The 55,428-nt window shown below is 61.3% G+C and carries 56 protein-coding genes and 4 pseudogenes (2 of these 60 only partly in view); 17 read left to right on the plus strand and 43 right to left on the minus strand.

Annotation, left to right across the window (positions count from 1 at the left end):
• The 3 genes and pseudogenes from LOY22_RS17705 to LOY22_RS27095 form a co-directional block, all read right to left on the minus strand.
• Positions 1 to 6, minus strand: the beginning of a protein-coding gene (locus LOY22_RS17705) for a bifunctional diguanylate cyclase/phosphodiesterase (RefSeq protein ID WP_045194801.1). 1,683 nt of this gene lie to the left of the window's left edge; only the first 6 of its 1,689 coding nucleotides appear in the window; its start codon is at positions 4 to 6; the stop codon falls past the left edge of the window.
• Positions 7 to 28: 22 nt separating this feature from the next.
• On the minus strand, positions 29 to 1,138 hold the full coding sequence (locus LOY22_RS17710; protein WP_371128675.1) for a methyl-accepting chemotaxis protein: 1,110 nt from the start codon (positions 1,136 to 1,138) through the stop codon (positions 29 to 31).
• 174 nt (positions 1,139 to 1,312) lie between these two features.
• Positions 1,313 to 1,582 (minus strand): annotated as a pseudogene (locus LOY22_RS27095) (PAS domain-containing protein); the annotation flags it as partial.
• A 278-nt stretch (positions 1,583 to 1,860) separates the two neighbouring features.
• On the opposite strand from LOY22_RS27095, the gene LOY22_RS17715 reads away from it, so the two are divergent.
• The 6 genes from LOY22_RS17715 (at position 1,861) to LOY22_RS17740 (ending at position 6,831) form a co-directional block, all read left to right on the plus strand.
• Positions 1,861 to 2,175, plus strand: a complete 315-nt coding sequence (locus LOY22_RS17715; protein WP_045194806.1) for a helix-turn-helix domain-containing protein — start codon at positions 1,861 to 1,863, stop codon at positions 2,173 to 2,175.
• 246 nt (positions 2,176 to 2,421) lie between these two features.
• On the plus strand, positions 2,422 to 3,804 hold the full coding sequence (locus LOY22_RS17720) for a C4-dicarboxylate transporter DctA (RefSeq protein WP_258594232.1): 1,383 nt from the start codon (positions 2,422 to 2,424) through the stop codon (positions 3,802 to 3,804).
• Positions 3,801 to 4,505 (plus strand): FadR/GntR family transcriptional regulator, encoded by a 705-nt coding sequence (locus LOY22_RS17725; protein WP_045194809.1) that lies wholly within the window; start codon positions 3,801 to 3,803, stop codon positions 4,503 to 4,505. The genes LOY22_RS17720 and LOY22_RS17725 overlap by 4 nt, the downstream gene beginning before the upstream one ends.
• Before the next feature lie 16 nt (positions 4,506 to 4,521).
• Entirely contained in the window at positions 4,522 to 5,208 is a 687-nt protein-coding gene (locus tag LOY22_RS17730; protein ID WP_045194811.1) for a GntR family transcriptional regulator, read from the plus strand.
• 92 nt (positions 5,209 to 5,300) lie between these two features.
• On the plus strand, positions 5,301 to 5,720 hold the full coding sequence (locus tag LOY22_RS17735; RefSeq protein WP_082075396.1) for a hypothetical protein: 420 nt from the start codon (positions 5,301 to 5,303) through the stop codon (positions 5,718 to 5,720).
• Positions 5,721 to 5,784: 64 nt separating this feature from the next.
• Positions 5,785 to 6,831 (plus strand): hypothetical protein, encoded by a 1,047-nt coding sequence (locus LOY22_RS17740; protein WP_258597824.1) that lies wholly within the window; start codon positions 5,785 to 5,787, stop codon positions 6,829 to 6,831.
• Between the two features lie 9 nt (positions 6,832 to 6,840).
• On the opposite strand, the gene LOY22_RS17745 is transcribed toward LOY22_RS17740, so the two are convergent.
• Positions 6,841 to 7,287: a PACE efflux transporter gene (locus tag LOY22_RS17745; protein ID WP_045194813.1), complete on the minus strand. Its 447-nt coding sequence runs from the start codon at positions 7,285 to 7,287 to the stop codon at positions 6,841 to 6,843.
• A gap of 122 nt (positions 7,288 to 7,409) precedes the next feature.
• On the opposite strand from LOY22_RS17745, the gene LOY22_RS17750 reads away from it, so the two are divergent.
• From LOY22_RS17750 to LOY22_RS27105, 3 genes and pseudogenes are all read left to right on the plus strand, one after another.
• Positions 7,410 to 8,294, plus strand: a complete 885-nt coding sequence (locus tag LOY22_RS17750) for a LysR family transcriptional regulator (RefSeq protein ID WP_213603750.1) — start codon at positions 7,410 to 7,412, stop codon at positions 8,292 to 8,294.
• A gap of 175 nt (positions 8,295 to 8,469) precedes the next feature.
• Positions 8,470 to 9,453, plus strand: a pseudogene (locus tag LOY22_RS27100) (cache domain-containing protein); the annotation flags it as partial.
• Positions 9,454 to 9,615: 162 nt separating this feature from the next.
• Entirely contained in the window at positions 9,616 to 10,356 is a 741-nt protein-coding gene (locus tag LOY22_RS27105; protein ID WP_408980598.1) for a methyl-accepting chemotaxis protein, read from the plus strand.
• A gap of 54 nt (positions 10,357 to 10,410) precedes the next feature.
• Here the strand turns inward: LOY22_RS27105 and LOY22_RS17760 are convergent, their stop codons facing one another.
• The 3 genes from LOY22_RS17760 to LOY22_RS17770 all read right to left on the minus strand — a co-directional run bounded on the left by LOY22_RS17760 (position 10,411) and on the right by LOY22_RS17770 (position 13,074).
• A complete protein-coding gene (locus LOY22_RS17760) occupies positions 10,411 to 11,475 on the minus strand; it encodes a hypothetical protein (RefSeq protein WP_258594237.1) in 1,065 nt (354 codons plus the stop codon).
• 71 nt (positions 11,476 to 11,546) lie between these two features.
• On the minus strand, positions 11,547 to 11,924 hold the full coding sequence (locus LOY22_RS17765) for a RidA family protein (RefSeq protein ID WP_213603747.1): 378 nt from the start codon (positions 11,922 to 11,924) through the stop codon (positions 11,547 to 11,549).
• A 19-nt stretch (positions 11,925 to 11,943) separates the two neighbouring features.
• A complete protein-coding gene (locus LOY22_RS17770; RefSeq protein ID WP_093380933.1) occupies positions 11,944 to 13,074 on the minus strand; it encodes an FAD-binding oxidoreductase in 1,131 nt (376 codons plus the stop codon).
• A 121-nt stretch (positions 13,075 to 13,195) separates the two neighbouring features.
• Between LOY22_RS17770 and LOY22_RS17775 the strand changes: the two genes are divergently transcribed.
• Both LOY22_RS17775 and LOY22_RS17780 read left to right on the plus strand, forming a co-directional pair.
• Complete coding sequence (locus tag LOY22_RS17775) at positions 13,196 to 13,819, plus strand: helix-turn-helix domain-containing protein (protein ID WP_045194826.1); 624 nt, start codon at positions 13,196 to 13,198, stop codon at positions 13,817 to 13,819.
• A gap of 505 nt (positions 13,820 to 14,324) precedes the next feature.
• Positions 14,325 to 15,110 (plus strand): sulfite exporter TauE/SafE family protein, encoded by a 786-nt coding sequence (locus tag LOY22_RS17780; RefSeq protein WP_045194827.1) that lies wholly within the window; start codon positions 14,325 to 14,327, stop codon positions 15,108 to 15,110.
• Between the two features lie 73 nt (positions 15,111 to 15,183).
• On the opposite strand, the gene LOY22_RS17785 is transcribed toward LOY22_RS17780, so the two are convergent.
• Positions 15,184 to 16,224, minus strand: coding sequence for a DUF1176 domain-containing protein (locus LOY22_RS17785; protein ID WP_258594240.1), 1,041 nt, complete (start codon positions 16,222 to 16,224; stop codon positions 15,184 to 15,186).
• A gap of 170 nt (positions 16,225 to 16,394) precedes the next feature.
• Between LOY22_RS17785 and LOY22_RS17790 the strand changes: the two genes are divergently transcribed.
• The 3 genes from LOY22_RS17790 to arsH are packed head-to-tail and all read left to right on the plus strand — an operon-like array spanning position 16,395 to position 17,927.
• A complete protein-coding gene (locus tag LOY22_RS17790) occupies positions 16,395 to 16,739 on the plus strand; it encodes a metalloregulator ArsR/SmtB family transcription factor (RefSeq protein ID WP_195884665.1) in 345 nt (114 codons plus the stop codon).
• 12 nt (positions 16,740 to 16,751) lie between these two features.
• Positions 16,752 to 17,222 carry an arsenate reductase ArsC gene (locus LOY22_RS17795; RefSeq protein ID WP_093380924.1) on the plus strand — a complete coding sequence of 157 codons (471 nt, stop codon included), beginning with the start codon at positions 16,752 to 16,754 and terminating at the stop codon, positions 17,220 to 17,222.
• 12 nt (positions 17,223 to 17,234) lie between these two features.
• Positions 17,235 to 17,927 carry an arsenical resistance protein ArsH gene (gene arsH, locus LOY22_RS17800; RefSeq protein ID WP_258594242.1) on the plus strand — a complete coding sequence of 231 codons (693 nt, stop codon included), beginning with the start codon at positions 17,235 to 17,237 and terminating at the stop codon, positions 17,925 to 17,927.
• Here the strand turns inward: arsH and LOY22_RS17805 are convergent.
• The 6 genes and pseudogenes from LOY22_RS17805 to LOY22_RS17825 form a co-directional block, all read right to left on the minus strand.
• On the minus strand, positions 17,898 to 18,533 hold the full coding sequence (locus LOY22_RS17805; protein WP_093380918.1) for a hypothetical protein: 636 nt from the start codon (positions 18,531 to 18,533) through the stop codon (positions 17,898 to 17,900). The two genes, arsH and LOY22_RS17805, sit on opposite strands and share 30 nt — an antisense overlap.
• A 77-nt stretch (positions 18,534 to 18,610) precedes the next feature.
• Positions 18,611 to 20,368: a bifunctional diguanylate cyclase/phosphodiesterase gene (locus LOY22_RS17810; RefSeq protein WP_258594244.1), complete on the minus strand. Its 1,758-nt coding sequence runs from the start codon at positions 20,366 to 20,368 to the stop codon at positions 18,611 to 18,613.
• 9 nt (positions 20,369 to 20,377) lie between these two features.
• Positions 20,378 to 21,325, minus strand: a pseudogene (locus LOY22_RS27110) (methyl-accepting chemotaxis protein); the annotation flags it as partial.
• 357 nt (positions 21,326 to 21,682) lie between these two features.
• Positions 21,683 to 21,943: pseudogene (locus tag LOY22_RS27115) on the minus strand (PAS domain S-box protein); the annotation flags it as partial.
• Between the two features lie 118 nt (positions 21,944 to 22,061).
• Complete coding sequence (locus tag LOY22_RS17820; RefSeq protein WP_045194839.1) at positions 22,062 to 23,018, minus strand: LysR family transcriptional regulator; 957 nt, start codon at positions 23,016 to 23,018, stop codon at positions 22,062 to 22,064.
• Between the two features lie 431 nt (positions 23,019 to 23,449).
• Positions 23,450 to 24,112 (minus strand): hypothetical protein, encoded by a 663-nt coding sequence (locus tag LOY22_RS17825; RefSeq protein ID WP_258594248.1) that lies wholly within the window; start codon positions 24,110 to 24,112, stop codon positions 23,450 to 23,452.
• A 269-nt stretch (positions 24,113 to 24,381) separates the two neighbouring features.
• Here LOY22_RS17825 and LOY22_RS17830 point away from each other — a divergent pair, with 269 nt between their 5' ends.
• Entirely contained in the window at positions 24,382 to 24,828 is a 447-nt protein-coding gene (locus tag LOY22_RS17830) for an acetyltransferase (protein WP_045194844.1), read from the plus strand.
• A 31-nt stretch (positions 24,829 to 24,859) separates the two neighbouring features.
• On the opposite strand, the gene LOY22_RS17835 is transcribed toward LOY22_RS17830, so the two are convergent.
• Positions 24,860 to 25,321 (minus strand): hypothetical protein, encoded by a 462-nt coding sequence (locus LOY22_RS17835; protein WP_258594250.1) that lies wholly within the window; start codon positions 25,319 to 25,321, stop codon positions 24,860 to 24,862.
• A gap of 954 nt (positions 25,322 to 26,275) precedes the next feature.
• On the opposite strand from LOY22_RS17835, the gene LOY22_RS17840 reads away from it, so the two are divergent.
• Both LOY22_RS17840 and LOY22_RS17845 read left to right on the plus strand, forming a co-directional pair.
• The gene (locus LOY22_RS17840; RefSeq protein WP_258594252.1) at positions 26,276 to 27,457 is read left to right on the plus strand and encodes a DUF262 domain-containing protein; all 1,182 of its coding nucleotides are present in this window, start codon (positions 26,276 to 26,278) and stop codon (positions 27,455 to 27,457) included.
• Entirely contained in the window at positions 27,458 to 28,615 is a 1,158-nt protein-coding gene (locus tag LOY22_RS17845) for a HEPN domain-containing protein (RefSeq protein WP_258594254.1), read from the plus strand.
• Between the two features lie 258 nt (positions 28,616 to 28,873).
• On the opposite strand, the gene LOY22_RS17850 is transcribed toward LOY22_RS17845, so the two are convergent.
• The 28 genes from LOY22_RS17850 to LOY22_RS17985 form a co-directional block, all read right to left on the minus strand.
• Positions 28,874 to 29,389 carry a lysis protein gene (locus tag LOY22_RS17850; RefSeq protein WP_258594256.1) on the minus strand — a complete coding sequence of 172 codons (516 nt, stop codon included), beginning with the start codon at positions 29,387 to 29,389 and terminating at the stop codon, positions 28,874 to 28,876.
• Positions 29,386 to 29,937, minus strand: a complete 552-nt coding sequence (locus LOY22_RS17855) for a glycoside hydrolase family 19 protein (protein ID WP_258594258.1) — start codon at positions 29,935 to 29,937, stop codon at positions 29,386 to 29,388. The genes LOY22_RS17850 and LOY22_RS17855 overlap by 4 nt, the downstream gene beginning before the upstream one ends.
• A gap of 51 nt (positions 29,938 to 29,988) precedes the next feature.
• Positions 29,989 to 30,600, minus strand: coding sequence for a tail fiber assembly protein (locus tag LOY22_RS17860; RefSeq protein WP_258594260.1), 612 nt, complete (start codon positions 30,598 to 30,600; stop codon positions 29,989 to 29,991).
• An 11-nt stretch (positions 30,601 to 30,611) separates the two neighbouring features.
• Positions 30,612 to 32,879, minus strand: coding sequence for a tail fiber protein (locus LOY22_RS17865; protein WP_258594262.1), 2,268 nt, complete (start codon positions 32,877 to 32,879; stop codon positions 30,612 to 30,614).
• A 6-nt stretch (positions 32,880 to 32,885) separates the two neighbouring features.
• Positions 32,886 to 33,482, minus strand: coding sequence for a YmfQ family protein (locus LOY22_RS17870; RefSeq protein ID WP_258594264.1), 597 nt, complete (start codon positions 33,480 to 33,482; stop codon positions 32,886 to 32,888).
• On the minus strand, positions 33,473 to 34,513 hold the full coding sequence (locus LOY22_RS17875) for a baseplate J/gp47 family protein (RefSeq protein WP_258594266.1): 1,041 nt from the start codon (positions 34,511 to 34,513) through the stop codon (positions 33,473 to 33,475). Before LOY22_RS17875 ends, LOY22_RS17870 begins: the two co-directional genes overlap by 10 nt.
• Positions 34,503 to 34,898 carry a phage GP46 family protein gene (locus tag LOY22_RS17880; protein ID WP_177414895.1) on the minus strand — a complete coding sequence of 132 codons (396 nt, stop codon included), beginning with the start codon at positions 34,896 to 34,898 and terminating at the stop codon, positions 34,503 to 34,505. Before LOY22_RS17880 ends, LOY22_RS17875 begins: the two co-directional genes overlap by 11 nt.
• A gap of 7 nt (positions 34,899 to 34,905) precedes the next feature.
• A complete protein-coding gene (locus tag LOY22_RS17885; RefSeq protein ID WP_258594268.1) occupies positions 34,906 to 35,397 on the minus strand; it encodes a phage baseplate assembly protein V in 492 nt (163 codons plus the stop codon).
• On the minus strand, positions 35,394 to 36,506 hold the full coding sequence (locus tag LOY22_RS17890; RefSeq protein ID WP_258594270.1) for a phage baseplate assembly protein: 1,113 nt from the start codon (positions 36,504 to 36,506) through the stop codon (positions 35,394 to 35,396). The genes LOY22_RS17885 and LOY22_RS17890 overlap by 4 nt, the downstream gene beginning before the upstream one ends.
• A 4-nt stretch (positions 36,507 to 36,510) precedes the next feature.
• The gene (locus LOY22_RS17895; protein WP_258594272.1) at positions 36,511 to 38,025 is read right to left on the minus strand and encodes a DNA circularization protein; all 1,515 of its coding nucleotides are present in this window, start codon (positions 38,023 to 38,025) and stop codon (positions 36,511 to 36,513) included.
• Between the two features lie 2 nt (positions 38,026 to 38,027).
• A complete protein-coding gene (locus LOY22_RS17900) occupies positions 38,028 to 40,595 on the minus strand; it encodes a phage tail tape measure protein (RefSeq protein WP_258594274.1) in 2,568 nt (855 codons plus the stop codon).
• Between the two features lie 129 nt (positions 40,596 to 40,724).
• The gene (locus LOY22_RS17905; protein WP_258594275.1) at positions 40,725 to 41,024 is read right to left on the minus strand and encodes a phage tail assembly protein; all 300 of its coding nucleotides are present in this window, start codon (positions 41,022 to 41,024) and stop codon (positions 40,725 to 40,727) included.
• A complete protein-coding gene (locus tag LOY22_RS17910) occupies positions 41,024 to 41,371 on the minus strand; it encodes a phage tail tube protein (protein WP_258594277.1) in 348 nt (115 codons plus the stop codon). The genes LOY22_RS17905 and LOY22_RS17910 overlap by 1 nt, the downstream gene beginning before the upstream one ends.
• Positions 41,372 to 41,428: 57 nt before the next feature.
• Positions 41,429 to 42,922 carry a phage tail sheath subtilisin-like domain-containing protein gene (locus LOY22_RS17915; RefSeq protein ID WP_258594278.1) on the minus strand — a complete coding sequence of 498 codons (1,494 nt, stop codon included), beginning with the start codon at positions 42,920 to 42,922 and terminating at the stop codon, positions 41,429 to 41,431.
• Positions 42,919 to 43,167 (minus strand): DUF2635 domain-containing protein, encoded by a 249-nt coding sequence (locus tag LOY22_RS17920; RefSeq protein ID WP_258594280.1) that lies wholly within the window; start codon positions 43,165 to 43,167, stop codon positions 42,919 to 42,921. The genes LOY22_RS17915 and LOY22_RS17920 overlap by 4 nt, the downstream gene beginning before the upstream one ends.
• Complete coding sequence (locus LOY22_RS17925) at positions 43,164 to 43,757, minus strand: hypothetical protein (protein WP_258594282.1); 594 nt, start codon at positions 43,755 to 43,757, stop codon at positions 43,164 to 43,166. Before LOY22_RS17925 ends, LOY22_RS17920 begins: the two co-directional genes overlap by 4 nt.
• Before the next feature lie 26 nt (positions 43,758 to 43,783).
• On the minus strand, positions 43,784 to 44,299 hold the full coding sequence (locus tag LOY22_RS17930; protein ID WP_258594284.1) for a hypothetical protein: 516 nt from the start codon (positions 44,297 to 44,299) through the stop codon (positions 43,784 to 43,786).
• Complete coding sequence (locus LOY22_RS17935; protein ID WP_258594286.1) at positions 44,292 to 44,609, minus strand: head-tail adaptor protein; 318 nt, start codon at positions 44,607 to 44,609, stop codon at positions 44,292 to 44,294. The genes LOY22_RS17930 and LOY22_RS17935 overlap by 8 nt, the downstream gene beginning before the upstream one ends.
• 47 nt (positions 44,610 to 44,656) lie before the next feature.
• Complete coding sequence (locus LOY22_RS17940; RefSeq protein WP_258594288.1) at positions 44,657 to 45,208, minus strand: hypothetical protein; 552 nt, start codon at positions 45,206 to 45,208, stop codon at positions 44,657 to 44,659.
• Positions 45,209 to 45,210: 2 nt separating this feature from the next.
• The gene (locus LOY22_RS17945) at positions 45,211 to 45,480 is read right to left on the minus strand and encodes a hypothetical protein (protein ID WP_258594290.1); all 270 of its coding nucleotides are present in this window, start codon (positions 45,478 to 45,480) and stop codon (positions 45,211 to 45,213) included.
• A 47-nt stretch (positions 45,481 to 45,527) separates the two neighbouring features.
• Positions 45,528 to 46,832 (minus strand): phage major capsid protein, encoded by a 1,305-nt coding sequence (locus LOY22_RS17950; protein ID WP_258594292.1) that lies wholly within the window; start codon positions 46,830 to 46,832, stop codon positions 45,528 to 45,530.
• 85 nt (positions 46,833 to 46,917) lie between these two features.
• Positions 46,918 to 47,865, minus strand: a complete 948-nt coding sequence (locus LOY22_RS17955; RefSeq protein WP_258594294.1) for a S49 family peptidase — start codon at positions 47,863 to 47,865, stop codon at positions 46,918 to 46,920.
• Positions 47,862 to 49,130, minus strand: a complete 1,269-nt coding sequence (locus LOY22_RS17960) for a phage portal protein (protein ID WP_258594296.1) — start codon at positions 49,128 to 49,130, stop codon at positions 47,862 to 47,864. The genes LOY22_RS17955 and LOY22_RS17960 overlap by 4 nt, the downstream gene beginning before the upstream one ends.
• Before the next feature lie 187 nt (positions 49,131 to 49,317).
• Positions 49,318 to 51,150: a terminase large subunit gene (locus tag LOY22_RS17965; RefSeq protein ID WP_258594298.1), complete on the minus strand. Its 1,833-nt coding sequence runs from the start codon at positions 51,148 to 51,150 to the stop codon at positions 49,318 to 49,320.
• A complete protein-coding gene (locus tag LOY22_RS17970; RefSeq protein ID WP_258594300.1) occupies positions 51,113 to 51,646 on the minus strand; it encodes a phage terminase small subunit P27 family in 534 nt (177 codons plus the stop codon). Before LOY22_RS17970 ends, LOY22_RS17965 begins: the two co-directional genes overlap by 38 nt.
• Positions 51,647 to 52,369: 723 nt before the next feature.
• Positions 52,370 to 52,717, minus strand: a complete 348-nt coding sequence (locus LOY22_RS17975; protein ID WP_258594303.1) for a phage holin family protein — start codon at positions 52,715 to 52,717, stop codon at positions 52,370 to 52,372.
• Between the two features lie 192 nt (positions 52,718 to 52,909).
• Positions 52,910 to 53,383 carry a hypothetical protein gene (locus tag LOY22_RS17980; RefSeq protein WP_258594305.1) on the minus strand — a complete coding sequence of 158 codons (474 nt, stop codon included), beginning with the start codon at positions 53,381 to 53,383 and terminating at the stop codon, positions 52,910 to 52,912.
• Between the two features lie 328 nt (positions 53,384 to 53,711).
• A protein-coding gene (locus LOY22_RS17985) for a bifunctional DNA primase/polymerase (protein ID WP_258594307.1) crosses the window boundary here: on the minus strand, positions 53,712 to 55,428 show its 3' portion. The gene runs 1,019 nt beyond the window's last position; the window shows 1,717 of its 2,736 coding nt (coding positions 1,020–2,736); its start codon lies off the right edge, out of view; its stop codon occupies positions 53,712 to 53,714.

Consider the following 55,428-nt stretch of genomic DNA (forward strand, 5'->3'; position numbering starts at 1 on the left):
GTCCATGAATTCCTCTGCACCCTGGTGGCTAGCGATTGAAACGCTCGACCAGGGCCCGCAGGCCCGAAGAAATGCTTTCCAGTTCGGCGCCGCGGCTGGCTGCAGCATTGGCGTTGAGCGCGGTGGCCTGCACGGTGCTGGCAACCTTGTTGATCTGCTCGGACACGTCTTCGGCCACCGAGGATTGCTCTTGCGAGGCGGCGGCCATCTGCTGGCTCATGTCGCTGATGCGTTCGACCGCGGCGCGAATACCCTGCAAGGCACGCTGCGCCTCCAGCACCTGGGCCACGCCCTGCTCGGCCTCGTTGATACCGAGGCTGGCGATGCTCACCGCCTCGTCGGCGCCGCTGCGCAGGTTCTCGATGATGCCCTGGATCTGCACGGTCGAGTGCCGGGTCTTGGCCGCCAAGGCGCGAACCTCATCGGCGACCACGGCAAAGCCACGGCCCTGCTCGCCGGCGCGGGCCGCTTCGATGGCGGCGTTGAGCGCCAGCAGGTTGGTCTGTTCGGCAATCGCGCGAATCACTTCAGCGGCGAGCATGATGTCCTGGGTCTGCCCGGCCAGGTGGGTGACCGCCTGGTTGATCTGGCTGACGGTAGTGGCCAGCAACTGGATGGCCTCGCGACTGGTGCCGGCGACCTGGCTGCCCTGCTCGGCCAACTGGTTGGCGGTCTGCGCCTGCACGGCGGTCTGCTGCACATGCTCGGCCACCTCGCCGATGGAGGCGGCCATTTCAGTCATGGCGGTGGCGGTCATGTCGGTTTCGCCGCGCTGCTCCAGCAGTGCCGTTTCAGTGTTGCGCGACAAACGGCTGGAGTCGCTGGCGGCTTCGGCCATTTGTGTGGCCAGGTCGCTCAGGCGGGTGAGCGCGGTTTTCAGCCGCGCTTCTTCGCTGATCAAAATCATCTGCAACTGCGCCGCCGGGCCCAGTAGGTCGCTGTAGGTCAGGGCGCTGATCTGGTCGGCAAAGGTGTGCGTCGAACACCCGACGATCTGCCCCAACTGACGACCCAGACGGCCATGCGCCCACAGGCCGAGCAGCGCGAACAGGCCCAGGGTGATCCCCTGGCCCGGCCAGCCCGGCAGCACCTGGTTGGCCGCCACCGCCAGCGCGCCTGCAGCCAGGGGCAGGCTCATCACCTGGCCGAGCTGAGCCAGCCGGCGCCCGCTCGCCACTGCCGGCTTGCCCTCGCGCAAGCGTGCATACAGTGCTTCGGCACGGCGCACCTGCTCGCGAGTGGGCTTGACCCGCACCGACTCATAGCCGACCAGGCGGCCGTCCTCGAGAATCGGCGTGACATAGGCGCTGACCCAATAGAAGTTGCCGTTCTTGCAGCGGTTCTTGACGATGCCCATCCAGCTCTGGCCGGCCTTGAGGTACTGCCACATCAGGGCAAACACCGCTGGCGGCATGTCCGGATGGCGCACCAGGTTGTGCGGGCTACCGATCAGCTCGGCCTGGCTGAACCCGCTCATGGCGGCGAATTCGGCGTTGCAGTAGGTAATATTGCTGGCAGTGTCGGTGGCGGAAATAAGCCGTTGATCCTCGCCGAAAGTCTGTTCGACCGAGGTAACCGGCATGTTGAGACGCACGATAAAACTCCATTTGCAGGGGTCTGCCAGGTTGTCCTGCGCAGCGCCCAAACCATTCGTCCGACACCGAGATCAGCCTTCTACCGGGGTGCTTTGCTGAATAGTCTCAGCTGGGTCAGCGCGGTTGAAACTCGATGGCTTTTGACCTGTCCAAACGATCAATTCTACGAATTACATCACATTATGCAAACAAAGGTGATGAATTGTGGCGTTGCCTCTTGCCGATAGATATCGTTAAGTTCTTGATTCTAAATGGGAATTAAGCGATGACAATTTCAAGTTTGGGTTCGGCCATCAGACGTTACCGCAAGGTAGCCGGGCTCACTCAGGCTGAACTTGGCGAGAAAACCGGTTTTGACCCCAAGACCATCAGTCGCTTCGAAACCGGCACCTACACTCCCAGCGTGGAAGCCCTGTCGAGCTTTTCCGAAGTGCTGGGGATCAAACTCAAAGCCTTCTTCGCCGAAGAGAACGACGAAGACGAGCAGCGTGCCTACCTCTTCGGCGTCATTCACAAAACGCCCTCCCAGGACCTGGGAAAGCTGATCGCAGCGGTAGACCTGGCCTTGTCCAAGCCTTAGTGGCGGCAACCCCGAAAAGCGGCAGGTCGACCCTGCCGCTTTTTTTTGCCTGGCTATTGCACCGCAACTGGTCAGACCGGTAAAGCCAATTCTTGCCCGCTCAGCCGAAAACCCCTTGCAAACCCAAAAAAATCGCGCCTACACTGCCCACGCACTGGACATACCGGTAAGACCACAATAATTAAGTCCTCCGCTCTTTCGCCCGCCGTGGCATCGAAGCAGGGACACCGACCAGAGATCCCTCCCATGCTCAAATGGTGCTCGCGTTCGATCTTCCTCCAAGTGGTGTTGGGCCTTGTGCTAGGCATAGCCTGCGGCCTGAGCTTTCCTGAAGTTTCCCTGCAACTCAAACCCCTCGGTGACGGCTTCATCAAGCTGATCAAGATGTTGATCGGGCTGATCGTGTTCTGCGTGGTGGTCAGCGGCATCTCCGGTGCTGGCGACCTGAAAAAGGTCGGGCGCATCGGCCTGAAATCGGTGATCTACTTCGAAATCCTGACCACCATCGCCCTGGTGATCGGCCTGGTGTTCGCCTTTACCTCGGGCATTGGCAGCGGCGCCAACATTCATCTGGACCAACTGGCCAGCAGCGAAGCCAGCAACCTGGCCGAACGCGGCCAGCACATCCATGGTACTGCAGCGTTCCTCATGGACCTGATCCCGACCTCGGTGGTCGGCGCCTTTGCCGACAACAACATCCTCCAGGTCCTGCTGTTTTCAGTGCTGTTCGGCAGCGCCCTGAACCTGGTCGGTGAAGCGGCCTCGGGCATTTCGCGGCTGATCAACGAACTGAGCCACATCATCTTCCGCATCATGGGCATGATCGTGCGCCTGGCGCCGATCGGCGTGTTCGGTGCCATCGCCTTCACCACCAGCAAATATGGCCTGGAATCGCTGCAGCACCTGGGCGGCCTGGTGGCCTTGTTCTACCTGACCTGCGCCGGTTTCGTGCTGTTGATCCTGGGCACCGTGATGCGCCTGTCGGGGCTGAAGATCCTGCCGTTCATCAAGTACCTGCGCGAAGAGCTGACCATCGTCCTCGGCACCGCTTCTTCCGACGCCGTGCTGCCACAGATCATGCGTAAGCTCGAGCACCTGGGCATCGGCAGCTCGACGGTGGGCCTGGTGATTCCTACCGGTTACTCGTTCAACCTCGACGGCTTCTCGATCTACCTGACCCTGGCCATCGTCTTCATTGCCAACGCCACCGGCACGCCGCTGGCGATGACCGACCTGCTGACCATCCTGCTGGTGTCGCTGATTACCTCCAAGGGCGCCCACGGCATTCCGGGTTCGGCGCTGGTGATCCTTGCCGCGACCCTCACCGCGATTCCGGCGATCCCGGTGGTCGGCCTGGTGCTGGTGCTGGCGGTGGACTGGTTCATGGGCATCGGCCGGGCGCTGACCAACCTGATCGGCAACTGCGTGGCCACCGTGGCCATCGGCCGCTGGGAAGGCGATATCGACATGGAACGGGCCAACAATGTGCTGTCGGGCAAACAGGGCTTCGGCTTTGCCCAGCGCAAACCCCCAACGCCCATCAACAAGAGTTCTGAGCAACAGGGCCGGCAGCAAAACTGCCGGCCACAGGAGCAAACCATGCAAGTGTTCTCATGGAGTGACCAATGATTACTTCATCAACCGTCGTCAACTCAGTGGTGGAAAAACTCCGCCAGGCCCTGGCCCGCGGCCAGTGGCGCTCCGGCGACATGCTGCCGGGCCAGCGCGAACTGGCCGAGCAACTGGGCATCAGCCGGCCAAGCCTGCGCGAAGCGGTGACCGTGCTGGAAACCCTCGGCCTGGTGCGCTCGATGCCGGGCAAGGGCGTGCTGGTACTGGACGCCGATGCGGCGCAAAGCACCTCGCCCCAGAGCGGTGTCGCCGAGGCCAGCCTCGAGGATGTGCTGCAACTGCGCTACACCCTCGAGCCGTTTATCGTCGGCCTGGTGGCGCAGTCGATCAGCAGCAAGGAAATCGGTCAGTTGCGCCTGACCCTGATGGACATGCGCGAAGCCCTCGAGGCCGAAGACAGCGAAGCCGGGGTCAACGCCTACATCGCCTTTCACGAAGAGCTGTTCACCCTGACCGCCAACCCGATCTTCCAGAGCGTGGTGCAGCAGACCAGCAACGCCCTCAAGCAAAGCGCCGCAGTGCTGCGCAACTCGCCCGAGCACCTGGCGGCGCGGCTTGAGGAAAACGAAGCGGTGGTGCGCGCCATCCGCAACAAGAACAGCGCCCAGGCCAGCGCGCAGATGCGCCACCATATCCTTCAGGAAGGCCGGCGCATGGGCATCGAACTGAACATCCCGGACGATCATCCGGGCAACTGACCCCAGGAGTGCGACCATGAACGCCAGCGCCCACGCCCATGACACCGCCCTGCCCTCGTTGCTTGCCCAGGGTGAGCGCAGGTTGTCGGCCGAGCAGATCTACCCACGGCTGTTCGATGCCATCCTCGAGCAGCGCCTGGCTCCTGGCAGCGCCCTGACCGAGCAAGCCCTGGGCGATGCTTTCGGGGTTAGCCGCACGGTGATCCGGCGGGTGCTCGGGCGTTTGTCGGACCAACAGGTGATCGTCCAGCGCCCGAGCCACACCGCACGCCTGGCCGCGCCTGACCCGCAGCATGCACGGCAGATCCTCAGCGCCCGGCGCCTGGCCGAAACCACCCTGATCAGCCTCGCGGCCAAGCGCGCACGGCCGGCCAAGATCCGCCAGTTGCGCGAACTGGTGGCCCGCGAGCGCCAGCACCATGAACAGGGCCAGCGCTGCACGGCGATCCGCCTGGGCGGCGAGTTTCACCTCAAACTTGCGGACATGGCCGACAACCTGCCGCTGGCGCGTTTTCTCAACGGCCTGGTACCGCAGACTTCGCTGATCATTGCCCAGTACGAAGCACGACCATGCAGCCATTGCGCCTGGCAGGAGCATGCGGCGATCATCGATGCGCTGGAGAACGGCGATGGCGAGGCGGCGTTGGCGTTGATGCATGAGCATCTGGACCATATCGAGGCCAAGCTCGACCTGGAGGGTTGAGCATTTTCGCCTGGGAGCGGGACTTGCCCCGCGATACGATGTGGCCGACAGGACGCTATCGCGGGTCAAGCCCGCTCCTAACAGATGGACCGATGACCGCCTTGGAGGGCACCCTGATGACACCTGCGCCGCACATGACACCGCAGCAGCGCCAGCAAGTGCGCGCAGCAATGTCCGATGCCTTCGTCGACACCCACGTCGAATACCTGTGGATCGCCCGCCACCTGGTGGGTTTTGACCGCGAGCTGCTCAAGGAAATCTTCTACAGCGAAGTCGCCCCCGCCTGCTACGGCAACATCATGACGCCGGTACCGCCGGTCTGGACCGGTTTCGACGAAACCTGGCTGCAGGAGGAGATCGAAGAAACCCTCCAGGCACGCCGCGACAGCTGGTGGCGGCGCCATATCGACCGCCTGTTGAACGCCACCTGGGTGTGGTTTTTCTGCAAGGAGATCTGGGCCGACATCCTCCTGGCCCTGGACGAGGCCGAGGCCGAACAGCAGCGCGAGTGACGGCACCTATACTCAGGTAACCACACCATTCGAGCTTGCCTGACCACAGGGGGGCTGCGCTTTGATTCCGCGTTCCCCGCTCATCGCCCTGCTGCTCGCCGTGCTCCTGGCGCTGGGCGGCTGCGGCTCACGGCAAAAGGTCAGCGAGCCGCCGCCCATCCCGGTCAATGCGGCGACCTGGCAACAGATCGACCGCGACATCATCGACGCTTCGCTGGCGGCCACCAGTTCGGTCAACGACTATGCCCGGCGCTCCATGCGGGTCTGGAAAGACCGCGTGCAGCAGTACACCGAAAGCGAGTTCATCCCCTGGTTCACCGGCTACTGGACCCAGCAATGGCTGACCATGAAAGTGGCCTGGTACAAAATGAACAGTGGCGACGGCAGCGAAACCCCGGAAAAGCGCCTGGCCCAGTACCTGCAGGAGCAGTACCACGAACGGGTGCTGGACCCGGTGGCCAAGGAGATCGACCCCGAGGCCATTCGCGACCGGGCCATGGAGCTGTATATCCAGCTGCTTGGCCAGCAACTGCAGCAGATTGCCCAGCGCTACCGGGCGCCGCCGGAGCAGTTCAACCTGCACCTGACGCGAATCGAGGCCATCGGCCTCGGCCCCCCGGCCAACAACAATGCCTCGCTCCATCAATTGCTGTTCAGCAAGCCGCTGGAACAGCAACCCGCCTACGCCGCACTGGTCAAACGCCTGCACAGCGCCGTGCGCGCCGGCACCCAGCGCGCCGACATCGGCCTGTCATCGGTCGCCCAGCAAGCCAGTGAAAAGCTCGGCGCCACCCTGGCGCCACGGGGCATCGCCAGCGCCGTGGCGGCAGCCGTCGGGCGTGCGGCGGGCACGGTGATTTCCCTGGCGGCCACCGGCATCGGGGTGATGACCCACAACCGCGAACAACCGGCGATGATCGAGCAACTGCGGGTGATCCTCAACGTCGCGCTGAACGAGGAATGGCGGGAATTGATGGAGAACCGCAAGACCGGCGCCATGGCCGGGGTCTACTACCTGTCGGGGGAGATAGAAGACAGCCTGCTGGCCGCCGAAGGCCCCGAGCGCGAGCCGCAGCCCGCAGCCCAGGTGATCACCCTGCCGGCCCAATAAACGCGCGGCTTATGCGGCGACGCGGTTGTCGGGCTGAGCCTGGGCCGAGGTCGGCAGGCCGAAGATGCGATCAAACAGCCAGTTGTAGATGAAGGTGTAGCACGGGATCAGGATGATGAACGCCAGGTCGACGACAAAGGCCTCCAGCAGGCTCATGTCCAGCCACCAGGCAATCAGCGGGATCAAGTACACCACCAGGGTCAGCTGAAAACCGATGGCATGCGCCAGCCGCCGGCCAACACTGCGCCCACGCTTGGCCTGGCGGCTTTCCCAGTACTCGAACAGGGTGTTGTAGATGAAGTTCCAGGCCATGGCGATGGTGGTGATCATCACCGCCAGCGGCCCGGTATTGCTCGGCGCGCTGTCGGCCAGGTAGGCCAGGCCCAGGGTCGACATGCACAGACCGATCAGTTCATAGGCGGTCACGTAGACCAGTTTGCGTTTGACACCTTGCACGTTGCTAACCTCGGTTTTGCCGTAAAACGCCGCCCTCTTGGGCAACTGAGGCGGGCAAGCATGCGTCAATCTTCTTGACAGCCAAAGTCAGCAGCTATCAGATTATCTGACAGGAGATTGCCATGAACTTTTCCAGCGACAACATCGAACTGTTTCTCGCCGTGCTCGACCGCGGCTCGTTTTCCGCTGCCGCCCGGGCTCTAGGACGGGTGCCTTCGGCAGTGAGCATGGCGATTGGCAACCTGGAAGCGGAACTGGGCTTCACCCTGTTCGAACGCACCCACCGGGAAACCCGCCCCACCGCCATGGCCCAGGCCCTGGAGCCGCACGCACGGATGATCGCCAACCAGCTGGGGCAATTGCAGGTGCATGCCCTGGAGCTGTCCCAGGGGCTGGAAAGCACCTTGAGCATCAGCGTGGTGCCGGACATCGACCACACCCGCCTGCTGGCGGCGATCAGAACCCTCAGCGAGCGCCACCCGTTGCTGAATGTCGAGGTGCTGAGCGCACCGCAGGAAGATGCCCTGCAACTGCTGCACGACGGCCGCGTCAGCCTGTGCCTGGCCTTCGCCGGGCTGTCGGTGGACGCCCGCCAGCGTTTTCAGAACATCGGCATGGAGTCGCTAGTGGCCTGTATCGGCCCGCAGCACCCGGCCCTGCAACAGCGCCCCCGGCAAATCGTTTACCTCGAAGACCTGGCCAACGTCCGGCAGATCCTGGTGGCCAGCCGCGACCTGCCCCTGAGCGACACCCGCGCGCTGATCGGCAAGGCGTACTGGCGCACCGACAGCCTGGCCATGGCCATCGAAATGGTCGAAGCCGGCCTTGGCTGGGGCGACTTTCCGTTGTCGCGGGTAGCACCGTTGCTCGGCGCCGGGCGCCTGGTGCGCCTGGACTTCAGCAACACCCGCAACGAGTTGCAGTTGCCGGTGCATGCCTTCTGGCGCCAGCACCAGCCACTGCAAAAAGCTGCCCAGGCGCTGGTGCGTTTATTGGGCGTGCAATAAAGCGCCCGGCTGAAACACGCATTCCAGAGCAGGCAGTAGGAAAATCCTGTCAGCCCCTGCGGCAAAAACTCCTATCAATTTTTCAGTTTTGCGGCCGATACCCGTCTGGATAGGTACGAGCACACGCCAAAAGCGCCGCTCGGCACTCCTCTTTACTGGCACAAGGTCTCGGAACATGAACCTGAAATTTCGCCACAAGATCCTGCTGTGCGCCTGCGGCGTCGTGGTTCTGGCATTTGCACTGTTCACCCTTTACAACGATTACCTGCAACGCAACACCATCAAACAGAACATCGACTCGTCGGTCAAACAGGCCGGGGCACTGGCTGCCAGCAGTGTGCAGAACTGGATGAGCGGGCGCATTCTGGTCCTGGAAAACCTCGCCCAGGACGTCGCCCAGCAAGGCGCCAACGCCGACCTGCCGGGCCTGGTCGACCAGCCTTCGTACACCAACAACTTCCAGTTCACCTACGTGGGCCAGGCCAACGGCGTGTTCACCCAGCGCCCGGACGCGAAGATGCCTGACGGCTACGACCCGCGCCAGCGCCCGTGGTACACCGCGGCCGTCGCTGCCAACCAGACCATGCTGACCCCGCCATACATGGCTGCGGTCGGCGGCCTGGTGGTCACCATCGGCATGCCGGTGAAAAGCAAAACCAGCGGCGAACTGCTCGGCGTGGTCGGTGGCGACCTGAGCCTGGCGACCCTGGTGGACATCATCAACGCCGTGGACTTCGGCGGTATCGGCCATGCATTTCTGGTCGACCGTAACGGCCAGGTGATCGTCAGCCCGGACAAAGACCAGGTGATGAAGAACCTCAAGGACATTTACCCGGGCAGCAACCTGCACATCGCCCCGGGCACCCACGAGGTCACCCTGAACAAACAGGAGCGGATCATCTCCTTCGCCCCGGTCAGCGGCCTGCCGACGGCTGACTGGTACATCGGCCTGTCGATCGATCGCGACAAAGCCTACGCCGGCCTGAGCCAGTTCCGTACCTCGGCCATTATCGCCATGCTCATTGCCGTGGCCGCCATCGCCGGCCTGCTGAGCCTGCTGATCCCGGTGCTGATGCGTCCGCTGACCACCATGGGCCGCGCCATGCAGGACATCGCCCAGGGCGAAGGCGACCTGACCCGCCGCCTGGTCGTCGAGAACAAGGACGAGTTCGGTGAACTGGCCGGTGCCTTCAACCAGTTCGTCGAGCGTATCCATGCCTCGATTGCCGAAGTGTCCTCGGCCACTCGCCAGGTCCACGACCTGTCCGAGCGCGTGATGAGCGCCTCCAACGCCTCGATCATCGGCTCCGAAGAGCAAAGCATGCGCACCAACAGCGTGGCCGCGGCGATCAACGAGCTGGGCGCTGCCACCCAGGAAATCGCCCGCAACGCCGCCGATGCCTCGCAACACGCCAGCGGCGCCAGCGAGCAGGCCAACGACGGTCGTCAGGTGGTGCAGGAAACCATTTCGGCGATGACCTCGCTGTCGCAGAAGATCAGCGAATCGTGCGAGCAGATCGAAACCCTCAACGCCAGCACCGACGACATCGGCCAGATCCTCGACGTGATCAAGGGCATCTCCCAGCAGACCAACCTGCTGGCGCTCAACGCCGCCATCGAAGCGGCCCGTGCCGGTGAAGCCGGGCGTGGTTTTGCCGTGGTGGCCGACGAGGTCCGCAACCTGGCCCACCGCACCCAGGAGTCGGCCGAAGAGATCCACAAGATGATCACCACCCTGCAGGTCGGTTCGCGCGAGGCGGTGCACAACATGAACGCCAGCCAGGTCTCCAGCGAAGAAAGCGTGATGGTTGCCAACCAGGCCGGCGAGCGCCTGAGCAGCGTGACCCAGCGCATCGGCGAGATCGACGGCATGAACCAGTCGGTGGCCGCCGCGACCGAAGAGCAGACCGCCGTGGTGGAAAGCCTGAACCTGGACATCACCCAGATCAACGTGCTCAACCAGCAAGGCGTGGCCAACCTCAATGACACCCTGCGTCATTGCGATGCCCTGGCCCAACAGGCCGGGCGCCTCAAGCAACTGGTCGACAGCTTCAAGATCTGACCGCTGTGAAAAACAAAAGGGGCCGCTTGCGGCCCCTTTTTTCATCCTCTCGCGCTACACCGCAAGCACCTGCTTGGCCCGCCCCAGGCGCAGCCAGCCGATCAAAACCGCCAGCATCAGCACAAAACCCAGGTAACCGAAGAACGGATAGACCTGGCCGACCAGGCTGATAAAGCCGATCAGGCTGCAGACAAACGCCGCCACCCCCGCCGCCACCGAACCCAGGCGAAAACTGCGGGTGCCGGCCGGCAACAGCCGCGCCAGAAACGAATACAGCGTGCCCACGGCGGTGTTGACGATCATGCCGAAGATGATCACGCACATGATCACGCCCAGTGCCGGGGAGATTTCGCTGGCAATCGACAGCATCGGCATCGGCAGCTCGGCCACGCTGTCCAGGCGCGACAACAGCCCGGCGCTCATCACCAGCATCAGCCCGCCCAACGCCGCGCCGCCAAGAATCCCGCCCCAGATCGCGGTTTTCTCCAGGCGCGCAGAACCTCCGAGAATCGCCAGGATCGGCGCTCCGGCAACGATGTTGTACGACACATACAGGAACGCACCGAGCAGCCAATGGCGGGTGCCCGCCTCTTGCTGGCTGGCCACCTGGTCAAGCTGGGCAAAGCTCAGCTCGCGGGTAAATACCGCGTACAAGGCAATCGCCGTGGCGACCAGGATCAGGAACGGCGTCACCGCACCGATCAGCAGTATCACCTTCTGCACATCCAGGCACACCACCGCCACCACCAGCACCGTCACCAGCACACTGCCGGCCAGCGCCGGAATGCCAAACTGCTGCTCGAGCAAGGCCCCACCGCCGGCAAGCATCACCACAGTGACGGCGAACATGAAAAAGGTGATCAGCAAATCGACGAACAAGCCCAGGTAACGCCCGCAGATGGCGTACACCACGTCCTTGTGCGAGGCCGCCTGCAAGCGATTGCCGAGCCTTGCCAGGGCCATGCCGAGAAAGGTGAACAACGCCGCACTGACCAGCGCCCCAAGCAGGCCCCAGAGGCCGAAGTCGACAAAGAACAGCAACAGCTCCCGCCCCGAGGCGAACCCTGCGCCGACGATCACGCCGATAAAGGCGCCTGCAATTTTCAGCTGCTCTTTCATTTTCAGCCCTCTGGTATCGATGGCCCTGCGGGGCCTTTGTTGTTGTTTTTACCCAGTGTTGCCGTGCTGACTCAGTCGTTGCCGAGCCAGGCCTGCACTTCGATCTCGACATCCACGCCCAGGGCCAGGCCGGCGCTGACAGTGGAACGCACCGGGTAGCCGTTGGCGAAGAAGCTTTTGTAGACCTCGTTGAAGCCGGCGAAATGAGCCATGTCGGACAGCCACACGGTGGCCTTCACCACCTGGTCGAAACCGACGCCGCACTCGGCCAGGGTTTCACCGATACGCTCAAGCGCCGCCCGGGTCTGGACCTGAATGTCGCCGCGCACCACTTCACCGTCGGCGTGCAGGGGGATCTGCCCGGAAAGAAACAGAAAACCGCCGACCTTGACCGCTTTGGAAAACGGATATGGCAGGTGACTGGGGATACGCTCGATAGTCGAACTCATGGGAAATCTCCTTCGGGAATTAACGAAAACGCGCCGGGGACAAGCGTTGCGGCTCGACCCCTTCGGCGCTCAGGGTTGCCGGTAACGGTTGCTCAAGCAACAGCGCACAGGCCAGTTGCGAAGCGCCAGCGGCGGACTGGATACCATAACCGCCTTGCGCCGCCAGCCAGAAAAACGCCGGGTTGTGCGGATCGCGGCCAATCACCAGGTCGCCATCGGCAACGAACGATCGCAGCCCGGCCCAGCTATGACTGGGGCGGCGAATCGCCAGGGTGGTGATGGCCTCGATGTTGTAGATACCGATGGCGACGTCGAGCTCTTCGGGCATCACGTCCTGGGGCTCGACCGGGTCGGCGTTGGCCGGTGAGCCGAGCAACTGCCCGGCATCGGGTTTGAAATAAAAGCTCTCATCGACGCCGATCACTGCCGGCCAGCGGCTGAAGGCCTGGTCTGGCGGGCCGTCGAAGGTAAAGGCAGAGCGCCGGCACGGCTGCAGGCCGACCGGCTGTACGCCGCAGACCGCCGCGATGTGATCGGCCCAGGCGCCAGCGGCGTTGACCAACTGGCGCGCCTGAATGCAGCTGCCGTCGGCCATCACGAGCTGCCAGTAACCTTCGTGGTAACTGCCCTCGACCACCTCGGCATTGCAGTGCAAGTGCCCGCCGGCCTGGCGGTAACCGCGCAAGAAGCCCTGGTGCAGCGCGTGTACATCCAGGTCCATGGCGCCGGGTTCGAGTACCGCGCCGGCCACCACCTCGGCGCGCAGGCTCGGCACCAGCGCCAGCGCCCCGTCGCGGTCGAGCAAGGTCACTTCGGTACCGTTGGCCTGGCTCTGTGCATAGGTGCTGGCGAGCAGCGCCTGTTGCTCCAGGGTCGCCACATACAGACAACCCCGCGGTTCGAGCAGTGCATGCTCGCAGAAGCCCGGCGGCGGCGACTCATAAAAGGCCCGGCTGGCGCGGGTCAGCGCCTGGATCTGCGGGGTGCCATAGGCCTCCATGAACATCGCCGCCGAGCGCCCGGTGGAGTGGTAGCCGGCCTGGGCTTCGCGTTCAAGCATCAGCACTTGGCGCCCTGGCGCCAGCCGATAGCCCAATGAAGCACCGGCAATACCGGCGCCGATGATCACGATGTCGAAGGTCTGTGTCATAGCCATGCAATCACCTGCGAGATGAAATTATCATTTGTGAGAATTCTAATATCTGAGAATTTCGGATTATGCAAGCGCTCACGGTAAGATGCGCATCCGTTTTACCTGACCGAGATGCTTGATGAGTGCCGACCGCTCCCCTGCCGACACCCGCCCTGGCGCGCTGCCGCTGATTGACCGCGCCGAAGTCGGCGCGCGCCTGCGCAGCGTGCGCAAGGCCCAGCAACTGACGCTCAAGCAACTCTCGGCGCTGTCCGGGGTACCGGTCTCGACCCTGTCGAAAATGGAACTGGCGCAGGTCTCGGTGAGCTACGAAAAACTCGCGGCGGCGGCGCGGGCGTTGCAGGTGGATATCGCCCAGCTGTTTCGCGCTTCAGGCGTAAGTGATGTGCCAGTGCCGACCACCGTAGTGGTCAACTCCCTGCCCAGCGCCCCCGGCTACAGCACCGGCACCTACGACTACCACCCGATTGCCGGCGAATTCCCGCAGCGCCTGATGACCCCGATGTACGCCCGGATCATCGCCCGCGAACGGCAACAGTTCGACGAATTCATCCGCCACCCCGGGCAGGAATTTGCCCTGGTGCTCAGCGGGCGTGTGCGCATCGTATTCGAGACCGGTGAGGCGGTGAGTATCGGCCCCCAGGAGACGGCCTACTTCAACAGCAATGTCGGGCATATCTATCTGTCGGAGACCGAAGATGGTGGGGATGCGCATGTGATGGTGGTGATGACGGATCGGTAACAGCGTTGTCTGTAACACCGCATCGCGGGTCAAGTCGAGACGTCGCACCGCCGCTCCCACAGCGCTACGCGCTCAACAAGAGCGAAGCGAATTGTGCTCTTGATCTTGATCTACCGGCCCCGTTAACCAGAAGGGCCGAGTGCAGGTGTTGCGAAGGGGCGAGTGCGCAGCACCTTCGGCGTTAGCCGAAGTTGCGAAACGTAGAGTTGCTTGCAACTCGTAGTTCGCAATGCCCCGTAGCGACGCCGGAGCGAGGGAACCCGAAGCGCAGCGCAGGGCCCACTGGTGGGGCGAGAATTTTTGCTTACTTTTTTTTCGACTGAAAAAAGTAAGCCGCCGTAAGGGCGGAAAGGTGACTAAGCCACACCCTGGCAAATGGATGGTGCAAACCCTCCCGAAGCTCGACCCAGTTATAACCTAATAACGAACAAGTCTATTTGGCTATAAAAAAACCTTTATGCTGGCTGCCATCCGATCACGGGCACGTTGGGCGTTTAGGTTACTTATGGATGTAGGTTCTTTCGGTTTCACCATTGCAGGCCTGGTAGTTGGATTCATCGTCGGCATGACCGGCGTCGGCGGCGGCTCGCTGATGACCCCGATCCTGCTGTGGTTCGGCATCAACCCCGCCACCGCCGTAGGTACCGACCTGCTCTACGCCGCCATCACCAAAGCCAGTGGCGTCTGGGTCCACGGCAAAAACAACAATATCGACTGGAAAATCACCGGCTGGCTGACCCTTGGCAGCGTCCCGGCCGCCGCCCTGACCCTGTGGTTCCTCGCCAGCCTCGATGCCGACACCCAGGCCGCCAACGCCATTATCAAGCAAGGCCTGGCCGTGGTCCTGGTGCTCACCGCCCTGGCCATCCTGTTCAAAAGCAAACTCCAGGCCTTCGCCAGCAAACACGCCGGCGACCGCTACCACCTGAGCGGCACCAGCCTCAACCTGCTGACCGTAGTCACCGGCGTGGTGCTCGGCGTCATGGTCTCGCTGACCTCGATCGGTGCCGGCGCCCTGGGCACCGTGGCGCTGTTTCTGCTCTATCCGTACCTGGTCACCCGCCGCCTGGTCGGCACCGAAATCGCCCACGCCGTGCCCCTGACCCTGGTCGCAGGTCTCGGCCATGCGAGCATGGGCAACATGGACTGGTCGCTGCTCGGCTACCTGCTGCTCGGCTCGCTGCCGGGCATCTACATGGGCAGCCACCTGACCGGGCGAATTTCCGACAGCATCCTGCGCCCGTGCCTGGCGGGCATGCTGCTGATGATTGGCTACAAGCTGGCGTTCTGATCAAGGCTTTCAGGCAACACCAATCCCTGTGGGGCCGGCCTTGCCGGCGATGGGCTACGCAGTAGCCCCAGGGTCAATCCTGCGTACGCCACAGCACCGGCCACTTGTCTGGCCAGTTCCCAGTGCAACTGCCCATGCGTGACAGCGAGCGCGGTCGCATGCGCTCCCCGTCAAAACGCCAGCTCTGTTCCATGCCGCAATCGCCAATGCCCCGCGCCAGGATGAAACTGCTGAGCACCCCGGTGTCCGGGTCATAGCCCACCGAACCGCCAAAATCGTCCCACTGCTCCTGCGCCGCAATCTTCTCCAGTTGCAGCGCCTTCGCCTGCTCGGGATGCGCCCGCGAAGTGGTGTACAGCGCGTACTCGCAGTTGTAGGCACCGCAGCCGAAACGAAAGCTCACCAGCGCCGTGTCCTTGCTCAAGGCATAGGCCTGGGCACTGTCCGGGGTCCAGTCCGCGTCGGGATCGCGCCAGTCGTTTGCGGTGGCAGTCATGACCACCTCGCTGATGCGCCTGGCCTCTGCTTCACCCATCGGCTCGGGGCGTACGAATGGCGCCAGCTTGGGCAGTACTGGCGCAGAAGGCACGGCGCTATCCGGCGCATCCCCTGTGCGCACCAAGGCGCTGCGATGCCCTGCCCGCCCCTGCACCGAATCGATCAGCAACAACGAAGCCGTCAGGCCGTTCAGAGAGCTACCGAGCTCACCATCATTGCTCTGCGAGGTCAGGCGCGCGCCGTTGCGCATGGCCTTGAGCAGGGCCATGGCCTGCTCGCCGCTGGCGTGCCAGAACACCACGCCGTCCTCCTGAGCCTCGCTCAAGGGTAGTGCCAGCGGCTGGCCATCGAGCTGCAACGGCGCCTCCAGCGAGCTGTTGCTGAAGATCGTCACCTGCAGTTGGCCATCGAGGCCGGCCCCGCGCATTACCTGGATGCCCAGCGGCATGTCCGCCCGGGTATCGGCCGCCAGCGCCGTGCACTGGCGGGTATTGTCACAGCCCACCACCCAGTCCTTGAGGGGCTGGTACAGCGGTACCGGTTCTGCCGCCGCAGCGTGGGCAGCACCGGGCAAGGCCAGCAAGGTGAGAAAAGCGGCGTGCAACGGTGCGCTCATGATGAATTCCGTTTCAGGTAAACGGCGCATTCTAACGCTGGGCATCCTGAAAGTACTGCTCCAGGGTAATGATGCTGAGTTCACCAGCGGCTGGCTGATTAGACAACCGGCTTGCCAAAAACATATGGAAATCCGTATATTCGAATTTCCACATGTAAAAGGCCGATTCGATGCTCAGCCCCACCGCCCTGTTCAAATGCCTCGCCGATGAAACCCGTGCCCGCGCCACGCTGCTAATCGCCCGCGAAGGTGAGCTGTGCGTCTGCGAGCTGATGTGCGCGCTCGACCACAGCCAGCCAAAGATCTCCCGCCACCTGGCGCAACTGCGCAGCTGCGGCCTGTTGCTCGACCGCCGCCAGGGCCAGTGGGTGTACTACCGGCTTAACCCGCAACTGCCGGCCTGGGTCAACCAGGTATTGCTGTTGACCCTTGAAGCCAACGGCCAGTGGCTCAGCGCCGACAGCACCCGCCTCGACGGCATGGGTGATCGCCCTGCCCGCGCAACCTGCTGCTAAGGAGTCCGCCCCATGCGAATCCTGTTCATGTGCACCGCCAACAGCTGCCGCAGCATTCTGTGCGAAGCGCTGTTCAACCACCTGGCCCCGGCCGGTTTCGAAGCGCTCAGTGCCGGCAGCTTCCCCAAGGGCCAGGTGCATCCTCGCAGCCTGTCGACCTTGCAACGCGCCGGCATCGGTATCAGCGGCCTGACCAGCAAAGGCAACGACACCTTCGTCGACAACCCACCGGACATCGTCATCACTGTCTGCGACAACGCCGCTGGCGAAGCCTGCCCGCTGTACTTCGGCCCGGCACTGAAGAGCCACTGGGGGCTGGCGGACCCGTCCGAAATCCACGGCACCGACACCCAGCTCGATGCCGCCTTCGACGCCACCCTGGCGCGTATCGCGCTGCGCTGCACAACCTTCCTCGCCCTGCCCTTCGAGCGCCTGAGCCGCGATCAGCTGCAGGCTGAAATCGACCGCATCGGCACCCTGTAAAAGGACTCTCCCATGAACGATCAACTGCCCAATCTCGACCTCGACCTGATCCCTGCCAACGCCGCCCATGACGGGCACAAGCCGCGCATCCTGCTGCTTTACGGCTCGACCCGCGAACGCTCGTTCAGCCGCCTGCTGACTGAGGAAGCTGCGCGCCTGCTGGACCACTTGGGCGCCGAAACCCGGATTTTCAACCCCAGCGGCCTGCCCCTGCCCGACGACGCGCCCGAGGACCATCCCAAGGTGGTCGAACTGCGCGACCTCATGCAATGGTCCGAAGGCCAGGTGTGGTGCTCGCCCGAGCGCCACGGCGCCATGTCGGCGGTGTTCAAGGCGCAGATCGACTGGGTGCCGCTGGCCATGGGCGCGGTGCGTCCGACCCAGGGTAAAACCCTGGCAGTGATGCAGGTGTGTGGTGGTTCGCAATCATTCAACGTGGTCAACCAGCTGCGGGTACTGGGGCGCTGGATGCGTATGTTCACCATCCCCAACCAGTCCTCGGTGCCCAAGGCCTGGCTGGAATTCGACGGTAACGACCGGATGAAACCTTCGGCCTACTACGACCGCGTGGTCGACGTCATGGAAGAGCTGGTCAAGTTCACCCTGCTGCTGCGCGGGCGCAGCGAGCATTTGGTCGATCGCTACTCCGAGCGCAAGGAGTCGGCCGAGGCCTTGTCACAGCGGGTCGGCCAGCGTTCGATCTGAGCGCCTGACGATAGCCAGCGAATAATCACACCGGCTGTCGTCATCCAGGCTTACCAGTTCCATGGCCAGTGCGAAGCGCTCGGTAATCCCCAGCTCATCCCCCAGCCCACGGAAAAACTCGCGCAGTACCGGCCACTGCAGCACGTCTTCGAAGCCCAGTTCACGGGCGATGCGGTGGTAGCGGTCGGCGCCGGTGATGCGTATAAACACCTGCTCGGCGCCGAATTCGAGGATGTGCAGGCGGTATTCCGGACTGGAGGTAAAGATCGCCGCCACCACCAACCGGCCGAGGCCACGGGCGTCGCGCTCCAGTTGCACCTGGCTGGCCATGTGCCGCGCTGCCATGCGCCGGCCGAGGCGATAGAACATGCGCTCGGACAGGCGATTGATGTGCTCGCGGCCAAACATTTCCCCGGCCTGCTCCAGCATCAGGCCATAGAAGGCTCCGGTGATGTTCGACAGCGACTGGGCCATGCCGACCACGCTGTCGGGGAAAAACGCATGGACCAGCGCCTGCCAGTCCATATCCTCGGGGTAGCGGTCGTGCTCGCGCAGGGCGGCGGCTTGCAGGAAGGTCTCGGGAAGTCCTTTTCCGGGCGAATTCATTGCCACTGATCTCCATGAAATGGCCCCATGCATCCATTGCACAGGCGACCGATGAGTGTAGGCAAGCCTTGCTGGCGCTACCTCACCAACCGACGTCCGGCATGCTCACGGCCCATGATGAACTGCAGCAACCTGTCCATCGGCAACGGCCGGCAGAACCAGAAGCCCTGGCCCAGGCTACAGCCCTGGGCCTTGAGGTAATCGAGCTGCTCGCGGGTTTCGATGCCCTCGGCCACCACCTGGAGATCCAGGCTCTCGGCCAGCATCAGGTAGCCATTGACGATAGCCTGGTCGATCGGGTTGCTCTGCACCTCGCTGATGAACACCCGGTCGATTTTGAGCTTCTCGAACGGCAAGGCGCGCAAGGTGCTGGGCGATGAATAGCCGGTACCGAAGTCGTCGATCGACACCTGCACGCCCATGCCTTGCAAGCGCAAAACGTTCTGCCGGGCCTGCTCGATATCCTTGAGCGCGGCGGTTTCGGTCACTTCGATTTCCAGGCGGTTGGCCGCCAGGCCGCTACGCTCGAGAACCGCCGCCAACTTGCTGACAAAATCGCACTGCATGAACGAGTAGCCGCTCATGTTCACCGCCACCGGCACATCCAGCAGGCCGGCTTCGATCAGCGCCCGGTTGTCGGCGCAGGCACGGGTCACCACCCAGACATTGAGCGCCGACATCAGCCCGTTCTGCTCGGCCAGGGGGATGAACACCTCGGGCGATACCGGGCCGTTGGCGCCGTCGTTCCAGCGCAGCAAAGCCTCAAGGCCGGTGATCCGTTGCGGGTCGGCCAGCTCGAACTGCGGCTGGTAATGCAGCTGCAATTGCTCGGTCTCGATCGCCTGGCGCAGACGCTCCAGGCGCTGCTGCTCGCGCTGCTGGGTGATGCGCATGGCCGGGTTGAAACAAGCGATGCGATTGCCGCCGGCCTTCTTCGCCTGGTACATGGCAAAGTCGGCATCGATGATCAGTTGATCCGGCGCCGGCGCTTGCCCTTCCCGGCAATTGGCGCAGGTACTGACGCCAAGGCTTGCGCGCACAGCCAAGGCCATGCCGTCGATCCGCAGCGGCGCCTGCAGGCACTCGAACAGCCGTGTGGCCAGGCCCATGCCACCCTGTTCGGCAAACGGCTGACGCATCACCACCACGAACTCATCGCCGCCAACCCGGGCCAGCAACCCCGCACCGGTCAGGCACTGGCGAAAGCGCTCGGCGACGCCAACTAGCACCCGATCACCGACGTAATGACCATGGTTGTCGTTGATGATTTTCAAGCCATCGAGGTCGATGAACACCAGCACCAGTTGCTGCACCTGCGCTTGCGCCAGGGCGATCTCCTGCTGCAGGCGCGTATGCAGGGCGCTGCGGTTCATGCAGTGGGTCAGGGTGTCATGGCTGGCCAGGTGGTTGATGCGCCGGTGCATCTGCAACTGTTCACTGATGTCATAGCACACCCCGATCAGCAGTTGCCGGCCACCCAGCAACAGCTCGCCGACACTTACGTGCAAATCGAACAAGGAGCCGTCCTTGCGCTTGCCGAGCAGCTCGCGTACCAGGCCGTTGAGCTTGCGCCCGCCGCCCGCACGGTAGGACGCCAGGCACTGATCATGGTGCTCGGCGTAGGCCCTGGGCATCAGCCGGGAAATATTCGCACCGGCAAGTTCGGCGAAGCTGTAGCCGAACAGCTTCTGCGCCGCGGCATTGATCGCCTGCACCCGCCCCCATTCATCGGTGATGACAATCGCATCGGCGGCGGCCTCGAAAATCGCGTAGGGAATGCTGGTCAGCTCACGCTCAGCGTTGGCCGCAAGCTTGTCGAAATCCTCTCGGGTCATGATCGCGGCCTAGCGGTTGAAGCGGTCCACCAGCGCATACATTTCATGCGCCGTGTGTTCAAGCTCACGGCCGATGCTGGCGGAACTGGCGGCTATGTCGACGTTCTGCTCGGACACCTGGGCGATGGTGGTGATCTGCCGGCTGATGTCTTCGGCGACATGGGCCTGCTGTTCGGAGGCGGCGGCCATCTGCTCGGTCATCTGGTGGATATGCTCGACCGCCACGCCGATGCCTTCCAGGGCGTTCTGGGTGGCGATCACCTGATCGACACCGGCATGGGCCTCGTCACTGCCCTGGCGGGCGATATCCACCGCCTGGTTGGCGGCGCTGTGCAGCGACTGGATGATGGTCTGAATGGTTTCGGTCGACTCCTGGGTCTTGAACGCCAGCGCCCGCACCTCATCGGCGACCACGGCAAAACCACGACCCTGCTCGCCGGCCCGCGCCGCTTCAATGGCGGCGTTGAGCGCCAGCAGGTTGGTCTGGTCGGCGATCTGGCGGATCATGTTCGAGGCGATCTGGATCGACTGGGTCTCGTCGGCAAAATTTTCCACCGACTGGCTGATCTGGTTCACCGTGTCCTGCAGTTTCTCGATCACCAGGCGAGTCTTGCCGGCTTCTTCGGAGCCGACCCGGGTCAGCTGGTTGACGTCGTCGGCCTCACGGGCGGTGTCGTGGATGTGGGTCGAAACCTCGGAGATAGACGCCGCCATCTGGGTCATGGCAGTAGCGGCCATGTCGGTCTCGTCGCGCTGGCGCTGCAACGACGACTCGGAGGCCTGAGCCAGCTTGCCGCTTTCGCCGGCCATGGTTTCGGTCTTCTGCGCGTAGTCGCCGGAACGGCTGAGGGCGGTGCGCACCTTGGCCTGTTCGCTGATCAGCGACATCATCAACTGCGCCACGGCGCCATGCTCGTCGGTGTAGGTGCGGGCAATCAGTTCGCTGTCGAAACTGTCGGCGGTGGCACGCCGGGCCAGGGCGAACTTGCGCTGCAGGTTCCAGTGCGCAGCCACCTGCATGCCGACAAAACCACAGGCCAGCACGGCCAGAGCCGCCCAGCTATCGAGGTACCACACGGCGGCAAGGCAAGGCACGCCAAGCGCCACCGGCGCCAGCGCCTGCTCTTTCACAGCCTTGGCCAGGTGCTTGAAGCTCCAGCTCTTTTTGCCCGTACGGATGCGCTGGTAAAGCGCGGCGGCACGCTCGATATCGGCACGCTGCGGCTTGACCCGCACCGACTCGTAGCCGACGACCGTCGCCCCCTCGAGGATCGGCGTGACATAGGCGCTGACCCAGTAGTGATCGCCGTTGCGGCAGCGGTTCTTGACGATGCCCATCCAGCTCTTGCCGGCCTTGAGGTACGACCACATGTGGGCGAACACCGCTTCGGGCATGTCCGGGTGGCGGACGATATTGTGCGGGCTGCCGATCAGCTCTTCACGGCTGAAGCCGCTGATGGCCACCAGCTCGTCGTTGCAGTAGGTCAGGTTGCCGTGCAGGTCGGTGGCAGAAATCAGCCGCTGTTGGTTCTGGAAGATGACTTCCTGCTGGGTGACCGGCAGATTGCTTCTCATGCGCTGGGTATCCGTTATTGCGAGATCAATCGGGTGTAATTACCCGCATTGTAGGTGTGGCAATTGGCCATACCTCATGAATAGAGCGGCTGTAGCTATAGCGATATGGAATACCTGGTTAACTTTGCTCGCCGGGCTGGTTGGCCAGGGTCAGGCATTCACGGAACAGCCGGCTGGCCGGGTCGAGGCTGCGATTGGCCGAGTAGAAGCAGCCGATGCTGCCAAAGCTCAGCGGCTTGCCAAGGTCGAAGGCCTTGAGCTTGCCGCCCTGGGCCAGTTGCTGGGTGGTTTGCAGGGGGAAGAAGCCGACGGTCTGTTGGTCCTGCATCAATTCGTAGTTGGTCAGGGCCGCGATCGACTCGATGACGTTGGCCGGCGGGCCCAGGTCCAGTTCCTCGAACAGGCGGTCGACGGTACGCCGCAACAGGCCGCTGCGCGGCGGCAGAATCCACGGGAACGGATGCAGCTCGGCCAGGCTCAGCGGCCCGCCGCTGGCGTGCAGTGGGTGCTCGGCACCGGCGACGATGCACAATCCCTCCTCGCACAGCACATCGACTTTGAGCCGCGGCTCGTGCTCGTGCCAGCGCCAGTCATCGGGAATGCGCCCGACGACAATATCCAGCTCACCGGCCAACAGGCTTGAGAACAGCTGGTCCATATGCCCGACCCGCACCGTCACCAGCACCCCTGGCGCGCTCTCCTTGAGCAGGCGCAGGGTATGCGGCAACAGCAAGGCCGATGACGAGGTCAGCGAGCCGACCATGACCTGGCCGGTGGTGCCGCTGTGGTAGGCATTGACCTCATCGGTGAGGCTGCGCAGTTCGGTGAGCATGGCATGGGCGCGGCGCACCACCACCCCGCCCAGCTCGGTGGCACGCACCCCGCGGTTGCCGCGCACCAGCAAGGCGGCGCCGAGGAAGGCTTCCATTTCGTGGATGATCTTGGTCACGGCCGGCTGGGTCAGGTTCAACGCCTGGGCCGCGCCCACCAGCGAGCCGCTACGCAGGACCTGGTCGAAGACCACCAATTGATAGAGTTTGAGTTTGCGCGCAACAGAGACAACGGTCGACTTCATGGGTAACACCGGATGATGATCGAGCGCCGTAAAAACAGCACTCAACCTAACGGGCGATTCCTTATTGTTTTATAAACTTTCACACCAGAACTTCGCAGCGTGGCGGGGAGAGTTGTTCATTCCTTTAAATTCAATATAGAGCCCGCAGGCGAGCAAAAAACTGATGTAGATCATCAATTTAGGCGAGAAAAACAGGTAGGGAGAGAGGGTGCGGCGGGGGTTATTTTCCGAGCATAACATACTTTCAGACATCGGCAAGGCAGCGGCTTCCTTGTTATTCCAAACAGCCTATAAAGCAGGCAGTCAAAGTTGAAATAAAAATAACGAACACAACTATAACAACTTGGAATACCTGGAAGATTTATTATTTCTGCTTGCCCGACAGACATGAAAAACCCCGCTCGGGGCGGGGTTTGCTCTGGCGGTGACGGTCAGAAGGATTCGACCGGCTTCTGCGCCGCAGCTTCGGCTTTTTCCATCTCCAGGTTAGGAAAGGAGAAGCGGATGTACAGCGCCGAGTCAGCCCCCTCACCGGTCAGCATCAGCTCGGCGCAGCGGATGTTATCTGCAGAGCCATTTAGCAAGGTGGGGACACTGGAGTATTTCTTCGAGGTATCGGCCCCCTCAAGGAAGGTGTAAGTGAAATCCCCCGCCGCGACGCCCACTTCTTCATAGCGGGTATACCGGGTCAAGTAGTCGTCGCGATTGCGCGCACTGCTCGCCAGCTCGATCAAGTCCAATTGCGTGTTGGCGTCCGACATCGAACTCAACATGAACGTCTTGTTCAGTGCTGTCATGGCGTTGTTGTAAATCTCCTGATCGAAGTCACTGATCAGCGAAACCGTGTTCAGTTTGCCGCCTGCAAACACCAGGGCCAGGGTAAATTTGTGGCCGATAAAGTCCACATCATCCTTGCACATGGCGGGAGCGAGAAGATCTTCCGAGCAGTCGTAATAGCCCTTGGCTTCAGTATAGGCTGACCGTGGCGAGTCAAAGGCAAAATCCTTGAACAGCTTTTCTTCGGCCATTGCCGACGAGCTGGCTCCGAGGGTCACGGCCAAGGCCAATCCGAGAGAACCCATTTTTTTCGACATCAGACATTCCCTTGCAGGTGAGCAAAATCTTCGTTAATGGCTCAATGCTATCGCATCCTGAGCACTAATGTCCCAGCGTTGCTCCTTGACGCCTCGCAAGCGTCCAGTTTTCTTGACACATCGAAAGAGACTCAGTAATTTTTCCGCCCCTCCTTTTCGGCTACCTCTGCCGTGCACTGCCCAGGCGTTAACTCGCGAAGCGGTCATACAGATGCCGACACTTCCCTGGCGTACCTCTACTCCGATATCAAGTGCACAAGGATGATTCCATGATCATTCGTCAGGCAAACGCTGCCGACTACCCGCAACTGCTCGACCTCTGGCTGCGCTCCGTGCGCGCCACCCACCACTTCCTGCAAGCATCCGACATAGACGCGCTGCTGCCGCAACTGCGCGACGTCTACCTACCCGCGGTTGAGTTATGGGTTGCAGTAGACACTGAAGACCGCCCGCTGGGCTTTATCGGGCTCAACGAAACCCACGTTGAGATGCTCTTCATTGATCCCGACCTGCGCGGGCAAGGCATTGGCCGAGCGCTACTGGATTACGCGCATGATTCGCGGGATACCCTGAGCGTTGACGTAAACGAGCAAAATCCCCAGGCGGTGGGGTTTTATCTGCATTACGGCTTTGTTCAGACTGGCCGTTCGCCGCTGGATGGCGAAGGCCGGCCGTTCCCGTTGCTGCACATGAGCTTGCCGGCTGCAACGGCCTGAAACGGTTCTGGGTTGCCAAGCAGGAATTGGGTCAGTGCGCCAGTGACGGTTGGGTAGCGACCGAGACGGTGAAGATCAAGACAAACAGCACAACGAGTACCCAGAACACCACCACGATTGTCAGCATGACAACCTTCAGGCTTTGATAAAGCCAGCGCAACCAATGACCTTCGGGTCTTGCTGCTGAGCGGGTTCTGAGTACGCCCTTCAAATAGAAACCGAGCAGGGCCAACAGTGCGCCATCAATCAACAGCGCGGGCAGCCCGGCTACGGGAAAAATGCTTTCCCACCGATAGAATGGCGAGCGGCTCAGGAACAGCACATAACAGGTGAGGCTGCCGTAGGGGATGGCTCGCCACCCTTTACCGGCCAGCGCCCCGACCATCAGGCACATAACCACCATGAACGGGTTGAGGAGAATATCGATCATCCATTCCAGTACGTTGGGGAAGTAGCCCGGGGAATGGATGCTGCGCCAGATGTGTTCGAACAATGTTCAGGCTCCTGCCTTTTATGGACTTTCCGCAGCACAGTATCGGCGTATTGTCGGGTTACATGAGCCCTGTTCAGGGGCTGTACGAAACGCCTCTCGTCGTAGACTGCTTACGAGCGAACGCTCGGTACTCTTGGTAGACTAGAGCACCTTTGTTTTTGATTAGCGCCGGCATGCTTTAGCAAACCACGCAAAGCAAAAACACCCCTGAATGGCTGCAAATGCGTCGTAGAACATGCCCCTAGAATCCGCCTCAACCCCAGTAAACCCGCGCCCTGAGCCGTCCCGCCGGTTCAGCGTTGCGCCTATGATGGATTGGACCAGCTTTCCCTAAATCCCTTTATTTACAGGGAAAACAGGCCTAAACCGCGAACCCGGTACCACTTTTTTACCATCACTATCTCTACAGACAACCGAGAAATGCTGGCACCGACAAGCTGCCCCCCCTCGGCGCCAGGTAAGAATTACACCGCGATTAATCGAGGATAGAACTGGGTAAGGCGCAGTAGGAAAATCAGGTGCTCCAGCACTTTGGAGTACCCGCCTACCCTGTAGGAAACTCCTCCATTGGAACAGAAATTGGTATGGACGCAAGCGCCTACTAATGTCGCCCGATGATGGATGGCCCCGATTTTCTACCCCACCTTGTAAGTCTAGCCTTCAAAGACAAATCCTTACCGCTGTACCACTTTTGGACCAAGCGCTCACTGCATAGTCGCTTTGAGTGGCCAGTCTTCAAGAGTGACGCCTCCGGACTGCTATCCCGTTTGCTCTATCACCCAGTCATTCCTGAGCGCTCCCAAAAGCACTACGAATCTCTTGAACTCGTGTGAATTCATCGGTAGCCTCCGAAGAGAAAGTAGGCACAGGGCAAGGTTTACTTGAATGCCATACGATGAGCTTGATGGAGAGCTCATAGGCATAACAGTCGAAGTACTACGAAAGGAGAGAACCATGACTTTGTTCGAAGGTGAAGAGTTAGAAATAGCACAAGAAGTCCAAAGCGTTATAAATTTCTCCGATGAAGAAATAAACAAAAAATACCGTGATGGTGAGATTCGAATTGTAACCGAACAAGCAAGATACCCGCTCAACACAATTTCTTCGATGGTTCACAGCAACCAGTACAAGCTAAACCCTGAATATCAGAGAAGGCATCGATGGAGCAACGAGAAGCGCTCAAAACTCATCGAATCCCTGATAATGAACGTCCCATTACCCCCGATCTTTTTATATGAGTTCGAATATTCAAATTACGAAGTCATGGATGGCTTACAACGCCTAACAGCAATATCCTCATTTTATGACGGCGATTTCGCACTTGAAGGCTTAACCAAGTGGCCAGAGCTCAACGGCAAAACATATAAAAACCTTCCAAAACTTGTTCAACAAGGCGTTGACAGACGTTATATATCTTCGATCATCCTGCTGCATGAGACCGCAAAAAGCAAGCAAGAAGCAGAAACTCTGAAGCAAATGGTTTTTGACCGAATCAATAGCGGCGGCGAACTGCTTACACCACAAGAAAAGCGGAACGCAAACTTTGATGGCAGGCTAAATCGGCTTTGCATTAGGCTTTCATCAAACAAACATTTATGCAGTACATGGGACATCCCGCAAAGCGAGGAAAATTTAGACCTTATACACTCCGAGCGCGCAGGAAACAAACTTTTTAAAACAATGGGTGACGTTGAGCTAGTACTAAGATTTTTCGCATACCGCCAACGACAGTCGCTACAAAGAGGTTCACTGGAGTCCTACCTGGATTTCTATCTAGAAAAAGGAAATGATTTCTCTGACGATGTATTAGCTAGACTGGAAACCCTGTTCTCAGATACGATAAAACTTATCCACGATATATTTGGCGATGCTGCATTCTATCTATATCGCCAGCGCAAGACAGGATGGGGGTGGTTTGAAAGACCAACTACAGCTATCTACGATCCGATGATGGTATCTCTAAGCAATCGAATTAATCACAAGGAAAAATTGATTGACAAAAAGAAGGAAATACAAGCCGAATTAATCAAATTCTACATGGATAACTACGATAAGTTTGAAGGAAGAAACACCAACCCTTCAGCCCTAGAGGATCGCGATAAGAAATTCAGCGAATTCTTTGACAGGTTTATCTAAATGCTTAGGTCCCTTGAAGATTTTCGCGCAAGTATTGAAAACCTTTTAACCCATCTCAAATACGAAAAATCAAGTAACTCGTTTTTTAGAGACGGACTGAAAAAATCCAATGGCGATACTGAATTTGAAGTCGAGTTTAGAGAGTTCGTAGAAACAATCGTAGGTGATGCCGTATCTAGGACTAAAATCTACTCTTACCAAAACGCCATTATATGTCTATATGGTTACCTAGAAAGATTTATAGAAGACATCATAGTTGAGTACTTGAAATGCGTCTCTGAGGTCTGCCAGGATTTCACCTCACTACCGAAGGCGATTCGAAAGAATCACCTGAGCCTCTCTATGGATTTTATAAATAAAATCCAGAGAGCAAAAGGATGGAGCCCACACGACACAAAAGCACGGCTGACAAAAGCCGTTAGGAACATGAACCATTTTCTCGCCGAGGAAGGCGAACCCAAAATCAACTATGAAGCATTTACAAGCCATACATCAAACTTCCGATATGACACTATTCACGAAATCTTTACAAAAATAGGCATTGACGCAGTATCAAAACAATGCCTTGACGACCCAGAATTAATAACCGCGCTTTGTGAAAAACATGGCTTGGACCTGGACACGGAACCGAAAATATTTATATCACTATTAACAGCTGAACTTGATGACTTAGCACAACGTAGAAACGAAATTGCTCACGGGGTGCGCATCGATGAGATTGACTCGATAGACCTTACCATCTCCCGGATTAATTTAATTCTTAGCTACGCAAATGCCATTGGCAAAGTAATAGAACTAAGCATTACCGAGCATCTTTTCTCAGTTTCAAATAAATTCCTCATTGGCAAACCAGATTGCATATTCCCTCGAATAAATGTAATCGGCTTCTCCGGAATCAAACAGCTAGCCCCCAACGGTTCTACAGGGACAATCACCGTAGGCGACACAATAATCGCTGTAAACCAAAATTCTTCGACAAAACATATTCATGGCAAAATAGTTTCACTCAAGCATAACGGAAATGATCGCCTTTCAGTTCCAATTCCTTGCGACGAAGATGTTTCCATGCAATTAAACTTTGAACCTTCAGGTCGTTTTCAAAACAGGTCTGTTTATCTTCTTTTCAAAGATCGTCCCGCAGCCGCTACCGTTAATTAAAGTGACTCAGCCTTTATTACGTGGCGAGTGCGCATCTGCGGCTTCACCAAAACGCACCCCGATTGTGGTGGAGTACTGACCAGGGAATGATTAGAGTCGTCATTTGACAGCAAGTCTTTACTGTATGGATAAACAGGTGTTAGGCTCGCCGCGCTTTGTGCACGGAGCAGGAGCCTCGGCTGGACTTGCAGGAAGGGTCAGCGGGTTCGGTGGGCCAGCTGGATGTTGACGCATCCTGCTGGCCCGCTCCTTTTCACTTCAGCGCGTGATAGCGCGCACGTAGGCCTGACAGGCCTTGAGGGCGATCAATCCTTTGTCGCCTCGATCGGTGATGCTGATAATTCGTTGAGCATGTCTTGGGTCAAGGTTGGCTCGAATGCCTCCATGAACCACGCCGACGGCGCCGGTGGTGGCTGGCACCCCACAGTCACCACCCTGGGCGGTGGCGTCGAGTAGGACTGACAACCGCAGATCAGCAGTAGCAAGGCGGTCACGCAAGCGAGCCTGAGTGTGTTGGGCATCGAGCAGCTCCTGATAACGGGTTTGATCATTCGCCTGCAGGCGATCCTCCAGCGCCCGGCGCTGGGTTTGTTCCTGGCCGAGCCGATTGATCGCGGCGGTCGCGGCGTCTTCTCGCTCCCTCTGATGGTCAGTGTTCTGCAGGGCCAGCGCCTTCTCGTAGCTGTTTGCCTGCCAGACCCAGGCAGCACCACCACCCAGGGCAAGCCCCAGCAGCAACGCGAGGGCCAGTAGTTGCCAATTCAGGCCCTTCACTGCAGCACCTTCAAGGCACGTTCATACAGCTCTTCGCGATCCTCCAGACCGTTAGTACCGCCGTTGATTTTTTTGGTGATGGCGAGAAACTCGCCCTTGTCGGCCAGGGAGTTGAGCCCAGCCCGCTGCCAGAACCAGCCCGCCGACATCGCGGCATAGACCGGCTGCTCGAGCAGCTCCGGCGTGTTGAGCAATCGGCTGTCGCCGAACAGGGCTTCGCTGCAGGCCTGGTAGTTGCCACGCCCGGTGACTTGAATCAGCCCTCGGCCGCGATACTTCTGGCCATCGCCATCAGCCTCTGGCGTGTTGCCCAGGCGCTGGGCCAGCCTGCCGGTGTCGTACTTCGCCAAGTAGGTGTCACCACCCAGCTCGCGGACATAACGCAGCTGGCCAGACTCGTGGCCGATCTGGGCAATGAACGCGGCCATGCGCAGGCGGGTGATGATGGCGTACTTGCCCATGGTGGCATTGAGCCCGGGAACAAAAACGCCGGCTTGTTTGCCGGCGTTAGGAAGGATCTGCAGCAGTTGCGGTGCGGTGATAGCCATTAGGAGATATCCTCGAATTACAGGAAAGAAAAAGCCCCGACAGTGCGGGGCTTATTGGGTGTGTTCCGCCTCTTGTGGCGGCGGCGCGGTAGCATCGTCGGGGCTTGGCGGCCAGTCGATTGACAAGGGGTAATCGGGCTGCTGGTCCAGGCGATTCAGGGCAATGCGATAGCGCTTCCAGGCCAGCAGCGCTTCCTGCTCATGCGCTGAGGCCTCGCCGAGGTCTACCGCATCCTGCAGGGGCGCGATGCGCGTCGAGGCATAAGCCAACTTCTCTTCGCGCAAGGCCAGCCCTTCGGCGCGGATACTCTCGTTCTGCGCCACGGTATCCAGTACCCAGGCGTCGCCGTCCCAGTAATAGAATTCGCCTGGGTATTCCTGGCGGGTCAGTTCGGGAGGCAGCTCGCCAAGGGCGCTGTGCTCCGTTGCATTGCCGGTAGCCACCTCGTAAACGGTGCCCCGGTTGTCCTCAACCAGGGCCCAGACGTTGCGGGCCAGATCACGAACCACGGCATGGCCGGGCACGGACCCAGGCGGCGTATCAAGGTAGGCATACGCCGGAATCAACCAGTGCTCGGCATCGAGCGGGTCCGGGTCTGCCACACCCTGGCCGATGTACTGCAGGGTTTCAGGGTGTGCGTTGTAAATGATTGGAGCGTCCATCAGAGGCCTCTTCAGTATTTGATGCAGGCAAGCAGTGCGATGTTGCGCGGACGCGCTTCGGTGCCGCCATCTGCGTGAATCGTTACGCCGTGAACGTGGTCGCCTACAGCGGCCGCAGTGCCGACAACGGGGTGCGCGTGGTTACCACCAGAAGAAGTGAAGTTTCTCCATGCAGTAACCCCGGCGGTGTTGCCCGCCAGGGATACAGCGGTTTCCCCCGGGGCGATACTGCCGAAACCGCCCACCCCTACCAGGTCAGCGGCGTTTGCGACGGCGGTGGCGGTACCGCTTACAGAGTGGGCATGCCCGCCGGCAGCGGAAACCGTACCGCCGTGCACGTGGTTCGCGTTCTGGCCCGCTTGAATAGAGCCAAGCGCCCGCCCAGGGTCAACGCCGCGCCCTTCATCAAAGCAACGGATAAACTCCCCGCGCAGGTCCGGTACGTTGAAGGTGCTGTAGCCATCGCCGGCACCGCCAAACGTCCCGATAGCCGCGAACAACGCCGCGTAAGTGGTCCGACTGATCATCGCACCGTTCGCCTTGAGGAACCCGGGCGGTGGGTTGGCGCCTGGGAAGTACACAATGGTTCCAGGTGGCGTGTTGTTGTCGAGCCGCGTCCAGGTGTTCCACTGCTCCCCGTAACAGCTACGGGCATAGACGGCATTGCCCTGGTTGTACTGGATGGCCAACTGAGAGCGGTTCGCTCCCGGGGCCATGTACCCGTAAAACGTCGTGGTGATATGCCAGTAGTACCTGTTATCCGGCGTGTTGGCGTGCTGAGTCAAAATGACTTGGTTCACGGCCAGGTTGGGGTCTTGATCTACCGGCCCCTGATTCATGCCACTGGCTGCTGTGAGTGCTGCGGCCAGGCCTGAGATGTCCGCCATGGCATGGGGGTGCGACGCTGCTGCAGCGCCCAGGGTACCCCGCGCTGTTGCAGTATCAGCGGCGCCGAGAAGCCCGCGCATCAGTGCCGACAGCGGCGCCATAGCGAACTGATCAACACCGGTGCTGAAAATGATCTGGTTTGCTGCAGTGCTCAGCGCTGCCAGAGCCGACAGGGTGTTATCCATCGGCTGCTTACTTGCCAGCGCATTGGTCATTGTCGTGGCAAAGTTTGGGTCGTTGCCCAGTGCGTTTGCCAGCTCGACCAGCGTGTCGAGCGCACCAGGGGCGGCGCCGACCAGGCCATTGATCACGCTCTTAACCCAGGCGGTGTTAGCAATCTGGGTGTCATTCGCCGCCGCTGCAGCGGTCGGCACTTTCGGTGCGCCGGTAAAGCTCGGGCTGTCGATCGGTGCCTTGCTGGCCAGCGCGGTATTGATCGCCTCCAGGTCAGCGATGGTCAGCGCCCGCGACCACTTCATTGACTCGGGGCCTCCCTGGGGCTTCGCGAACTCGCCAAACCAGACCCGGTGCCCGTATTCAAAAACGATAAAGTTCGTCATGTCGGCACGGGGCGTGCTGGCAATCACCCCCAGCAACACCGAGCCCGTTCCAGCCGGAGCGTTGGGCGTCGGCGCCGACGTCCCCGCACCGTTTGCCTGGTAGAAGCCACCCGGCACAATTGCCTTGAAGTCAGGCAGTGCCGGCGCTTTCGTCGCGTCCAAGCCCACTTGGCCAATTTTCAACGCATCGGTAATGCCCATGCCAGCGAGCGTGTCCGGGCTCGAAGCGCTCACCACACGGCCATCGGCGGCTACCTTGACCTTGGTGTACTCACCTGCAGCCACACCGGTGCGCCCCAGGGCCGGGGCGAAGTTCAGCGGGGTGCTGCCCAGCGTCGGCGGCACCAGGTTGGTCAGCTGCCAGGTTGTGCCGCCGTTGGCCGTGCCGCTCTGCACAGGCACCAGGTGGCCCGGGATACATTCAACGCTTTCGTTGGCGTCCTGAGCCCGCACCCAGGCCCCGGCAGCGGCGGTGTAGATCCAGTTCTGTGCCGCGTTGGCTTGGTTCTTCACCAACACCCGGTCCCCGGCCAGCACGCTCACGCCATCAATGTTCTGCAGGCCGCTCAGGGCGATAGGCCCCGTGGTCGCGCAGCGTACCGAACGCTTGGCATCGGTCGCGGTGATGGTTTGAATCGCCTTGAGCAGCTGGCTCAAGTCGCCTTCGGTCGGCGTCATGCCCGCCGAGAGGATCACGTTCAGGATTTCTTCCGTAACAGCGTTGCCCCAATGCGCCGGGATCAGCGAACCGATCTGGCCGAGGGTTGGGTTTTCGTCCACAAACTTGCCGTCCACCAGGCCAACGCCGGGCGTACTCTTGGGGTAGTCCATCAGGGTTTATCCGTATTGAATGAATTCGAGGGTGTGCGCCGGCGCCGAACGCCTGATCACACATTCCAGGGCGCCGCTTGGGTTCATCCCGAAGCGTTGCCCCCAGTAGCTCGCGCCAAAGCGGCGCCCGAGGCGCAGGCGCGGCCCGGTTTCTAGGGTCCACATAAACTGGGCGGTCCACGTCCCGAAGTGCGCGGCGCCAAAGCGCGACCGGCCAAAGCGTGGTGCGCGGCGCTCGACCACCCGGGCTTGCGTGTAGCCCAGGCTGAAAGCCAGCTCGACAAAGTACGCCGGCGTCTGCCCGCCGACCTCGACCAGCCGGCGACGCACCGCCAGTTGCCGGTCATCGAAGGGGGGCGACTCGCCCAGGCACGGGTCGGGCAGTTTCATGACCCGTTCCCAGTCCGGCACCAGCTCGCGCACGGTGTCCGGCTCGCTCTCGGTCAGTAGGTCCGCCACCCGCAAATCCTCGCGGGCCAGCTCCTGGGCGGCGGCAGCCAACAACGCGTCAACCTGCGGGTTAAGCTCACGGTCCCAGGCCGGGCCCGGGGGCAGTAGCGCGCGCAATTGCCCGTGGTAGTCCTCTGCCGTCCTTACAGCCACAGCACACCCCCATAGGTCAGCAGCTCATGGGCGGCGGCCGATACGTTGCCCACCGGCGCGATCAGGGTGTGGTCACGCTCGCCGGCGGCGCCGCTGATTGCCTCGCTGATATGCGTGGCCAGCAGCTCGGCGCCCAACTCCGACTCGCGGTTGTGCAGATCGATCAACGCCGCTTCGACCGCCCGCCGCACCGCGCTGCTGTCGGGGGTAACCTTGAGCTGGTACTGAACCGGCTTTTCCGCCGGCGGCAGCACGTACACTTCAGCCGTTACCGGCCGTTCTTTCTCGATGTAGGCCGCCACCTTCGCGCAGGCCTCGGCGTTTGGGATAATGTCGATATCGCCGTCACGCACAAAGAACACCCCCACCGTGCCCGGGCCCATCCAGCGGCGCACCACCCAGGCCCGCGTCACCCCGGCCACCTCAAGCGCCCAGGTGACGTAATCGTCCTTACTGCCGCCGTGCGGGATCACCTGATAAGAGCGGATCACCCGACCGCGCAGCGTCTCGATACTCTCCTGCTCGGTACCGCCCTGCAGGCCGGGTTCCTCAACGGTAAAGACCTCATTGAGCCCGAGCACCGGACTGATAAGCCGCAGCGTGGTACCGGCCGGGGTGTTGCCCAGCAGGCCGGCTTCCAGGGCTTCCAGCTTGGCCACGCCCTGGGCGGCGCTCAGCTTGACCGTGGCCACCACCCGAAAGCGTGCACCGTCATTGCGCTGCAGCAGCGTGCCGGCATCGAGCAGCGCCGAGACGGCACCGGTAAAGGTCGCGGTACCACTCGCCGCTACTGCCGCCAGGCGGTCGCGCTTAAGCCGCGCGCGGGCCATGCGGCGCAGCGTGTCTTCATCGGCCGTGTCGGGCAGGATCTGCGCGGCGATGTACTCTTGATGCCCATACCGGGCAAAAGAGGCGCCGCCCAGCACCCGGGCCAGCACCTCCGCGTCAGACCGTAGCAGCGCGCTGGAGCCCGCCAAGTCGGCCTGCGCCCGAGCGATCAGCCCGGGTAACGTCGGGGTTTCAAACGGCATTGATCACCTGCCAGAGATTGTCGAGTTTCAGGTCTATGGCGGTGCCGTCCTTCATCGACAGCACTACCAGCATGTTCAGCCGGTCAACCCCGCGCGCGGTCGTTACGCTAACGCTGGTTACCCGCCCGTCCTCCAGCATCCAGGCCAGCGCCTCCCGGGCGAAGGCCACCGCGTCGCGCTCGGTGTCGGCGGTCAGCGTGCGCCGGCGCAGTTGCCACAGGCGCGACCCAATGCGGTCATTGGCCAGGGTGGGGAAGCTGTCGCCCCACCACCCATACCGCTGGCTGTCGTCCAAGCGGTCGTCAGCCTCGGCGCGGCGCCAGGTCAAAAGGCTGATCACCGCCGCCCGGCGCCAGGCGCTTTCGCACGCGTCGTCATTGAGCAATGCCATATCAGCCCTCCGGTACCGGCTTTTTGTCCGAGCCTTCGTGAACGTGCAGGGACGTGCTCACGCCGGCGGCGATCTGGTCGCCGGCCGATTCGATACGCCCCGTGGTGCGAATGACCGGCGTGTCGAACTCGACCGCCGTTTCCGCCTTGACCTTGAGGGTCAGCGTGCTGATCTCGATCACGCGGTCACGCTTGAAGTGCAGGTAGTCGCCTTCATCGGTGTACAACGCCACCTCGCCGCTTTTGAGCCCCTGCAGACGAAAGCGCCGGTCGGACACACAAATCACTACCCCATGCGAGCGGTCGCCGTTCAGGAAGGCCGCCAGGGCCTCCGCGCCGGGGTGGGGATTCGAGGTCAGGCCGTAGGGCTCGAAGTGCTCCATGCCGTCTTTCACTTCATCAGCAGTCAGCCGCATTTGCAGGCCCTGCATCTTGCTGCCGGCGTTCACCAGCGACAGGACGCCCCGGGCCAGGAAGTTTTTAAATCCACTCATGTGCCAGGCTTCCAGTCAGCGGGGATCAGGTATTCGAAGTTGTCCGCCTTGCCGCCCTTCTTCAGCTTGCGGGCTTTGTGCGGGTCTTTCGGTTCGGGGTCGAACGCATCCGGCGGGCCTACGGTGATGTTGGCCACCGTGCCGTTCTCGTCCAGGCTGTATTCGATTTCGCTGATCAACATGTCGCGGTCGATGCCGATCAGGTCATCGACCACCCGCACGACCATGTTGGGCAGCCATAGCGCGCCGTTGGACTGCCGCCACCCCTGCACCTTGTATTGCAGGGTCAGCGCCTTGCCCATGCGGTTACCGCGCTCCCAGTTGGCCCGCGCCTCGGCGAGCGTCGGCGTCATCTGGCCGCTTTCGTGGATCAGCAGCACCCGCTTACGCGTGGCGCGCGGATCAGTGACCGACGCCCGCACCTCCGAGGCCTTTTCGCCGAATTCCTCATCGGTGCCCGAGCGCTGGCCGGTCACCCGGTATTCAGAGAACACCCCGGAAAAGTCCAGGGCGGCCGAGCCTGTCAGGATGTTTTGCCCCAGCTCCAGGCGGTCAACCGCACGGCCGGCGCTCCCCGGCCGGATGATCACCAAGCGGCCGCGGGCATCGTCGGTCGAGAGCAGCCGGGAAAGCGTCAACAGGCGGTCAATCGACTCGAACACCGTTTCTCCCGGCTCGATGCTGTGATCGGCCAACTTCGTGGTTTCGGCGGCCTGGCTCAGTACCTGCACCCCGTAGGGTTCGGCCAGGGCTTGGACGATCTTTTGCACGCTCTGCCCGCGCCATTGCCCGGGTTTGTTGATCGCCGAGCAGTCGACCAGATCAGACGTAACCGAGCGGCCGGCAATGGCCCGATTGACCGACTTGCTGTCGTAGCTAACCGGTGTGCTGTAGATCCAGCCCGATAGCACCAGGTCATCACCAATGCGCACTTGGCAGTAGTCGCCCTGGCGCACCGGTATTTCGGTGTCCTGGCCGGGCCAGCGCCAGGTTACGTCGAGCTTGAAGTCTCGGCTCTGCCGCTCGATCCCGGCGCTGATACTGACTTTCGTCCAGCCGCGATAATCCAGGCCGTTCACGCTCAGCGTGACAGCGTTCAGGTTGTCCATGGGTTTAATCCTGGGCGACGGTCAACACACCCGGCGGCAGGAAGCCCGGGTGTATGGCCTTGTTACGCGTAACGATTTCGCCGGCGCGCGTGGCGTCGCCGAAACACTGATAAGCCAGCACCAACGCCGGCAAACTTTCCTGCGTCGTCACCTCGGTCAGGCGAACGCCCGAACGGGCCACCTCGGTCAGGTGCCCGGTAACGTGCTTGCGCACGGCTTCCAGCACCTCAAAGTGATCATGCGATGCGGTCTGCGCCGCCTCCCACAGCGCGGCACCGATGGCGTCACGAATCAGCACCACCTCATCGGCTGCCGGCACCTCCGGGCGCTGGATCGGCGCCGCCACCTGCTGGGCCAGGGACGGGCTACCCGGCAGCGGCGCCGGCGCCGCGATCACCGGCATAACCGCCGCCGTGCGCGCGGCCAGCACCAGCAAGGCGTCGCGCACCAGCTCGCGGGCCGCCTTGACGACTGCGACCGTAGCCGCGCCGCCGGCGGTGTTGCTGATCGATTTGTCGGTAGCAGCCTCGGCGGCCAGCGCCCTGGCCGTTTCGACTTGGCCGGTGATATCCCGGGTTGCCGTCACGAAAGTGGTAAAGACCGGCTCAACCTCAGCCAGGCCGGCGACCGTGCGGGCAAACTCCGGGTCGACCTCGAGGCCGGCCGCCGCGCTGCCGCTGCCGCCCCCTCCACTGCCGCCGCTACCACCGCTCGATCCGCCACCGCCGCCACCCGTGCCGCCAGTGCCGCCGGCACCAGAGCCAGAAGCGCCACTACCAGCACCACCCGACGACCCACCGGCACCGCCCGAGCCACCCGACGACGGCGCCCAGCGGTAGCCCGAGGAACGCGAATGGCCGCCGATATCGGCAAACTGCGCCCGGATCATCGCGGCGAAGTTGCCCGGGGCGTTGATCAGCATGTCAGCCAGCGCCTCGACGGAACCGACCAGGGCGACCAGCTGGCCGAATTCCTGATAAATCGCCATCTGTATGCCGGCAATGCCGTTTTGCAGGGCCACCACCGCCAGGCGCGCCCGATTTACCACCGACATTGCTGCCTTGTATCGACTGATTGCCGACTCAAGCAGGGTTTCCGATGATTCCTCAAGCTGCCGCGCAGTGTTCGGCACCCCGGCCGGGAAACCCTTCTCCCCGGCTTCGATGAACACCAGGTCAAAGCGCGCCATGCCGCCTTCGCGCCGCTCGTGGGTGACCTCGCAATCCCCCGCCGTTACGTTCATGCGCCCAAACCAGGGGTGCACCAGCTCCCCCGGGCCCGGCTCATCCAGCGCTTTCAGCAGGTCATCCCGCTTTACCAGGTAGTCATCACCAATGACAAAGGCCGTTAGCTTGGTCGTCCGCGTGCGCCGGCCCATATCCTCGACTAGCGGCTTGTCCCGCTGGGGATATTCATGCAGCTGCGTGCGCCGGCCGACCGGCATGGCGTCGCTGTCCACATGAAACGGCACCCCGCGAAAGGATGCCGGGTGCAGCTCATCCCGCCACGTTTTTTCCATTGTCACCCCCTCAACGAGCGGTAACCGACTTGCGGGGTTACCGTCAGGCCGGGTTGATTGGTTTGAGGCTGGTCCACGCGCATACCCGCCGGGGCGTTCTCAAAGCGCACCAGCATGGAGCCTTCCAGATTGGTTTTCTGCGTGGCCGCCGTCTGCTGCACCAACGACCCGCGCGCGGCTGGCAAACTGGCCGCTGCCGCTAACTGCCCCGCCGATGCACCCGAGCGTGGCGGCTGGGCCAGCTGCTGGGCCGCCTGGGCGGCTTTGAGCATGTCCGCCGGGGTCACCCCCTTGGGTTGCTCAAGCTGCGGCACCTTCGGCATCGCTGGCAGCGGCGCCGGTGCAGGGTGTTGCGCCAGTTCCCGGGCCTTGGTTGGCACCACCTGCAGCACCGGGCTCGGAACTTTGGGCGGGGCCACCTGCAGCACTGGGGCCGGAACCTTGGGCGCCTCAGCCTTGGGCACCTGGGCAGCGCCCGGCCGCTGTTCGGCTTCCGGCAGCATGTCCTGCGGGCCCACTTTGGGCACCAGGGCAAGCCTTGGCGGCGCCGGTGCCGGCACTGCAGCAGCGGCGACCGCCGGCGGTGTTGCCGGTACCGGCGGTGCCGGCGGCCATTTGGCGGCATCTGTAAGCGCCGTAGCGGCCGCCGGCGATGCCGGCAGCGGTTGCGGTACCGGTTGCGGCTTCAGCAGCGGCAGCGGTGCTGCAGGCGCCTCAGCCCCTGGCGCACGCAACAAACTGGCCACGCTGGTTGCCGCCGGCATCAACTCCGGCGCCTGCGCAATCGGCTTGACCAGTTGCCCCGGCGCCGGGTGCTTGGCTGCGTTACGGGCCTTCTGTTCCTCGGCCCAGGCATTGACCTTGTCCGTCGCCGCGTTGACCACGCCGGAACCATCAGCACTATCAGACTCGAAGCCAAGGAACTTCATCATCGGTTCAATGATGGGCCGCAGCTTCTCCCATAGGCTGCGGAAAAATCCGGTGATCGGCTCCCAGTGCTTGATGATCAGGCCCAGCGGCGACCAGTCAAACACCGACTTCAGGAAGTCGAAGAACGGCACCGAGAAGGCTTTGACCAGCTCCCACAGGGCGCCGAAGAACCCGCTGATCGGCTCCCAGTTGGCGATAATCTGCCCCAGCGGCGACCAGGCAAAGGCCGTTTTCATCCAGCCCCATACCGCCATCGCAGGCCCCTGAATCCGCGACCAAATCGCCTCAAAATACGGCGCCAAGGTCGCCCAGTTGGCGATCACCAGGCCTGCAGCTACAGCGATGCCACGCACCACCAGGCCAATCGGGCTCATGCTGGCAACGCCATTCATCAGCGTCAGCGCAGCGGTTGCCCCTGCCGTGGCCAGGCGCAGCACGGTAAAGCCTACCGCCGCGCCGATAATGCCCTTGATCAACCACGGGTTGGCCCCGGCAAGCTCGGTCACCTTGCCAATGATCGGCCCCACGGTGGCCATGAACTCGTTAAACGGCGGCAGCAGCACACTGCCAACCGTGATGCCCAACCGGGTCACCCGGTTCTGCAGGAGCTGCATGGCGTTTTGCGTGGTCGCCGCGCGGGCCGTGTATTCCGCCTGCATCGATCCGGCGTATTCGCTTTCGTCGCCGACAGACTTAAAGTTCTTCTGCAGCGTGTTCAAGCTGGTCAGCAGCGGCGCAATGGCCCCTACCGATTCCTTGCCGAACAGGTTGGTAAGCACGGCCGCTTGCTTGCTTTTCTCGACCTTGGCCAGTGTCTGCAGCACGCGGTTAATCGTGCCCTCGCTGTCGGTCTGCATGCCCTTGGCGATTTCGTTCGCATCCAGGCGCAACGCCTTGTAGGCCTGGGCCTGCGACTTGGTCGCGGCAGTGCCTGCAGTGAGCGTTAGCATGAAGTTCTTGATGCCGGTGGCGGCCACGTCCTGGGCAATACCCACACCGGCCAGGGTCGAGCCCATCGCCGCCAACTGCGCAGCGCTGACCCCGGCCACCTCACCCAGCGGACCAATGGCCGTCAGGATCGCCGAGATTTGCCCCGTGCTGGCCGCGCCGGTGTTGCCCAGGTAGTTAATCTGGTCGGCCAGGGTGACGACCTCGGCCTGATTCATTTTGAAGGCCGTTCGCCACTTGGCCATCATGCTGCCCGACTGTTCGGCCGTCTGGTCGAACGCGACGCCCATTTTCACCGCGTCTTCAGCAAACTGATTCAGTTCTTCCCGGGCAATGCCCGACTGGCCACCGGCGGCGACAATCTGCGCGATGCCCTCGGCCGCCATCGGCAGGCGCTCGGACAGGCCCAACACGTCGTCGCTCATCGCCTTGAACTGCTCGGGCGATTCGAAGTTAACCACCTTCTTCACGTCCGCCATGGCGCTTTCAAAGCCCATGGCAGCCTGCACCCCCATGACAAACGGGGCCGCGATGGCCCCGCCCTGGATCGCATCCATGAAGGTGATTTTGCCAAGGCCCGAGCTGTTCAACTGCTTGCGCAAGTTGGCCGCGTTCTTGCGAACCCCGCTCAGCACCGGCGACAGCTTATCGACGCCGGTAATAAGCGCTTTGAGCTGGAACTTATCCGCCATTGCCGCCCCCTACTAACGCCAGAATTCGCCTGGCGTTTTCTTCACTCTCGAACAACACGTCGAGCGGCCAGGCCGTGACCTCACCCGGGCTGACTTTCCAGTACCAGGCCAGGTCGTAGGCCAGTTCGATCAGTCCGTCGATTGAGCTGAAGCGGGGGCCATGAAAAAACCAATGACCGTCCACGCCAGGGTGTTCAGGTCGGACAGGTCCAACTGGTTAACCGAGCTGGGCGGGATGCCGGCACAGACGGCGATGTACTTCGACGCGGTTTCAACATCTGCAATGGGGTAGCCGCTTTCGCCCATGGTGTACGGTAGGAGTTTGATGGCCCGAACCTCCTGCACTGTCGGACGGCGCAGGTTCAGTTCAGTGACTTCCTCGGCGTGGGCTTGAATGGGGGCGTTCAGCTTGTGGGTTACGGTGCTCATTACTGCCAGTCTCCTGCAATGCCTTCAAACTTCAGCGGGGCTTTCGCGTCATCGCCGGTCACTTTGGCTTCATCAACCAGATACGCGCCGCTCAGCACGTAGCTGCTACCGTCGGCCAACTCGGCGGTAATGGTCATGTTGGTGCCGTTGACCAACTTGGCCCGAGGGAAATTGCGCGTTTTAACCGCGTCGACGCTGATGTACGGAATCAGGTCTTCTTCCTTGTAGTGGCCCCGTACAATGGTTTCGCGCTTCACGTCGGAAAGCGGACATTCCACCGCACCCGTGATCGTGAGCTGTTCGCCGTCGACCTTGATGTAACAGGTGCCCGCGACTTTCTGACCCATGAAAGGATCTCCCATAAAAAAGCCCGCGCGTGGCGGGCTGGAGTTGAACGAAAAGGGTTACACCGCTTCGGGGTACTGCAGGCGGAACTGATACGCCAGGGCGAACACCCGCAGCTGATTGACCAGATCCGGCGGGAACAGAACGCTGACACGGTTGGGGTTACGCGGATCGCGCTCGACCACCAGGTACTCTTTGAACAGCTCGCTGTTTTCGACAATGCCGTCGCGTTCGAGCGCGCCATAGGCGGCGATCAGTTCGCCCCGGATCACAACCGGGGTGACGATTGCCTGGCCAGCACCGAAGCGGGTGCCGTCGTTGGCCAGCTTGCTGCGCCCGTACTTGCTGGTAATGATCCCGCGCAGGTAGCGAATCACGTGCGCCGACTGGTGCAGCGTCTCGCTGTCGAGGTAGGAGTCATCCGGCTGGCCCAGGTCGTTACGCTGGTAGGTCGTAACGGCGCGCTCGATGCGGTAGTTACCGCCGGTGTAACAGGCCGTGGCGATGCCGCTGGTCAGCAGCGATTGCCGCTCGGTCAGCATGAAGCGCTCACTCGACGGCGCCGGCTCGATGCCTGCCAGCGCACCGGTTTGCGTCGGGCGCGCCGGGTCGGCACTGATGAACACGGCAGTACGCGCGGCCCACTGCGCCGCGACTTCCCAGACTGGCTGGGGCACGCCCTTTTCACAGCCGTGAATGCTCACGTGCGGGTCATTGCGCAGGCGCCCCACCGCCACCAGCTGGCCCAGCGTGCCGCGCTTGGCGGTGTAGACGTGGCCATACAGCTGCTTTGCCCAGGACCAGCGCCCGGCGCTGTCATCCATGGCGACTTTCCAGGCATCGAGCGTCGCGGTGTCAGTCCAGGGCTGACAAATGAACTCGAATTCCTCATCACCCAGGGCCGCCAGGGCCTCGGCAATGTCCGGCGTACCGGCGCCGCCGGTCATGGCAGTGATGGTCAGCACCAGGCCGGCGGGGGTTACCTCGCCGTTATTGCGGCCCAGGCGATTGAGCTGCAGCTGAATGTCGTTGCCCAGCTCCCCCGAGAACTTGGCCACCAGCTTCACCGCCGTGGCCTCTGCCGTGGCCTTCACCGGCATGTCAGGCGCCGCGTTGATGCCCTCAGCCAGGGCGGCGGCCACCACGTCAGCGGTAGCGCCGGCAACGACAGGGACGCGCACGCGCTGCCCGGCAATGTACAGATTGACCAGGCCGGCCACAGTAACCGTGCCCGTTACGGTAACGTCAGCTTTCGCCGGCGTACCGACCGCCTTGAGCGGCAAACACCAGACCTCGCCGGCCGAATCAATGGCGCGGTGCTGCTTGTGCATGGCGGCCAGCATCGAGCCGTCACCCGCGATAGCGCGGGCCTCGGCGGTGCGGGCCACCAGCACCAGGCTACCGACTTCGGGGCCCTCCGCGTCGTCGTTGACCTGGCCGACCAGCAGCCGGCGCAGGGTCGAGGCGCCGCTATTGGCCTGCGAGTTGTCGACCTCGGCATAAAACAACGGCACGCGAATGTCGGTCGGGATAGTGCTGAAACCTACGCTCATTGCGCCTTACTCCCTCGGGCTGGCTTGGATTGAGTGACGGGCTCAGGCGCCGCCACAGGTTCGGGCTCTACGGCCGGGGTGGCTGCCGGCGCAACCTCGACGCGTACCGCGTCACCGTCGTTGATACGGCGCTGCCAGTACGCGTCGTGGGGCACCTTGTCGCCCGCCTCCGGCAGCAGCTGGCCGCCCTTTTCCGGCATAGGGCAGAATCGCCCCGGCACCGGTTTCACGTGAATCAGGTTCATGGGTTCAAGTCCTCTCGGGTTTCAAATTCGACCCGCCCGTCAGGCCCGCCGGGGGCCGCGTTCGGGTCCCTCAGCGGGTCGATAAAGTCGTATCGGGTATCGATGCCCTCCAGCGATGGGAGACCGTCAAGCTCGCGCTCGTGCCACGTCTCAGCCGGATCGCCATCGCGACTTCGGCCCAACTGGAACTCAGCGCTGAAGCTGTAGCGGTAGATCACCCGGGCTCGGTTGATGAAGATCAGCGCGCCCCCGCCATAGGTGATGGCGCCGTACTCGCTGCCAGGTTTCCACCCCACCAGTGCCCGCCAGATTTCCGCGCGCAGTTCGTGCAGATCCTGCGCGGCCTCCTGGCCACGTTCATCGCTGGTGTCCAACACAACAACCACGTCGAATCCATCTGAAATAACCTGGCGGACACCGGTCTGCAGGTCATTGGGTTCTGCCTGATCGTCGGAAGCGATCACATAGGCCGATGGGTGCTGCAGCTTGGAACTGCTCGCGACGGCATCCCAGTCGATACCGGCCGCAATCCGTGTGGAAAACGTCGGACAGTAGGCGCGCAAATGCGCGACGATCACATTTAGTCTCATCGTGGTTTCCGGTTTTTGAGGTCAGTTCAAGGCGGCCGCAAATGCAGCTGATAGCAGCGCCTGCACCGATGATCTGGAATCCTGCAAGGCATCAGCCATGTAGTTGTCGCGGGGGTAATACGCCACCCAGCGGCGGCACGGGCAGCAAGAGCCAGCGCCCTATCGCCCTTCGCCCGCCGGTTCGATTTGCCTTTACCCATGCCTGGTGCAAGCTTTCCGGGGCGGTTTCCTTTCTTGACCCCGTAATGCAGGTAGGCCGGATAGAACTCCTTCATGGAGCTGGTCTTGCGCGGTGCGATCCGCACGAGAAAGCCGGCCCGCGACACCTTGAAGTTGATCGATTCAAGGGTGGCGCCCGTGCGGTTGACCGGATAGCCGTCCTGGCCTTTACCAAGCGCTAGGTTCATCTGCGCTCGTTGCGTGACCAGGCGGCCGGCTTTACGCATCGCCGCGCGGATCTTGGACTTGTCGAAGGCGTCGCGCTCGAAACTGTCAAAGCCTTCAAAGTGCACATAACCTTCGACCGAAGAACGGCTAGGCATAAACGCCCCCTCCAGCGGTCACTCCGCCGATCATCTCCACTTCCAATACCGTGAAACGATGGGCTCCGTTCAGATCAGCCACGCGACGCACCCTGTAGATTTTGGCACCGTGCACCACCTCATGATCCTCTGAGATACCGTCCAGAAAGCGAAAGGTAACGCGGTGAGTGACCTTGGCATCCAGCTGAACACCAGCAGCGTAAGCAGCGGTACCAACAGGCAAAATGGATGCCCAGCGCCAAACCTCGCCACTGAAAGCCGAGTCCAAGCCGAAGTCTTTAGCCGGCTTATCGGTGCGTTGCCGAATCATGACTCGCCGGTTTAATTCGCCCGTTGCGGGCTCCCTGAGAGCCATGACTAAAATCTCGGCGGGACAGTGATGTCCGCTATCAGATGGTCGATAAAGCTCGACGGCAACTCGGTCAGCGACTGTCCAACGACCATCAGCCCACGATGAGTAAATGCGGTTTCGGCGGCCATCAGCAGCCAGCTCAAAACACCCGGGTGCGCCTTCAAGTCAACCCCGGCGCGATAGCGGATACGCAACCGACCCTCAGGTCGTCCGGCGGGGAAGATCAGATAGCTCTCCTTCCCTCCTTGGCGGACCTCTACCCTCCCTTCAAATGCCTTCTCCTGACCGGCATCGCTGACGGCCAGCACCGATTCAACAGCAACCACCTGGCCAACATCCAGCGAATGCCCCGATGGATACGACGCTGGCCAATCCTCCTCATAAACCGCTTCACGAATGGCCGCCCCGGTCCTCGACTCAGCCTGCGCGGTAACCCCGGGGATAATGATCAGGTTGATCAGTTCGGGCTGCAGGTCCTCTGGCTCGGCCCTGCACTGAAAGGCCACCTGCTCCAGCGTTAGCACGGGCGCCCCCGTGTAGGCGATGCGGCGAGCCATGATCAGGGCTTGTCTTCATCGTCTTCGGGATCGGTGTTGTCCGACACTTCATTCGGTGGCGGCTCCGTTGATGGGCCGGGCTGGGCGGGGCCTTTCGCTGCCGGCGCCGACTTGCCCTTACCGCCGCCGGGCTTGCCAGTTTTCTTGCCCTCATACAGCTCTGCACGACCGCCATCGATCAGCGACTGGGCTACGTCTTCCTCGAAACCCGCAACCTCGCCCTTGCCGTAGCCACGCCAGGAGCCGGTGAAAGTAATAATTACCTTTGCCATAAACATTCCATCCAGTTGAGCGGCCCCGGCTCATCCGGGGCCAGGGGTTACATGCCAGCGCCCCACTTCACAGCGACCGCCACCACGATGCTCTCGACGTGGCGCGGGCCGAAGTCGTGCTTCGCGATCACACGTAGCAAGGTCTGGTCACGCTGGAAGGCACTGACCATCTCGCCCTGGGCATCCTTGTAGGAAGCCTCGTTGCTGAAGCTCAGGGTTAGATCCATGTCTTCGCCGATCATGCAGTCCGCGAAGTTGACGAAATAGATCTCGGTTTCGTTGCCATCGGCGCCGAGGTTCACCGGGATCTGGTTGCTGAGGCCAACCGGATAACCCTTGAGCATACCGGCATCGATTTCCGGGTAAGCCTTGTTGCCGTTGCCGTCGCGCAGCGCCTGCAACCAACGCAACACACGCGGCGCCATCAGCCAGCCGCAAGACTTCATCATCACGTTCGCCGTTTCCAGGCGCAGCATCATCCCGCCCAGGAACAAATCGATTTTTTCCAGCGTGAGGCCATCCACCACAGGCGCGGTCAGGATGTTGAAAGGCAGCGCCCAGTGACGCATACCCTTGGGCAGCGAGCCGGTGCCGTCAGCACGGATGAAGTGCAGATCCTCCGACAGGCCCATGCTCACCGTCAGATCACTGAGCACCAGGCCATCGACGCGAGGGTTAACCCCGCTCATCGCCAGCAGATCGTTGGAGATCGGCACGATGGCGGCAGCCTTTTTCGCCGACAGCTTGGTGTCAGCGAACGTCATACCGGTGATCGGGATATCGGTATCGCTACCGATGTACGTCACTACGGTGTTGCCGGTAATACGTGGCTGGGTCAGGTTGCCGTTGTTCAGCGGCAGGCTGGTGACCCCCATTTTGCGAACAATGGATACCGGGCGAAGCGATTCAATGACTTCGGTGGCGAAGTTCTGCGGCACCAGCACACCGCCCGCACCAGGGGTTACGACGCTCAAAGCCATGTGGACATCAGCCGGGAAGCCGCCGTCCTTCGCCATCTGGGCGGCCGTCTGCTGGTTCCCCTGGGCAGAGGCCAGCAAGCGCGCCATCTGCGCCATACCAGTACCAGGCTTGGCCTTTTCGCTGAATGGGCCGGAAATACTGCCGTTCGGCGGGCTAGTAGCGCCCTGGGCCGACTCGTTCACCGGCACAGCGCTCGCGGCCGCTAAGCGCTCCGCTGATTCGGCGCGGCTGATTTTGGCGGTCAGGTCATTGATCTGCGATTCCAGATTAGTGAACTGCTGCAACTGCTCGGCACTCAAGCTACCGCCGCCGGCCTCGATCTTGGCCAGAGCTTGCACCTGGGTGACCAGGCCTGCGCGCTCATTACGCATTTGAAGTACAAGGGACATGCTGCCTCCTGGGCATAAAAAAACCCGCACTAAGCGGGTCTGGATTCAGTTGATACGGTTGATAGGGTCAGACGAACGATTGCATCGCCAACGCCGCGGCACGCACGCTGATGCGGCTGGACTGGCGCGTTGCACGGTTCTGCGCAACAGCACGCGACAGCTCATCGACGGTGTGCTGAGGGATCTGCATGCGGTCAGCCAAGCCTGCATTGATTGCATTCTGGCCGCGATATAACCCGGCCTCGGTGGCGATCACCTTGGCGACCGGCAAGCCGCGATACTCAGCCACAGCGCTCACAAACATCTGATAGCTCTCCTGCACCAGCTCGTTGAGGAAAGCCAACGACTGCTCCGTGATCGGCTCATGCGGGGATAGATCGTTTTTGTGTGCCCCGGCAAATACCGTGGTCACCTTGACGCCCATCCCCTCTTCCATTTTCGAGCGGTCCATGTGACTCGCGATCACACCGATGGAGCCAACGCCGCTAGTCCGACTTACAACCAGCTCGCTGCAGGCAGACCCGATCAGGTAACCGCCGCTGTACGCCATGTAATTGACCAGGCCGGTGATAGGCTTTTGAGCGGTCATTGCACGGATATCTTCGGCCAGCTCGAAGGCGCCGACAGCGGAACCGCCCGGGCTGTCGATATCCAACACAATGTGCTCGACCATCGGATCACCCACGGCGCGTTGCAGCTGGGAGCGCAGGCCCTCATAGCTGGTCATCGTCTCGCAGGCATTCAGATGGCTGCCTCGACTGACCAACACACCGCTTACGGGAATGACCTCGATCCCGGTCTGGGCAATGGCACTACGCCGTTGTTCGTCGGCGTACGCTACGCGGTCGATGGGATCGTCATCCTTCCAGATCTGGGCCGAGCTGCCTCCAATGTTGACGATGTTGAGGCTCATGGTCTGGTTGGCCCAGCGCACGCCCAGGTCGAGCATGTCCGGTGTGACCAGCAGAGGTTGATTGAACAGCAGGCTGGATGCCCGCAGATAGCGCTTACTCATTGGGCAAGAATCCTCCCGATCTCAGCGTGCTGCATTTCCAGCTGAGCACGCACTGCAGGGTTGTTTAAGTCGGGCTGCTTGCCAGCGTCGACCATGTTGAGGGGCTGCAGGTAGATATCGCCGCCTTGTACTGGCGGCATGTTTTCCAGGCGCCGGATGTCGTTAACGCTCAACCAACCCCACTGGCGGCCAATAGCGTAGGCCTCATAGCGGCTTTTCTGGTCGCCGCGCAGCAGGCCGGCCAAGTTGAACTCGATGAAGTAGTCTCGCCGGTCCTTCGGCAGCAGAAAATCGCGCATCATCGACTGTTCATGGCGCTTCACCCAGGGCAGCAGGGCGAACACCACGAACTGAATCATCAGCTGCTCCAGGGTGTTGTAGTTCGACTTCTCCAGATCGTTCACCATCGGCAGCGGGATCTTGTAGATCCGTGCGATGTCCAGTCCGGTCAGCTTCATGATTCCGACAATCTCGGCATCGACGTTGGTCATAGACACAGGCTTGAAGGTCATGCCCTCCTGCAAGAGCGCAACCTTCTTGGCATTGTCCATGCCTCCGAACTTCTGCCCCCACTGATCAACGATCTTGTCGATGATCCCCTGGTCTTTGATCGCGGGTGCCTCGCGGGGGCGCTCGATCACGCCGGACACGGCTACGCCATTGGCGAAACTTTTGCCGGTGTATTGGCGGACAGCCTGGGTCAATCCAATTGCATCAGCGTGCAACTCAATGGGCGAAAGCCCGACGTAGGGGTTCGTGCCGAACCAGCGCACGTGATGCACCATCCGCATCGGTACCGCCTCACCTACTCCAATCCGGTAGTACGGCAGCAGGTCAGCGCCCTTGAGCACCTGCACTTGTTCATTTTTGAGCGCCCAAAGGGCGGTGACGTTGCCGTCCTCCCGACGGTCGATGAAGCTGAAGGCGTTACCCCGCAGCCCCGCCGCGCCCTGATGTCGCTCCATGTACTCACAAGGTGTCTGGAATGGGTTGGGCTGGTAGCGCAGCACGTCGTACAAGGGGTGGTTGATCGCCGGTTCACGCTGCCCATTGGCCTTGCGCTGATACATCTCAAGCGGCAGCTGCGCCACCGTCTCAGCCAGCAAGGTCACGCAGTTCTGCAGGATAGGCAGGGCAAGCGCTGTGTCTGGCGTTACGGTCACGCCTGCAGAGCTTCGACCACGCCCGAGGAGGCCGCGCCAGAACCCATGATCCGGGTTGGTCAACGTAGCAGCACCGGTGTCACGCAAGCTGGAAAAGAACATGGTCAGCCCCCTCCTCCAGCCACCTGGCGCGCGGCCAGGCGCGCTGCCGCTTGGTCAGCAAGCCTTGACCAGGCCAACAGCCCGGCTCCGGCGACGATAAATGCGGCTGGCCGATGCACCATCCAGACGCCCCCAACCAGCAGTGCAAACCCCAGAAGGCCTGCCAGCCAGGACAAAATTGCCAACTTCATATACCTACCCCTTCGTCGTAAACCGACGTGCCGGATGCCTCGGAAATGTCACCACTGATGCCAACCGCCATCACGGCAGCAACAATGCCGTCGATGCGGCCCGTGGCTTTGGATTTGTCGACCTTCCGGTTGTTGGCCGGATCGAACACGATCACCGCGTTGCCCGCGTTCCAGGTCATCACCGGGTTGTCATCGTGCAGGAGCGTTTCGACTACCTCGGTGGAGGTGTGGACTTCAGACACAACTTCATAGTCGTCTGGGTCCAGCTCAATCACCGCCGACGGCTCTGCTTTGCGACCCAACAAACGCCGCTCGAATTCATCGACGGCCGGCCCCATGTCCTTGAAGCCTTGGCCGAAAGGCTTAAGCTCGGGCAACGTGATGCCGTTGTCGTTCATCAATGACAGCAGGTCCTCGATCCGCCACCGGTCGTAGGCGATCCGCCGCACGTCGAAGTAATCGCAGATAGTTTGCAGGCGCCGCAGCACATGCAGCTTGCTGATGGCTCGCCCCGGAGTGGTCTCCAGGTGGCGTTCCTTGATCCATTGCAGATACGGCACACGGTCGCGCTTCTCCCGGCCAGACAGGTCGTCGTCGGGGATCCAGAAGTACGACAGCGAGCGCCAGTGCGGATCGTGCGGCATCGGGCTGAACATCAGCACGAATGCGGTCAGGTCCGTGGTACTGGAAAGGTCCAGCCCGCCAACGCATGGTCGGTTGCGCAGGACGCGCATCGGCACCCGCTCAGCAGCACCGCGCCAGATCTCCCAGGACAGCCACGGCGATGTCGCCTGGGTCCACTCGCAGAAGTTCAAGCGCCTGACAACGGCCTCTTTCGCCGGTAGCCCCTTCGCTTCGGCCACCTGCTCCCGCAGGTACTTGCGGCCCGGGATGCCATCGGTCTGGCCCTCAAGAATGAAGTCCAGCGAGGGGTTCACCTTCGGCCAGCACGACTCATCTTTAAACGGGTCATCCCCCTTATCCAGCGAGCAGATGAAGGCAAAGAACGCATCGTTTTCCTCCTTGCCCTCGCAGATCCGCACGCCCAGGTCGTGATACTGACCGCACACCGAGCCCTTGTCGGAGCCGCTGTTGGTGATCATCACAATCAACGCGCGGCGCCTGAACTTGGTACCGGCCCGCATCATGTTCACGGCGCTGGCTGTCTTGTGCTCATGCAACTCATCGATCAGCGCGATATGTGGCCGAGGGCCGGACTGGCCTTCGTCGGAGCTGATCGGGCGGAAAAAGCTATGAGTGCCGGGATAGAACAGGTTCCAGACCTTCTCATCACGGCCCGATTGCACCAGGCGCGCCGAGAGGTGTGGCGCCATGTTCACCATGCTGACCGCGTCGCGGAATAGGATCTGCGCCTGGTCTTTTTTCGTTGCGGCAGCATAGATCTCGGCCCGCTGCTCACCGTCGGCGACCAGTCCGTACAACCCGATCCCGCCAACTAGGGGAGACTTGCCCGAGCCCTTGGCCGTTTCGATGTAAGCCTGGCGAAACCGACGATAGCCGTCATCGGTGTACCAGCCGAATAGGCTACCGATAATGAATGCCTGCCACGGCGCAAGGCGGAATGGCAGGCCCTCGAAGTCGCCGCCGTTCAGACACAGCACGTCTTCGAAAAAACCGATGGCCCGCAATGCCGCTTCGGCATTCCAGATCAGCCCGCGCTCACGTCCTTTTTCCAGATCCAGCAGATGGCGCCGCGCCGCGTTGCGAATGTCTGGGCCAGCGATGATCGAGCCCGCCAGCACTCTGTCAGCGAAGCTCTTTACCCGGCAGTCAGTTGAAATACTTTGCGGCAGCGTCTCGCTCTTCATTAGGGAACAAATCTCCTTGTGCCGCCGGTGCGGCTCTCATGTTCCGGCGCGCCAAGGGAGATAACCCGAACTGAGCGCCTGCAGCGTTGGCGCGTTTTTCGGCGTCGTTGGCCAGCTGCCGCAGAACGTGGGTCTGCTGCGCGCCGGTCTTGAAGGTCTGAACCTCACCACCCAGACCGTCAGCCGACTTTGCATTGCGCTCAGCGATCAACCGCTGGAATCGCAACCAGTCGCCGTAGGCCTGGCAGTACGTGGCGAGCGCCATCTGGTCCAACCGCGACACCCACCCAAGCGCCAGCAGCGCTCCGGTAATACGGCTCCATTCGGCTGCAGCGTCACCGCTAAGAAAATCAGGCATAGGCGGCACAGCAGCCGGCACCGCCGGATCCTTGATTTCGTTCAACAGCTCAGCCGGCGAACGCTTGCTGCGGTTGCCGTTGAGCAGATGCACCGACGCGGGCAGACCAGGCCGCCCGGAATTACCGTTTCCAGCCATAGGAAACCTCCATTTCTGATACCCCCCCTCCCTCATTTTTCCCGGTTTTGCACACAGAGGGGGGCATGCGGTCTAGAACAAGCTCCTGAAAAAGTTTTTCACCCCCCCCACCCTCCAGAACGAGGGCTTTTTGGCAGACCCGGGGATATGCGGAGACCAACCCTGCAACTTGGCAACCCGAGGCCGTAGGAAGCACAGCCGACCGGCATTCCAACGATCAGGATGAACAGCTAGCAAGTTGGCCTGGAGCAGTGGCTCGAGAAGCTTCATTGCTTGCTTTACCTCTTCGCTATACCCACAAACGTCATCAGGTCCCAACAGGCGTTTCCACTCGCCATGCCGCTTAAACTCAACGCCTTGATCTTTCATAATCATCCTCGATTCCAGTGATGTCCGGGGTCTATCGGACGGCCGTCAGCGTGGCATCCAGCAATCCGACCGCTGCGCTCAAGCCGCTGCTTGGTCGAGTCGTGACAGAGCTTGCATAGCGGCTGCCAGTTGCCCTGATCCCAAAACAACTTCCAGGCAGTCTTGATCCGCTCGGCGTCGCCGCTTTCCTTCGCCTCTTTCAATCGAGGCGGGATCTTGTGGTCAACCACCATTGCAGCGACCGGGCGGTAATCGGTGGAACACATTGAGCAGAACGGATGCCGAGCCAAGAATGCATCCCGGCTTAACCGCCACCGGTGACCATAACCACGGGAAGCACTGCTCCCGCGACGATCACTGCCCTTGTTCATTACTGGCAGGGCGCACATCACAGACACCCAGGCGTTTGGCTGCCCAGCGCTCATACAAACCAATCGCCACATCAGCACCGGCCATTGCGGTGAGGCAACCAACCGCCGCAGATGCCCAGATCGAAACACCCATTGAATACATGAGCATGATGGTCGACAGCCCACAAACGATGCAGGCACCGGAACGCAACGCAACACGCCGCGCCAAGCCCCAGCCGCGAACACCTGCTTTATCGGCGCGCCACATCTCGCCCGATACACCGCCCACCAAGGACAGTACTACCACCATCCAGATCGGCATTTCGATTAACGCTTGTTGCTCATTGGTCATGAGAGCCTCATAGGTCGAATACACGGCGCCGGAAAAAGAAAACCCCGCCAAATGGCAGGGTTCTCATTGCTCCGACGACTCGGGGCAGGCTTGCACAGCACAGTGCTTTGGGGAGCGCCTAAGCGCAGTTCGCATATCGTGGGGACTTTTTACCCGCCTCCGGAAAAACCGAAAAGAGGCAATTTTCGGTTATCAACTTCGACCAGACTTTGACACTACTTTGGCCCCACTTTGAGCCATTCCACTCCGACGAACGGTACGACCGTGGACGACGCCCTGACGCGCCATCAGAATTGTCATGACACGCAAATGCAACGCTTGCACCCAGTTTCGGTAGGTACGATCAGCGCCTTCCGCCAATCCGACTTCGCGCATCTGCTCACGAATGGGCGCGCCGTAGTGATACCGAAACCGGGCCAGCTTGGCCAATGCTTGGCCGCGCTCGTCGCGGCGCTCTAGCTCGGCGATGGCAGCATCTACTTCAGCCGCTGCGTAGTCCATCCCCGATCCGCCACCAATAAGTGGTCTAGTTCCTGGCGTGCCACGTGGCGCCCCTCCTTTCCAGTCAACGATTGAACCCATCTGGCTGCCCAGACTGGCCTCATGGCCGAACCGGGCCTGCTGCTCACCCCAATGCTTCATGAGGCTCTCGATATCCTCAATCATCCCTGAATCTCCCGCAAATCGCGCACCCGACACAAAACAGAGCTACCCGACACAAACCCAACACACTTAAAAGCCAGTGTTTTCAATAACTTCATAAGCCTTGTGTTTAGTGTGTTGGGTTTGTTGAGTTTTTTAGGGCTCGCATGGGGAGTGTTTTCCTCCTGTTTAAGCCCAATGAAAAATACGCGCCCACGCGTGCGCGAGGACAAACCCAACACACCCACTACAGCCCCAGTCAAACCCGCAGAATTTGCGGACTTTGCCTGTGTTGCCCCCGACACATAGACCCAACACCAACCCAACACACCCACCACACCGATAGCCGTATTCATGCTGCAAGCCCCTTCACATGGTCCCAGCCATCCACGTTCCAGCCCGCAAGCTTTGCCTTGGCACGCCACTCGGTGACCGCCACGCCCAGCTCGGCCGCCTTCAACGATGGGGGAAGGGAAGCATCAGAGTCATTTGGGAAGAAAAATGCCGCAAATCGTCTGTTGTTGCCGTCCGTCCAGGGAATGGGCCGCGTCTTCTCGACCTCAGAGCTAATGAACAGCGAGAACTTCGTTTGACTCATCGCATGCTCTCTATTGCGCTGGCACCACTCCAAGAACAGCGCATAGAGGTCCGACGACATGCAACAACCCCATAGGCCTCGCCCAAGATCACCGCACCGCCAAAGGTGCAGGAACGTCTGCCAGGCTGCGCGGCTGAGAGCTACAAGGCGCTGGCGCGCTTCAGTCTTGGGCGGGCGGGTCCGCTGGTTGAAGTCGCCCATATCAACGCTCAACAACCAGGCATACAAGGCCGCAATGCCACCGTTCTTCAACTCGTGCCCTATCGCACGCTGACGCTCTTCCGGAAGTGTCTCCATTGGCCACATCACCAACATCCGCCGGTCGCTATCGCTGATCGGCCACGGCAAGATCTCGTTACTCAGAAACACCGCGTTCATATGGTTGGCTTCCTCCCAACCGTTGATGAACTTGGACTCCATGCGCACCGTCTTGCCAGTGACCAGGTGCTTGATCTTGCCGACTTGGTTGTACCGCTGATCCCGGCTCACAACCTCTTCAAACACCGCCCAAAGCTTGCGGCTCTGCCAAGCGTTGAAAGACCCCTCCAACTGCGTCTGGCCTACTGTTGCGGCGTATTGGCCGTAGAGTTCGCCCATTGCATCGGCAAACAGCAGACTCTTGCCCGAGCCCTCCATGATGGAGTGCATCAGTACAGCAGTGTCCATTTTGGCGCCCATGTGCTGCAGAGGGTACGCCAACCAACGTGTTAGCCACTCAGTGGCGGGTAGGTCATGGTTGCAAAGGAATGAAATAAGCCAGCGCAGGTTTTCGCAGGCTTCGTCATTGCGCAAAGGCTCCAGGGGCAAGCCTTCGAAAGTGTTGATGTACTGATTGGGGTCTTTGGTCATGGTTGGGTCGAACACAATATGGTCGACATCAACGACACGCCGGTTTGGGCTGTTAAGCCAAACGGGATACATACCGCCGAGGGCCATCTTGACGGCCCCCTCAGCTATACGCCGCTTCTTCTCTCGGTCCCACACATCTTTAGTGCCATCGATGTACACATACCGGTCGATGGGCGACATCTGCAAAGCACCGCCCTTTTTGCTGTCCAACTGCCGTACCTGTTGAATTTCCTCAACCTGCTCAGCAGAAATCAGCTTTCGGCTGGCATCTGCCAACCATTCTTTCGCGAGCGGCTTGCCAATCAGCGCTTCAAATCCCGACTTCTTAATCAGCCTCGACTTGTCGAAATCCCAAACGTGAGTAGTTCCTTCCACCAAGGCGAATCGCCTCAGAATCTGCGCGATACCTAGGCCCTCATCCCCCCCAACCCCGATATTGGAGGAGCTGGCCGCGCTTTCCTCTGATGGGGTGCGGGGAAGGCCCTCAACCACCTGAGGCAGCGCCCCTGCAATCTCGCTCTCATTCGATGGGGCACGGGGAAGCGCACCGAGCGCTGGTGGCTGCGGTGGGCGACTCGCTGAGTCGATGCCCAATAACTGAGCTGCCGCCTTTGTCGCGACC

The organism is Pseudomonas sp. B21-035 (genome assembly GCF_024748945.1).
GTDB lineage: Bacteria > Pseudomonadota > Gammaproteobacteria > Pseudomonadales > Pseudomonadaceae > Aquipseudomonas.

Excerpts from the sequence above, each read along its gene's own strand:
- LOY22_RS17710 (WP_371128675.1), bottom strand. The coding sequence starts at position 1,138 with ATGAGCCTGCCCCTGGCTGCAGGCGCGCTGGCGGTGGCGGCCAACCAG.
- LOY22_RS17715 (WP_045194806.1), top strand. The coding sequence starts at position 1,861 with ATGACAATTTCAAGTTTGGGTTCGGCCATCAGACGTTACCGCAAGGTA.
- LOY22_RS17720 (WP_258594232.1), top strand. The coding sequence starts at position 2,422 with ATGCTCAAATGGTGCTCGCGTTCGATCTTCCTCCAAGTGGTGTTGGGC.
- LOY22_RS17725 (WP_045194809.1), top strand. The coding sequence starts at position 3,801 with ATGATTACTTCATCAACCGTCGTCAACTCAGTGGTGGAAAAACTCCGC.
- LOY22_RS17730 (WP_045194811.1), top strand. The coding sequence starts at position 4,522 with ATGAACGCCAGCGCCCACGCCCATGACACCGCCCTGCCCTCGTTGCTT.
- LOY22_RS17735 (WP_082075396.1), top strand. The coding sequence starts at position 5,301 with ATGACCGCCTTGGAGGGCACCCTGATGACACCTGCGCCGCACATGACA.
- LOY22_RS17750 (WP_213603750.1), top strand. The coding sequence starts at position 7,410 with ATGAACTTTTCCAGCGACAACATCGAACTGTTTCTCGCCGTGCTCGAC.
- LOY22_RS27105 (WP_408980598.1), top strand. The coding sequence starts at position 9,616 with ATGCGCACCAACAGCGTGGCCGCGGCGATCAACGAGCTGGGCGCTGCC.
- LOY22_RS17760 (WP_258594237.1), bottom strand. The coding sequence starts at position 11,475 with ATGAAAGAGCAGCTGAAAATTGCAGGCGCCTTTATCGGCGTGATCGTC.
- LOY22_RS17765 (WP_213603747.1), bottom strand. The coding sequence starts at position 11,924 with ATGAGTTCGACTATCGAGCGTATCCCCAGTCACCTGCCATATCCGTTT.
- LOY22_RS17770 (WP_093380933.1), bottom strand. The coding sequence starts at position 13,074 with ATGACACAGACCTTCGACATCGTGATCATCGGCGCCGGTATTGCCGGT.
- LOY22_RS17775 (WP_045194826.1), top strand. The coding sequence starts at position 13,196 with ATGAGTGCCGACCGCTCCCCTGCCGACACCCGCCCTGGCGCGCTGCCG.
- LOY22_RS17780 (WP_045194827.1), top strand. The coding sequence starts at position 14,325 with ATGGATGTAGGTTCTTTCGGTTTCACCATTGCAGGCCTGGTAGTTGGA.
- LOY22_RS17785 (WP_258594240.1), bottom strand. The coding sequence starts at position 16,224 with ATGAGCGCACCGTTGCACGCCGCTTTTCTCACCTTGCTGGCCTTGCCC.
- LOY22_RS17790 (WP_195884665.1), top strand. The coding sequence starts at position 16,395 with ATGCTCAGCCCCACCGCCCTGTTCAAATGCCTCGCCGATGAAACCCGT.
- LOY22_RS17795 (WP_093380924.1), top strand. The coding sequence starts at position 16,752 with ATGCGAATCCTGTTCATGTGCACCGCCAACAGCTGCCGCAGCATTCTG.
- arsH (WP_258594242.1), top strand. The coding sequence starts at position 17,235 with ATGAACGATCAACTGCCCAATCTCGACCTCGACCTGATCCCTGCCAAC.
- LOY22_RS17805 (WP_093380918.1), bottom strand. The coding sequence starts at position 18,533 with ATGAATTCGCCCGGAAAAGGACTTCCCGAGACCTTCCTGCAAGCCGCC.
- LOY22_RS17810 (WP_258594244.1), bottom strand. The coding sequence starts at position 20,368 with ATGACCCGAGAGGATTTCGACAAGCTTGCGGCCAACGCTGAGCGTGAG.
- LOY22_RS17820 (WP_045194839.1), bottom strand. The coding sequence starts at position 23,018 with ATGAAGTCGACCGTTGTCTCTGTTGCGCGCAAACTCAAACTCTATCAA.
- LOY22_RS17825 (WP_258594248.1), bottom strand. The coding sequence starts at position 24,112 with ATGTCGAAAAAAATGGGTTCTCTCGGATTGGCCTTGGCCGTGACCCTC.
- LOY22_RS17830 (WP_045194844.1), top strand. The coding sequence starts at position 24,382 with ATGATCATTCGTCAGGCAAACGCTGCCGACTACCCGCAACTGCTCGAC.
- LOY22_RS17840 (WP_258594252.1), top strand. The coding sequence starts at position 26,276 with ATGACTTTGTTCGAAGGTGAAGAGTTAGAAATAGCACAAGAAGTCCAA.
- LOY22_RS17845 (WP_258594254.1), top strand. The coding sequence starts at position 27,458 with ATGCTTAGGTCCCTTGAAGATTTTCGCGCAAGTATTGAAAACCTTTTA.
- LOY22_RS17855 (WP_258594258.1), bottom strand. The coding sequence starts at position 29,937 with ATGGCTATCACCGCACCGCAACTGCTGCAGATCCTTCCTAACGCCGGC.
- LOY22_RS17860 (WP_258594260.1), bottom strand. The coding sequence starts at position 30,600 with ATGGACGCTCCAATCATTTACAACGCACACCCTGAAACCCTGCAGTAC.
- LOY22_RS17865 (WP_258594262.1), bottom strand. The coding sequence starts at position 32,879 with ATGGACTACCCCAAGAGTACGCCCGGCGTTGGCCTGGTGGACGGCAAG.
- LOY22_RS17875 (WP_258594266.1), bottom strand. The coding sequence starts at position 34,513 with ATGCCGTTTGAAACCCCGACGTTACCCGGGCTGATCGCTCGGGCGCAG.
- LOY22_RS17885 (WP_258594268.1), bottom strand. The coding sequence starts at position 35,397 with ATGAGTGGATTTAAAAACTTCCTGGCCCGGGGCGTCCTGTCGCTGGTG.
- LOY22_RS17890 (WP_258594270.1), bottom strand. The coding sequence starts at position 36,506 with ATGGACAACCTGAACGCTGTCACGCTGAGCGTGAACGGCCTGGATTAT.
- LOY22_RS17895 (WP_258594272.1), bottom strand. The coding sequence starts at position 38,025 with ATGGAAAAAACGTGGCGGGATGAGCTGCACCCGGCATCCTTTCGCGGG.
- LOY22_RS17900 (WP_258594274.1), bottom strand. The coding sequence starts at position 40,595 with ATGGCGGATAAGTTCCAGCTCAAAGCGCTTATTACCGGCGTCGATAAG.
- LOY22_RS17905 (WP_258594275.1), bottom strand. The coding sequence starts at position 41,024 with ATGAGCACCGTAACCCACAAGCTGAACGCCCCCATTCAAGCCCACGCC.
- LOY22_RS17910 (WP_258594277.1), bottom strand. The coding sequence starts at position 41,371 with ATGGGTCAGAAAGTCGCGGGCACCTGTTACATCAAGGTCGACGGCGAA.
- LOY22_RS17915 (WP_258594278.1), bottom strand. The coding sequence starts at position 42,922 with ATGAGCGTAGGTTTCAGCACTATCCCGACCGACATTCGCGTGCCGTTG.
- LOY22_RS17920 (WP_258594280.1), bottom strand. The coding sequence starts at position 43,167 with ATGAACCTGATTCACGTGAAACCGGTGCCGGGGCGATTCTGCCCTATG.
- LOY22_RS17925 (WP_258594282.1), bottom strand. The coding sequence starts at position 43,757 with ATGAGACTAAATGTGATCGTCGCGCATTTGCGCGCCTACTGTCCGACG.
- LOY22_RS17930 (WP_258594284.1), bottom strand. The coding sequence starts at position 44,299 with ATGCCTAGCCGTTCTTCGGTCGAAGGTTATGTGCACTTTGAAGGCTTT.
- LOY22_RS17935 (WP_258594286.1), bottom strand. The coding sequence starts at position 44,609 with ATGATTCGGCAACGCACCGATAAGCCGGCTAAAGACTTCGGCTTGGAC.
- LOY22_RS17940 (WP_258594288.1), bottom strand. The coding sequence starts at position 45,208 with ATGGCTCGCCGCATCGCCTACACGGGGGCGCCCGTGCTAACGCTGGAG.
- LOY22_RS17945 (WP_258594290.1), bottom strand. The coding sequence starts at position 45,480 with ATGGCAAAGGTAATTATTACTTTCACCGGCTCCTGGCGTGGCTACGGC.
- LOY22_RS17950 (WP_258594292.1), bottom strand. The coding sequence starts at position 46,832 with ATGCGTAATGAGCGCGCAGGCCTGGTCACCCAGGTGCAAGCTCTGGCC.
- LOY22_RS17955 (WP_258594294.1), bottom strand. The coding sequence starts at position 47,865 with ATGAGTAAGCGCTATCTGCGGGCATCCAGCCTGCTGTTCAATCAACCT.
- LOY22_RS17960 (WP_258594296.1), bottom strand. The coding sequence starts at position 49,130 with ATGTTCTTTTCCAGCTTGCGTGACACCGGTGCTGCTACGTTGACCAAC.
- LOY22_RS17965 (WP_258594298.1), bottom strand. The coding sequence starts at position 51,150 with ATGAAGAGCGAGACGCTGCCGCAAAGTATTTCAACTGACTGCCGGGTA.
- LOY22_RS17970 (WP_258594300.1), bottom strand. The coding sequence starts at position 51,646 with ATGGCTGGAAACGGTAATTCCGGGCGGCCTGGTCTGCCCGCGTCGGTG.
- LOY22_RS17975 (WP_258594303.1), bottom strand. The coding sequence starts at position 52,717 with ATGACCAATGAGCAACAAGCGTTAATCGAAATGCCGATCTGGATGGTG.
- LOY22_RS17980 (WP_258594305.1), bottom strand. The coding sequence starts at position 53,383 with ATGATTGAGGATATCGAGAGCCTCATGAAGCATTGGGGTGAGCAGCAG.